55 protein-coding genes are annotated in these 56,844 nt (G+C 51.9%); 28 read left to right on the top strand and 27 right to left on the bottom strand.

Going from position 1 to position 56,844, the window contains the following annotated elements; translation table 11 throughout:
• Positions 1–171: 171 nt before the first annotated feature.
• The 4 genes from C813_RS40160 to C813_RS40150 form a co-directional block, all read right to left on the bottom strand.
• Positions 172–402, bottom strand: coding sequence for a hypothetical protein (locus C813_RS40160; protein WP_017455727.1), 231 nt, complete (start codon positions 400–402; stop codon positions 172–174).
• Positions 403–913: 511 nt separating this feature from the next.
• Positions 914–1,240, bottom strand: coding sequence for an anti-adapter protein IraP (iraP, locus tag C813_RS40155; protein WP_017455729.1), 327 nt, complete (start codon positions 1,238–1,240; stop codon positions 914–916).
• A gap of 541 nt (positions 1,241–1,781) precedes the next feature.
• Entirely contained in the window at positions 1,782–1,952 is a 171-nt protein-coding gene (locus tag C813_RS47565) for a YnfU family zinc-binding protein (protein ID WP_216848957.1), read from the bottom strand.
• Positions 1,953–2,223: 271 nt separating this feature from the next.
• On the bottom strand, positions 2,224–2,691 hold the full coding sequence (locus C813_RS40150) for an Hsp20 family protein (protein WP_017455730.1): 468 nt from the start codon (positions 2,689–2,691) through the stop codon (positions 2,224–2,226).
• 929 nt (positions 2,692–3,620) lie between these two features.
• Between C813_RS40150 and C813_RS40145 the strand changes: the two genes are divergently transcribed.
• The 5 genes from C813_RS40145 (at position 3,621) to C813_RS40125 (ending at position 9,790) form a co-directional block, all read left to right on the top strand.
• Positions 3,621–3,845 (top strand): hypothetical protein, encoded by a 225-nt coding sequence (locus C813_RS40145; protein ID WP_017455732.1) that lies wholly within the window; start codon positions 3,621–3,623, stop codon positions 3,843–3,845.
• Between the two features lie 517 nt (positions 3,846–4,362).
• Entirely contained in the window at positions 4,363–6,507 is a 2,145-nt protein-coding gene (scpA, locus tag C813_RS40140) for a methylmalonyl-CoA mutase (protein ID WP_017455733.1), read from the top strand.
• Positions 6,500–7,498 (top strand): methylmalonyl Co-A mutase-associated GTPase MeaB, encoded by a 999-nt coding sequence (gene meaB / locus C813_RS40135; RefSeq protein ID WP_017455734.1) that lies wholly within the window; start codon positions 6,500–6,502, stop codon positions 7,496–7,498. Before scpA ends, meaB begins: the two co-directional genes overlap by 8 nt.
• Positions 7,499–7,510: 12 nt before the next feature.
• Positions 7,511–8,296 (top strand): methylmalonyl-CoA decarboxylase, encoded by a 786-nt coding sequence (gene scpB, locus C813_RS40130; protein ID WP_017455735.1) that lies wholly within the window; start codon positions 7,511–7,513, stop codon positions 8,294–8,296.
• A 15-nt stretch (positions 8,297–8,311) separates the two neighbouring features.
• Positions 8,312–9,790 (top strand): succinate CoA transferase, encoded by a 1,479-nt coding sequence (locus C813_RS40125; protein WP_017455736.1) that lies wholly within the window; start codon positions 8,312–8,314, stop codon positions 9,788–9,790.
• On the opposite strand, the gene srsR is transcribed toward C813_RS40125, so the two are convergent.
• A complete protein-coding gene (gene srsR, locus C813_RS40120) occupies positions 9,761–10,690 on the bottom strand; it encodes a LysR family transcriptional regulator SrsR (RefSeq protein WP_017455737.1) in 930 nt (309 codons plus the stop codon). The two genes, C813_RS40125 and srsR, sit on opposite strands and share 30 nt — an antisense overlap.
• A gap of 166 nt (positions 10,691–10,856) precedes the next feature.
• The gene (locus C813_RS40115; RefSeq protein ID WP_017455738.1) at positions 10,857–11,534 is read right to left on the bottom strand and encodes a hypothetical protein; all 678 of its coding nucleotides are present in this window, start codon (positions 11,532–11,534) and stop codon (positions 10,857–10,859) included.
• Between the two features lie 207 nt (positions 11,535–11,741).
• Here C813_RS40115 and C813_RS40110 point away from each other — a divergent pair, with 207 nt between their 5' ends.
• The 4 genes from C813_RS40110 (at position 11,742) to C813_RS40100 (ending at position 15,611) form a co-directional block, all read left to right on the top strand.
• On the top strand, positions 11,742–12,167 hold the full coding sequence (locus C813_RS40110; RefSeq protein ID WP_017455739.1) for a GNAT family N-acetyltransferase: 426 nt from the start codon (positions 11,742–11,744) through the stop codon (positions 12,165–12,167).
• 281 nt (positions 12,168–12,448) lie between these two features.
• Positions 12,449–12,985 carry a FlhC family transcriptional regulator gene (locus tag C813_RS46530; protein WP_083200638.1) on the top strand — a complete coding sequence of 179 codons (537 nt, stop codon included), beginning with the start codon at positions 12,449–12,451 and terminating at the stop codon, positions 12,983–12,985.
• Between the two features lie 369 nt (positions 12,986–13,354).
• Positions 13,355–14,185, top strand: coding sequence for a BglG family transcription antiterminator LicT (gene licT / locus C813_RS40105; protein ID WP_017455740.1), 831 nt, complete (start codon positions 13,355–13,357; stop codon positions 14,183–14,185).
• A gap of 28 nt (positions 14,186–14,213) precedes the next feature.
• On the top strand, positions 14,214–15,611 hold the full coding sequence (locus C813_RS40100) for a glycoside hydrolase family 1 protein (protein WP_017455741.1): 1,398 nt from the start codon (positions 14,214–14,216) through the stop codon (positions 15,609–15,611).
• 52 nt (positions 15,612–15,663) lie between these two features.
• Here the strand turns inward: C813_RS40100 and C813_RS40095 are convergent, their stop codons facing one another.
• The gene (locus C813_RS40095) at positions 15,664–15,849 is read right to left on the bottom strand and encodes a hypothetical protein (protein WP_017455742.1); all 186 of its coding nucleotides are present in this window, start codon (positions 15,847–15,849) and stop codon (positions 15,664–15,666) included.
• Positions 15,850–16,292: 443 nt separating this feature from the next.
• On the opposite strand from C813_RS40095, the gene C813_RS40090 reads away from it, so the two are divergent.
• Both C813_RS40090 and C813_RS40085 read left to right on the top strand, forming a co-directional pair.
• A complete protein-coding gene (locus C813_RS40090; protein WP_017455743.1) occupies positions 16,293–18,179 on the top strand; it encodes a beta-glucoside-specific PTS transporter subunit IIABC in 1,887 nt (628 codons plus the stop codon).
• Between the two features lie 237 nt (positions 18,180–18,416).
• Complete coding sequence (locus tag C813_RS40085) at positions 18,417–19,964, top strand: carbohydrate porin (protein WP_238593040.1); 1,548 nt, start codon at positions 18,417–18,419, stop codon at positions 19,962–19,964.
• A 108-nt stretch (positions 19,965–20,072) separates the two neighbouring features.
• On the opposite strand, the gene C813_RS40080 is transcribed toward C813_RS40085, so the two are convergent.
• Together C813_RS40080 and C813_RS40075 are read right to left on the bottom strand one after the other, a co-directional pair.
• Positions 20,073–20,477, bottom strand: coding sequence for an H-NS family histone-like protein (locus tag C813_RS40080; protein WP_017455745.1), 405 nt, complete (start codon positions 20,475–20,477; stop codon positions 20,073–20,075).
• A 920-nt stretch (positions 20,478–21,397) separates the two neighbouring features.
• On the bottom strand, positions 21,398–22,303 hold the full coding sequence (locus C813_RS40075) for a LysR family transcriptional regulator (protein ID WP_017455747.1): 906 nt from the start codon (positions 22,301–22,303) through the stop codon (positions 21,398–21,400).
• 165 nt (positions 22,304–22,468) lie between these two features.
• On the opposite strand from C813_RS40075, the gene C813_RS40070 reads away from it, so the two are divergent.
• The 6 genes from C813_RS40070 (at position 22,469) to C813_RS40045 (ending at position 27,171) form a co-directional block, all read left to right on the top strand.
• The gene (locus tag C813_RS40070) at positions 22,469–23,218 is read left to right on the top strand and encodes an SDR family NAD(P)-dependent oxidoreductase (RefSeq protein WP_017455748.1); all 750 of its coding nucleotides are present in this window, start codon (positions 22,469–22,471) and stop codon (positions 23,216–23,218) included.
• A gap of 54 nt (positions 23,219–23,272) precedes the next feature.
• Positions 23,273–23,638, top strand: a complete 366-nt coding sequence (locus C813_RS40065; protein ID WP_017455749.1) for a nuclear transport factor 2-like protein — start codon at positions 23,273–23,275, stop codon at positions 23,636–23,638.
• Between the two features lie 43 nt (positions 23,639–23,681).
• Positions 23,682–24,080: a putative quinol monooxygenase gene (locus tag C813_RS40060; RefSeq protein ID WP_017455750.1), complete on the top strand. Its 399-nt coding sequence runs from the start codon at positions 23,682–23,684 to the stop codon at positions 24,078–24,080.
• A gap of 94 nt (positions 24,081–24,174) precedes the next feature.
• Positions 24,175–25,140 carry a fatty acid desaturase gene (locus C813_RS40055; protein WP_017455751.1) on the top strand — a complete coding sequence of 322 codons (966 nt, stop codon included), beginning with the start codon at positions 24,175–24,177 and terminating at the stop codon, positions 25,138–25,140.
• Positions 25,106–25,924, top strand: a complete 819-nt coding sequence (locus C813_RS40050; RefSeq protein WP_017455752.1) for a phosphate/phosphite/phosphonate ABC transporter substrate-binding protein — start codon at positions 25,106–25,108, stop codon at positions 25,922–25,924. Before C813_RS40055 ends, C813_RS40050 begins: the two co-directional genes overlap by 35 nt.
• A gap of 155 nt (positions 25,925–26,079) precedes the next feature.
• Positions 26,080–27,171, top strand: a complete 1,092-nt coding sequence (locus C813_RS40045; RefSeq protein ID WP_017455753.1) for an NADH:flavin oxidoreductase/NADH oxidase — start codon at positions 26,080–26,082, stop codon at positions 27,169–27,171.
• Between the two features lie 51 nt (positions 27,172–27,222).
• Here the strand turns inward: C813_RS40045 and C813_RS40040 are convergent, their stop codons facing one another.
• The 5 genes from C813_RS40040 to C813_RS40020 all read right to left on the bottom strand — a co-directional run bounded on the left by C813_RS40040 (position 27,223) and on the right by C813_RS40020 (position 32,746).
• Positions 27,223–27,420, bottom strand: coding sequence for a hypothetical protein (locus C813_RS40040; protein ID WP_017455754.1), 198 nt, complete (start codon positions 27,418–27,420; stop codon positions 27,223–27,225).
• Between the two features lie 162 nt (positions 27,421–27,582).
• Positions 27,583–29,247: a methyl-accepting chemotaxis protein gene (locus tag C813_RS40035; protein WP_017455755.1), complete on the bottom strand. Its 1,665-nt coding sequence runs from the start codon at positions 29,245–29,247 to the stop codon at positions 27,583–27,585.
• 451 nt (positions 29,248–29,698) lie between these two features.
• Positions 29,699–30,157 (bottom strand): DUF3828 domain-containing protein, encoded by a 459-nt coding sequence (locus C813_RS40030; protein ID WP_017455756.1) that lies wholly within the window; start codon positions 30,155–30,157, stop codon positions 29,699–29,701.
• A gap of 104 nt (positions 30,158–30,261) precedes the next feature.
• Positions 30,262–31,971: a pectate lyase gene (locus tag C813_RS40025; protein WP_017455757.1), complete on the bottom strand. Its 1,710-nt coding sequence runs from the start codon at positions 31,969–31,971 to the stop codon at positions 30,262–30,264.
• 73 nt (positions 31,972–32,044) lie between these two features.
• Complete coding sequence (locus C813_RS40020; protein WP_017455758.1) at positions 32,045–32,746, bottom strand: oligogalacturonate-specific porin KdgM family protein; 702 nt, start codon at positions 32,744–32,746, stop codon at positions 32,045–32,047.
• Between the two features lie 812 nt (positions 32,747–33,558).
• Here C813_RS40020 and C813_RS40015 point away from each other — a divergent pair.
• Complete coding sequence (locus tag C813_RS40015; RefSeq protein WP_025263701.1) at positions 33,559–34,095, top strand: helix-turn-helix transcriptional regulator; 537 nt, start codon at positions 33,559–33,561, stop codon at positions 34,093–34,095.
• Positions 34,096–34,147: 52 nt separating this feature from the next.
• Here the strand turns inward: C813_RS40015 and C813_RS40010 are convergent, their stop codons facing one another.
• Positions 34,148–35,041, bottom strand: a complete 894-nt coding sequence (locus C813_RS40010; RefSeq protein WP_017455760.1) for a proline iminopeptidase-family hydrolase — start codon at positions 35,039–35,041, stop codon at positions 34,148–34,150.
• An 84-nt stretch (positions 35,042–35,125) separates the two neighbouring features.
• The gene (locus C813_RS40005) at positions 35,126–35,881 is read right to left on the bottom strand and encodes a LuxR family transcriptional regulator (protein ID WP_017455761.1); all 756 of its coding nucleotides are present in this window, start codon (positions 35,879–35,881) and stop codon (positions 35,126–35,128) included.
• A gap of 265 nt (positions 35,882–36,146) precedes the next feature.
• On the opposite strand from C813_RS40005, the gene C813_RS40000 reads away from it, so the two are divergent.
• Genes C813_RS40000 through C813_RS39980 form a run of 5 tightly spaced genes read left to right on the top strand, consistent with a single transcriptional unit; the run spans position 36,147 to position 41,436 of the window.
• A complete protein-coding gene (locus tag C813_RS40000; RefSeq protein WP_017455762.1) occupies positions 36,147–37,085 on the top strand; it encodes an ABC transporter permease in 939 nt (312 codons plus the stop codon).
• A complete protein-coding gene (locus C813_RS39995; RefSeq protein ID WP_017455763.1) occupies positions 37,082–37,927 on the top strand; it encodes an ABC transporter permease in 846 nt (281 codons plus the stop codon). Before C813_RS40000 ends, C813_RS39995 begins: the two co-directional genes overlap by 4 nt.
• Positions 37,924–38,904 carry an ABC transporter ATP-binding protein gene (locus C813_RS39990; protein WP_017455764.1) on the top strand — a complete coding sequence of 327 codons (981 nt, stop codon included), beginning with the start codon at positions 37,924–37,926 and terminating at the stop codon, positions 38,902–38,904. Before C813_RS39995 ends, C813_RS39990 begins: the two co-directional genes overlap by 4 nt.
• Positions 38,904–39,941 carry an ABC transporter ATP-binding protein gene (locus C813_RS39985; RefSeq protein WP_017455765.1) on the top strand — a complete coding sequence of 346 codons (1,038 nt, stop codon included), beginning with the start codon at positions 38,904–38,906 and terminating at the stop codon, positions 39,939–39,941. Before C813_RS39990 ends, C813_RS39985 begins: the two co-directional genes overlap by 1 nt.
• Complete coding sequence (locus C813_RS39980) at positions 39,922–41,436, top strand: ABC transporter substrate-binding protein (RefSeq protein WP_017455766.1); 1,515 nt, start codon at positions 39,922–39,924, stop codon at positions 41,434–41,436. Before C813_RS39985 ends, C813_RS39980 begins: the two co-directional genes overlap by 20 nt.
• A 40-nt stretch (positions 41,437–41,476) precedes the next feature.
• On the opposite strand, the gene C813_RS39975 is transcribed toward C813_RS39980, so the two are convergent.
• Entirely contained in the window at positions 41,477–42,409 is a 933-nt protein-coding gene (locus C813_RS39975) for a nucleoside recognition domain-containing protein (protein ID WP_017455767.1), read from the bottom strand.
• Between the two features lie 355 nt (positions 42,410–42,764).
• Here C813_RS39975 and C813_RS39970 point away from each other — a divergent pair, with 355 nt between their 5' ends.
• Together C813_RS39970 and C813_RS39965 are read left to right on the top strand one after the other, a co-directional pair.
• Entirely contained in the window at positions 42,765–44,069 is a 1,305-nt protein-coding gene (locus C813_RS39970; protein WP_017455768.1) for a hypothetical protein, read from the top strand.
• A gap of 1 nt (position 44,070) precedes the next feature.
• Positions 44,071–44,475 (top strand): hypothetical protein, encoded by a 405-nt coding sequence (locus tag C813_RS39965; protein WP_017455769.1) that lies wholly within the window; start codon positions 44,071–44,073, stop codon positions 44,473–44,475.
• Positions 44,476–44,520: 45 nt separating this feature from the next.
• Here the strand turns inward: C813_RS39965 and eitC are convergent, their stop codons facing one another.
• From eitC to eitA, 3 genes are read right to left on the bottom strand one after another with little or no spacing between them, the layout of a single operon-like run.
• The gene (gene eitC, locus C813_RS39960) at positions 44,521–45,279 is read right to left on the bottom strand and encodes a siderophore ABC transporter ATP-binding protein EitC (protein WP_017455770.1); all 759 of its coding nucleotides are present in this window, start codon (positions 45,277–45,279) and stop codon (positions 44,521–44,523) included.
• Positions 45,276–46,316 carry a FecCD family ABC transporter permease gene (locus C813_RS39955; protein ID WP_017455771.1) on the bottom strand — a complete coding sequence of 347 codons (1,041 nt, stop codon included), beginning with the start codon at positions 46,314–46,316 and terminating at the stop codon, positions 45,276–45,278. Before C813_RS39955 ends, eitC begins: the two co-directional genes overlap by 4 nt.
• On the bottom strand, positions 46,313–47,317 hold the full coding sequence (gene eitA / locus C813_RS39950) for a siderophore ABC transporter substrate-binding protein EitA (RefSeq protein ID WP_017455772.1): 1,005 nt from the start codon (positions 47,315–47,317) through the stop codon (positions 46,313–46,315). The genes C813_RS39955 and eitA overlap by 4 nt, the downstream gene beginning before the upstream one ends.
• A gap of 206 nt (positions 47,318–47,523) precedes the next feature.
• On the opposite strand from eitA, the gene C813_RS39945 reads away from it, so the two are divergent.
• Positions 47,524–48,765 (top strand): MFS transporter, encoded by a 1,242-nt coding sequence (locus C813_RS39945; protein ID WP_017455773.1) that lies wholly within the window; start codon positions 47,524–47,526, stop codon positions 48,763–48,765.
• Here C813_RS39945 and C813_RS47210 read toward each other — a convergent pair.
• The 3 genes from C813_RS47210 to C813_RS39935 all read right to left on the bottom strand — a co-directional run bounded on the left by C813_RS47210 (position 48,762) and on the right by C813_RS39935 (position 50,084).
• On the bottom strand, positions 48,762–48,860 hold the full coding sequence (locus tag C813_RS47210) for a YoaK family small membrane protein (RefSeq protein WP_017455774.1): 99 nt from the start codon (positions 48,858–48,860) through the stop codon (positions 48,762–48,764). The genes C813_RS39945 and C813_RS47210 overlap by 4 nt on opposite strands.
• Positions 48,861–48,964: 104 nt before the next feature.
• A complete protein-coding gene (locus tag C813_RS39940; protein ID WP_017455775.1) occupies positions 48,965–49,198 on the bottom strand; it encodes a KTSC domain-containing protein in 234 nt (77 codons plus the stop codon).
• 406 nt (positions 49,199–49,604) lie between these two features.
• Complete coding sequence (locus tag C813_RS39935) at positions 49,605–50,084, bottom strand: hypothetical protein (RefSeq protein ID WP_017455776.1); 480 nt, start codon at positions 50,082–50,084, stop codon at positions 49,605–49,607.
• Between the two features lie 1,349 nt (positions 50,085–51,433).
• Between C813_RS39935 and C813_RS39925 the strand changes: the two genes are divergently transcribed.
• Complete coding sequence (locus C813_RS39925) at positions 51,434–52,321, top strand: LysR family transcriptional regulator (RefSeq protein ID WP_017455778.1); 888 nt, start codon at positions 51,434–51,436, stop codon at positions 52,319–52,321.
• A 471-nt stretch (positions 52,322–52,792) separates the two neighbouring features.
• Here the strand turns inward: C813_RS39925 and C813_RS39920 are convergent, their stop codons facing one another.
• Complete coding sequence (locus C813_RS39920; protein WP_017455779.1) at positions 52,793–53,359, bottom strand: helix-turn-helix domain-containing protein; 567 nt, start codon at positions 53,357–53,359, stop codon at positions 52,793–52,795.
• A gap of 273 nt (positions 53,360–53,632) precedes the next feature.
• On the opposite strand from C813_RS39920, the gene yjbE reads away from it, so the two are divergent.
• A complete protein-coding gene (yjbE, locus tag C813_RS39915; protein ID WP_407656254.1) occupies positions 53,633–53,911 on the top strand; it encodes an exopolysaccharide production protein YjbE in 279 nt (92 codons plus the stop codon).
• A gap of 290 nt (positions 53,912–54,201) precedes the next feature.
• Here the strand turns inward: yjbE and C813_RS39910 are convergent, their stop codons facing one another.
• The 3 genes from C813_RS39910 to C813_RS39900 form a co-directional block, all read right to left on the bottom strand.
• Entirely contained in the window at positions 54,202–55,053 is an 852-nt protein-coding gene (locus C813_RS39910; RefSeq protein ID WP_017455782.1) for a Vmh family MBL fold metallo-hydrolase, read from the bottom strand.
• A gap of 12 nt (positions 55,054–55,065) precedes the next feature.
• Complete coding sequence (locus C813_RS39905) at positions 55,066–55,704, bottom strand: DsbA family protein (protein ID WP_017455783.1); 639 nt, start codon at positions 55,702–55,704, stop codon at positions 55,066–55,068.
• Between the two features lie 144 nt (positions 55,705–55,848).
• Complete coding sequence (locus C813_RS39900) at positions 55,849–56,829, bottom strand: GlxA family transcriptional regulator (RefSeq protein ID WP_025263699.1); 981 nt, start codon at positions 56,827–56,829, stop codon at positions 55,849–55,851.
• Positions 56,830–56,844: the final 15 nt, after the last annotated feature.

Below are 56,844 nucleotides of genomic sequence, written 5' to 3'. Positions count from 1 at the left end.
GACGTTTATTTCAGAACTGTCGGGTGAGTGAAACATCAGGCCTTTTCCTTGCCTTTGGGTGCGCGCGCCCACATTTCAGACCATAACAACCGCGACAACACAGCAATGAAGAAAGTGGAGAAGAAATGATGATGATTTCCCCTCCACTTCAGGACCACGCCTGGAGAGAGGTTAAATCTTTGTTCCTACAATTCTTGAGGCAATAGCTTTCGCCGCTTCAAGCTTTGCTTTCCCAGCTTCAGAATGCGTGCCAGATTCAAATGCTTTGAAGTTAAGCTCAATGTTCTCTACGGCTTTATCGATGAACACTTGCGGCAACTCTGAGCAAATGGACTGAAAAATGATTTCATACGCTAAAGCACGACACTGCAGGTCATTAATCGCGTCTTCTACTGGCTTCATAACCTCTCCTTAAAAAAATACTGTGGTGCTCACCGACAAACAAGAAATGTTCTGTCGCGAATATCGGTGTGATGTGAATATTTAATATCGTTCAGTTAGGCAAATAAAACCAGTGGCGCCACGGTCAAACCGGATCGGGATAACATCAGGACGGCGTATCAGCCTGGATTGATGTCAGACGGTAAGATTGCATCACCATCAACATGTTCGAACTTTCCAGCGCAGACATGATGAGCCTGCTCTATGGGATGATTTCACTCTCCGCGAGCGAATCGAAACATCAGCCATCAATTCACTGATCGCAAGGGATCAATGCAACCAACTGATAGAGTAGCTTCGCTGCAGGGTGGCAATGAAAAAGCGGGTCATACGCAGGCTTTATGCATTGTTGCTGGTCCTGTCGTGCAGTGGGTTCATGACAAACGTTTGGGTAAAGAGATGCCACTGTATCCGCGCAAATAAAAGGCCGGATGTTTATCTTTCCAGCCTTATGATTAATAACCGCATTGCGTCAAATTTTATCGGACGCGCCCTTTAACGCTTCTATATCAATTTCAGCGTCGTTTGTTTCAAGCAACTGAGTTAATTGAATAAGATTGTTAAATTCATTCATAAGTAGTTCTGCATCTGATTTCAGCGGAATATCAGCCGCATCAAGCGCTGCGTTAATCGCTTTTTTTACATTATCAAGCATTTCATTCATGCCACCGTTTTTGCCAAGTGTCAGCATCAACGCCCCGATAAGTAAAGACTGAGCTTCCACTTTGGCTGCAAGTAGCTTGGCTTCCGCATCCATTTTCGAGATTTTTGCAATCACACCGAGTATTAAGTTTTTCATAAGTGCCCCTGTTATTAGCCGCATCACCCCTGAATATATTATGGTCGAGATTTCTATAATGAAGGATGAAATAGTTTTGTGGTGGTTATACATCCTTTCAGTATCAGACTGGACAAGTTCATAGGTTAATTATTTGATATTTATAAATTTATTGTTAATGAGCAGAGTGCGCCCGACAACCACAGCCGTTCGCCAGCCACTGATATGGGTTATTACGGCTGGAGGCGCACCATTAAAAGCACATTCTATGTGTCTTAAAATGAGCGAGATGTTTGCGATCGGTGCCGACTGGTGAGTTTTCGGTGTCAGCTTGTGAGCTACACCGTTGATGAAGGTAACGACTGAACGGTTGCTGAAGTGTTAGGCCAGTTCTGCGGCGTTACCCAGGCAATCCTTCTTCGCATGCTGATCAACGGTTACTTAAGAACAATTATGCTGGCGTGATTCAGACCGAAATATTTGCCGTGGCTTTCATTGTCAGGAACGCCCAGCTCGATAACCGGCCCTGATATTTCGACCGGTTTCTCAACATAGCTCGGTTTTAAGCGAAAGCGGCTTTGTCCTGATGGAAGATTTTACTGCAGTGCGGGCACATTAACGCGGCGCCTTTCTGGACTCGGGAGAAGCTATGTTCTGACTGTTGTGAACAGTGAGGGCAGGTGCATTTGGTGAGGAAGTTGCGATTGTTTTTTGAGTCTTTGCGTTGTGGCATAGAGTATTTCCTGATAAATGGCCTGCAACCATACACTATCCCTGAGCATTTTGCCCGTAATCCTTTTGCACAGCGCCAGAATCGTGCGGCTTTTTCATTTTGCCGCTTGATGATGGGGGCGTCACAGTAATGAACTACAGCTACGTCCAACTGGTTACACATTCTGCGAAAAGCATCTCTTCGCGTTTATACGTGTCGGCAAGGCAGCGTACCAGGAACAGGATAAGAAAAAGGCCCGCATGCGCGGGCCTTAGATGAAGACGAAAAGCTATCAAGCCTGATGTTCAATGGCTTTTTGCGTATTTTCAATGGCAATCTTACGCGGTTTTTCGCTCTCGGGAATTTCCTGATAAATGGACACCAGCAATATGCCATTTTCAAGTTTTGCGTTGCTCACTTTTGTATGTTCCGGAAGTGAAAAGCTCAGACGGAAATCCGCGCGGCGAATACCTTTGTATATCCAGCCCTGCTCATCATGGGTTTCATTTTCTGCGCGTTTACCGGATACATTTAGTACCCCGCCGACGGTCTCGATTTCGAGTTCGTCTTCTTTCCAGCCGGGGACGCTTACGTGGAGCTGATAATTGCTTGCATCGACTTTTTTCAGGTCATAAGCCGGTAATGATGCCACCGGTGAGTCACCAGTTAACTGGCTGAAAAGCCGGTCGATACGATTAAAACGGTCAGCAAAAACAGAGTCAGTAAAACCGGGGAGTGCTGACAAGGTTTTGAGTGCCATAACTTAACCTCCTGAATAATCAATTCAAAAGTTCAACTTAAAGGCAAGCTTTGCTTGTCCGCTTATATAAATAATTCCTTTAACACATTTTTCAAGACCACAAATAAAAAAATTTTGCCTGCATCGAAGTGGCGAACTGCCTGGTTGAGTGCACATGAAATAGCTGCTGGTATGCAGGAAATAACGGGCCTGTAATATGAAGGGAAAAGAAGCTGTTATTGCAAACGTACCTCTGCCGCACGGCTTTTTACATGGGCCGCAGCGTGAGTCGTTCGGGAGGATATAACGTATTTCATTTAAGTGGAAAGGGGAATGAACATCGAAAAGAAAAGACCCTCAGGAATAGGAAATCCGGGCTGCTCCTGAGGGATGCAAATGCATATTCGTTACGTTTGTTAGTTTGCTAATTATTACTTTACTGGCAATGAGATTATTCTCATTTGTAATCGATTTCTGATAGGTATGGGCTCTCTATGTAATTGGTTTAATTAATGGTTTTTGAACTGGCAGAGCGACAGAAAGTAACTATAGTTAACGCGCTATCATCGTTAACCCTATTTTCCCTGGTGATGTTCTTCTACCGCTCTGTCCGAGCGGTTTTTTTTGCCAGGGTTTTAGCTATCGCTCAGTGTCATAAATGTTTCTTCTTAACCGGCATAAAGAGCAAATGGACAACCTGCACAATCACCGGCGTTGTAATCGCACTCTTTATCCTCATTTTTTTGCTGCCACTCGACAGGTATCTTTCACTAAGCTCACTGAACATCCTATCTCCCGCCCGATAATTCCTTTTAACGCGCGTCTACTGTTTATTTCAAATACTCGCCATAACGTCGTTTTACGAGGCGACTCGCAATGCGTTTACATTTTCATCCTCTTGCTCAACTGTGTATGCTTGGTCTTTGCTGGTAAACCCGAAGGAGAAGGTAATGTTAGAAGGGTATTTTGATCTTGATGGGGCGACAGGGGATGAGGCGGTAGAAAACAGAAAGCGCTTGTTAGCTGTACAGGCAGCGCTGGAAATTTCAAAAGCGGCGGTTTCTGCAACCACGGCCAACGCGGGCATTCGTAGCCAGATGGATTTACGTAACGTCTCGCAAGAAGTTGCCACCCTCGCCGATGCGATTCAGGATGCGTTAGAATCTGATCTGTAACCATACCGCCTGAGGGCGGTTTTTTTGTTTCCTTCGGATTTCATTTCCCATGACTCATTACAACTGCCGGGACAGGTTTGAACATCCCTGACACTTACTGACGCTTTCTCTCTCAGTATGTTGGCTGTTAACTCTCTCTTGAAAGGTATAGGCATGATGGGAAAAAAGTTAAGCGTAGCCTGGTTTTTTCTTCTTTTAACGTTCGCCTCTACTGCCAGTTCGGCGACTCCGTCTTTCCCGCAACTTTCCGGGCAAAATCACTATATACGGCACGTCGCTGGAGATATTGCAGAAAATCCTGATGATCATGTACAGGAAACGACTGAACGGTTCTTTTTCCATAAATATTAAATAAGCGACGTGCTCATACTATTAATTATCGCGTGATAAAAAATCAGAATATAACCTGCGGCAAAAAATGAATTGTCGCAGGTCTTTTTTTGCTGGCGACAACATTGATAGTGGAAATTACTATTTCTGCCCAGTGAGTTATTGATTTGGAATAACGGAGATATGTATGGCTACAATGACTGACTGGCAAAATGTCGCGAATAAAGAGCTCAGTCGCAAGGGAAAAAGCGTTGAATCGCTGGTCAAACTGACGCCAGAAGGCATTGCGATTAAGCCTTTATATACTCCTGACGATCTGAGCGCACTGGAAAACACCGGCACGCTACCGGGGTTTCCGCCTTATACGCGCGGGCCGCGCGCCACAATGTATACCGCTCAACCGTGGACGATACGCCAGTACGCCGGGTTTTCAACCGCCAGGGAGTCGAACGCGTTTTACCGACGAAATCTCGCCGCAGGACAAAAAGGGCTTTCCGTTGCGTTTGACTTACCAACCCATCGGGGATACGACTCGGATAACCCGCGCGTAGCGGGCGATGTAGGAAAAGCGGGGGTCGCTATTGATACCGTGGAAGATATGAAAATACTCTTCAACAATATTCCGCTGGATAAAATGTCGGTATCGATGACGATGAATGGTGCGGTTTTACCTATCATGGCGTTTTATATTGTTGCAGCGGAAGAGCAGGGCGTTTTTCCTGAAAAATTAGCTGGTACGATTCAGAATGATATTTTAAAAGAGTATCTCTGCCGCAATACCTATATTTACCCACCTAAGCCATCGATGCGGATTATTGCCGATATAATCGCCTGGTGCTCCGCCAATATGCCGCAATTTAATACGATTAGCATCAGCGGTTACCATATGGGGGAGGCGGGGGCTAACTGTATTCAACAAGTCGCGTTTACCCTTGCGGACGGCATTGAATATATAAAAGCCGCGCTCTCCGCAGGCCTGAAAATTGATGACTTCGCCCCGCGTCTCTCTTTCTTCTTCGGTATAGGCATGGATCTGTTTATGAATGTCGCTATGCTGCGTGCCGCCCGCTATTTATGGAGTGAAGCTGTGAGTGGGTTTGGCGCGACCAATCCGAAATCGCTGGCGCTGCGCACTCATTGTCAGACATCCGGCTGGAGCCTGACGGAACAGGATCCCTACAACAATATTGTTCGCACCACTATTGAAGCACTGGCGGCTACGCTTGGCGGTACCCAATCTCTGCACACCAATGCGTTTGATGAAGCGCTGGGGCTACCAACGGATTTTTCGGCGCGAATTGCGCGTAACACGCAAATTATCTTGCAGGAAGAGGCGGAGATTTGCCGTACCGTCGATCCGCTCGGAGGCTCCTATTATGTCGAATCTCTGACCGATCAAATCATAAAAGAGGCGCGGGCAATTATCCGCCAGATCGATGATGCCGGAGGGATGGCGAAGGCTATCGAATCTGGGTTGCCAAAACGCATGATTGAAGAGGCTTCCGCGCGCGAGCAATCGCTTATCGACCAGGGTAAACGCACCATTGTCGGTGTTAATAAATTCAAGCTCGATAAAGAAACGGTAACGCCGGTACTGGAAATCGACAATGTGAAGGTGCGTAACGAGCAAATCGCCGCACTTGAAAAGATCCGCGCTACGCGTGATTCCGCTGCCGTTCACGATGCGTTGTCCGCGCTGACCCATGCCGCCCAACACAACGAAAATCTGCTTGCTGCGGCGATTCAGGCCGCACGATTGCGTGCGACGCTTGGCGAGATATCCAGTGCGCTGGAAGTAGCGTTTGACCGCTACCTGGTCCCCAGCCAATGCGTTACGGGGGTGATCACGCAAAGCTATCAGCAGGACAGTAAAGCGGCGGCTGAATTCGACGCCATCATTACACAAACGCAACATTTTCTGGCTGAGCATGGCCGTCGTCCGCGCATTTTGATTGCGAAAATGGGGCAGGATGGGCACGACAGGGGGGCAAAAGTCATTGCCAGTGCTTATTCCGATGTAGGTTTTGATGTCGATCTCAGCCCTATGTTTTCTACACCGCAAGAGATTGCCCGGCTGGCCGTGGAAAATGATGTGCACGTGGTTGGCGCATCGTCGCTGGCAGCAGGTCATAAGACGCTGATTCCTGAATTGATTAACGAATTAAGGAAATATGGCCGTGAGGATATTTGTGTCATTGCCGGCGGTGTGATCCCGCCACAGGATTACGACTTCCTGCGTGAACATGGTGTGGCAGCCATTTACGGCCCTGGTACACCGATGCTGGAAAGCGTACGCGATGTACTGGAGCGGATTAGTCAGCGCCATGATTAATGAACAAACCCTTGATGAATGTGTTCGGCGGTTGCGCGCGAGCGATCGCGTCGCGCTCGCACAGGCTATGACGCTGGTGGAAAGCCAGCTTTCACGGCATCAGAGGCTGAGCCAACACTTGCTGGACATGATTATGCCTGAGACGGGTAAGGCAATACGCATTGGTATCACCGGGACACCCGGTGCCGGGAAAAGTACCTTTCTTAATACCTTTGGCATGATGCTCGTTGACTTTGGCAAACGGGTGGCGGTTATTGCGGTCGATCCTAGTAGCCCACTCAGCGGCGGCAGTTTGCTGGGTGATAAAACCCGCATGACGGAACTGGCCAGAGCCGACGCGGCATTTATTAGGCCGGTGCCTTCCGGCGGTGCTACAGGCGGTATCAGTCCGCACGTCTGTGAATTGATACTGCTGTGCGAAGCCGCTAATTACGATGTGGTGATAGTGGAAACGGTGGGAGTTGGTCAGTCTGAAACGGCGGTCGCAAGCATTGTCGATTGCTTCGTTTCACTGCAAATCGCCGGTGGTGGCGATGAGTTGCAGGGCATCAAAAAAGGCATCATGGAAATGGCCGATATCATTGTTATCAACAAAGATGATGGCGACAACCGCGCGGCAGTCGCCATTGCCCGGCAAATTTACGACAGTGCGCTTGCTATCGTTCATCACAAATATCCGCAGTGGCGACCCGCAGTGTTGAGCTGTAGCGCACTGGAAAAGCGAGGCATAGAGGATGTCTGGCAGGCAATTGTTCATTTTTACGATGTGATGACAAAAAGTGGTCATCTCCCATTATTGCGTCAGCAGCAGACGGTGACGTGGCTACGAAAACAGGTGGAAGAAGAGGCGATGCGCCAGCTTTATGCCCACCGCGCTTTCCGTGAAGATTTTAACCAAACGCTTGATGAGGTGAAAAATAATCAACAAGCGCCGCGCACGGGCTTACAGCACATCCGTGAATACCTTCAGCATCACTATTTTGCACAGTAAAAAGGAATTGATATGTCGTACGAGTATGTGGTTGTAACCATTATTCAAAAAGTGGCTGTTATCGAATTTAATTACGCACGCAAACTTAACGCGCTTAGCAAGGTGTTTATTGATGATTTGATGCGGGCGCTGGAGGATCTTAACAAACCGGAGATCCGTTGCGTGATCCTGCGTGCGTCACACGGCGCGAAAGTCTTCTCCGCCGGACATGATATCCACGAGTTACCCTCGGGGCGGCGCGATCCTCTCTCTTATGACGACCCGCTACGGCAGATCACGCGCATGATCCAAAAATACCCGAAGCCGGTGATCTCCATGGTGGAAGGAAGCGTCTGGGGAGGGGCGTTTGAGATGATCATGAGTTCCGATCTCATTATTGCCGCCAGTTCTTCAACCTTCTCTATGACGCCCGTTAATCTCGGTGTTCCTTATAACCTGGTCGGTATCCATAACCTGACGCGCGACGCCGGGTTCCATATCGTTAAAGAGCTGATTTTCACTGCGGCACCCATCACGGCGCAGCGGGCGCGGGAAGTTGGCATTTTGAACCATGTTGTCGACGCCAGCGAGCTGGAAGATTTCACCTTGCAGATGGCGCATCAGATCTCGGAGAAAGCACCGCTTGCCATCGCGGTAATTAAAGAAGAGCTACGCGTGCTTGGCGAAGCACATACCATGAATTCGGACGAGTTTGAACGTATTCAGGGTATGCGTCGCGCCGTTTATGACAGCCGGGATTATCAGGAAGGAATGAGCGCGTTTATGGAAAAACGTAAGCCAAATTTTCTTGGGCGCTGATTAACGGAGACGATAATGAAACAACCCTGGCCCCGGATGAGCGCCGACGAAGCGGCAGAAATCATCCAGCACGATGAGATGGTGGCTTTTAGCGGTTTTACTGCAGCAGGTTCGCCCAAAGCGCTTCCCGCCGCCATCGCACGTCGGGCACGGGAGCTACATCTACTGCAGCAACCTTTTCAAATCCGTTTGCTGACCGGTGCGTCCATTAGCGCGGCGGCTGATGATGCGTTATCGGAGGCGGACGCGGTCAGTTGGCGCGCGCCGTATCAGTCCGCAACGGGAATGCGACAAAAAATCAACCAGGGGCAGATTAAGTTTGTTGATCTGCATTTGAGCGAAGTTGCGCAGATGGTGAATTACGGTTTTTTTGGCGATATTGATATCGCGGTGATCGAAGCCTCTGCGTTGACATCCGATGGCAAAGTATGGCTTTCCAGCGGGATTGGCAACGCGCCGACCTGGCTTAGAAAAGCGAAAAAAATCATTATTGAGCTTAATCACTACCACAGCCCGCGGGTGGCTGAACTCGCCGATATCGCCACGCCCGGCGCGCCGCCGTATCGCCACAGTGTTGCTATTTTTAGCGCGTTGGACAGGATTGGCCTGCACTATGTTCAGGTGGAACCCAAAAAGATTGTGGCGGTGGTGGATACTGAATTACCCGATGCCGGTAACGTGCTGGATGGCGCAAAACCTGTCTGCCAGCAAATTGCCGACAACGTGGTGACGTTTCTGCTGCAAGAAATGGCGCAGGGGCGTATCCCGCGCGAGTTTCTTCCGTTACAAAGCGGCGTGGGCAATATCAATAATGCCGTGATGGCGCGGCTCGGAGAAAGCCCCGACATCCCGGCATTCATGATGTACTCCGAAGTGTTGCAGGAGTCGGTAGCGCATTTACTTGTCGCAGGAAAAATCCTCGGTGTCAGCGCATCCAGCCTGACCGTTTCAGACAAGACGCTGCGTAACATTTACGACAACATGGATTTTTTCGCCGGGCGTATCGTTTTGCGACCACAGGAGATTTCCAATAACCCGGAAATTATCCGCCGCCTTGGAGTCATAGCGCTGAATGTTGGGCTGGAATTTGATATTTACGGGCACGCCAATTCAACGCACGTCGCGGGCGCTAACCTGATGAACGGGATTGGTGGCAGCGGAGACTTTGAGCGTAATGCTTATTTGTCGATATTCATGGCGCCTTCGATTGCCAAAGAGGGAAAAATTTCTTCCATTGTGCCGATGTGCAGTCACGTTGATCACAGCGAGCATAGCGTCAAAGTGATCATTACGGAGCAGGGCATCGCCGATCTGCGCGGGTTGTCGCCAATTGAGCGCGCCCGCACCATTATTGATAATTGCGCACACCCACTCTATCGGGATTACCTTCATCGCTATCTGGAAACGGCTCCAGGCGGGCATCTTCATCACGATCTTAGTCGCGTATTCGAATTGCACACGAATTTACTGAACACAGGATCGATGCTCGGCTAAATTGCACGAATCGTCGCGATCGTCATTAATACACTGACAGACTTCGGCGGTGTGCCGATGGTTTTTCAACGAATACAGGTATTCCTGCATATACATCGGTCCGTTTGGCGCATCGAAATATCGCAGTGTAGTGGGGTTAACCAGATGCCAGGCGAAATAAGGGATCACGGTAAGAAACTGCCCGCGTTCCACCGCGCTGATTTTCGCCATAAAACTGTAGGCTCTGTAGATAACGGTTGGGTGGATCCCGCAAGGGCGCATGTGAGAATCGAGCATGGCTTCAAAATTCGCGCGGTTCTGAAAACGCATCTGCAACCACGGGAGTTCACGCAGCAACTCCTGCGGCTGTTTTTGCTCATAGCGTCGGGAAACTAAAAATCCCAGACGCAGCGGAGGCAACTCGGTGGCAGTGAGGTTCTCCAGACCCAGAACACGTGGGGAAACCTGCTGGGGAGAAATAATAAAATCAAGCTGATGGCCAAGCAGGTCGTCAATCACGCCGTTGTCACTGAATTCGATGGCCTGCGTGCTGATATTGTCATATTTATCCCCCAGGCTTAGCAGTTGATCGAAAATGATGGTCGGATAGGTGTTGTCGACGCCAATAACGATTTTGTGTGAGCGCAGGGCGGAAGAGTGAAGCTCATTTTCAATTGCTGATAAGCGCTCATAAACCGGGAAAAGTTTCTGATAAAGCTCCTGCCCGGCTTTATTCAAACGGATACTGTTATCTTTGCGGGTAAAGAGCGGATAACCAATCTGCTCTTCCAGCGAGACAATACTTTTGCCAAACGGCGACGCGGTCATGTGTATTTTTTCTGCCGCTCTGGCAATGCTTTTCGTCTGCGCCAGTAAAATGAAGTTGCGCATTCTTTTGGAAATAAAAATAGAGTTGCTCATCTGAAAATCCCTCTCTGACTCAATAACCGATACGTATGGCCATCCGTGCAATCATTAGCATGCTATTTATTGCTGCCAGCAATGGTATAGCACTGCTGTCTGGCACGAACCAGAGGCATCAATGCAGAGTGGAAGAAAAGCCGCAGTTATTTGCGGCTTTTTCAGATTATTTCTTCAGCAGTCGTGGCAACTGGTTTTCCAGTTCAAGCAGACACGCATCCATCATTTTCTGCGTTTCTTGCGTCACTTTTTGGTAATTATTCGCCCGCCAGTCGGCCAGCGGCGCGGTTTTCACCGCTGGTGCACATTCTGCTCTCACAAAAGCGCTCAGCACATTGCCATCTTCTGCGCGTTTATAGAACAGCACGCGGTAGGCCAGATCATAATTACTGTTTCCCGCAGACATATCTGTGTAGACCAGCGACCACTGCGCTGCTGCGATATACAGCGGCTGTTTGTAGACATAATTACCACCCTGTTTATCGAGCCATTCGCGAATTTTCACTTCAGCTTTTGGGCTTAAATAGCGCAATGTCGGTTCCGGCATGGAATCTATCGCGTTGCCTTTATAGTTATTTTTATCAAAGGCATCGCCACTGCCTGCTCCGCCGCCAAGTGCTGCGCTGAGTAACGAAAGCCCCATGCCGGTGCCAGCATGGGCGGGGCTCACTTCACGCAGTTTCACATCCGGGTAGCGATTGTTATTCATTTCAAGCGGGCTAAAAATGGTGGCAACTTCAAGTGTTGTACCGTTGGTGGCTTTTACCGGGTGCGTACTGGTTCCCGCACATCCTGCCAGCAGGGCTACAGAGAGTACGCTGAGCGCTAATGCTTTAATTTTCACTTTTTTTCCTTCTTTTTTCCGTTTACAACGTTTAATCCAGCGGACCGGTTCTGTTAGTGAATACGCCGGGGGCCTGACTTGAGCAAAAAGTGGTTAGCTAAGATAACGGCATGATTTAAATAAGCTTTAGCGGGGATTTAGCACTGAATTTTCATCTTTATTGGTGCAAATCAAGGAATCTATGATTGCTTTCGTGTGGAGAAAGGCATGGCAAATTATGTGGTTAGCGTTTCAGATCAGGCAGTCGCGGCCAATTTTTTTCCGGTGGAACAGGGCCTGAACGCCTTTAATGATGAGATCACCGGTATCAGCGATCGTAAGCCTTTGAGTGTACTGGTTAAAGATGCTAATACCGGTGAAGTCATTGGCGGGATGATTGGCCGTACTTCTCTGGGGCTGCTGTTTATTGATCTGGTTTATCTTCCACCAGTGCTTCGTGGACAACGTCTTGGCGAAACGCTACTGCGGCAGTTCGAAGAGGAAGGGCGAAAGCGCGGCTGTATCTCCGGTTTCCTTTACACCATCAGTTTCCAGGCCCCGGAATTCTATAAAAAGAATGGTTGGCAAGAGTTTGGTCGTATCGATTGCCTGCCTGAGGGAACCAGCCGGATTTTTTTGCGCAAACAGCTTTAAAAGGCTCAGGGGAGCCGCCTTTCGGTCATCACGGGCATTCGCCGAATGCCTGTACAATAACCCTCTCATCCATACAGGTTTGTACAAACTCTACTCGTTTGTTCCGCTTTAAGTCTATTTATTAAGAAAACATTAGTTTGCATTTTATTTAAGTATTGTTTTTGGGATACGGGTAACAAATTTTTATTAAGTATCATTTAAATGTTTGTGGCAAACTTTCATGTAAAATGTATTATTGATTATGGGTGCTACAGTAAATTCTTATATTCTTTTGTGAAGCAATGAATAAATCTTATATTTCTGAACTGCAAAAGATGTCTCTGGTATTATTTTTAGCGAACAGGGGCGTCTGCAATATATTCGCTGATAATGAAGGGGATAAGCATAGTTACAGCAGCTCTCCTTTCACGAAAGCGTGGTTTTTGGATCATACTCACCGGATACACGTCCGTCATTTTGGCCGGATATGGCGGTTACTAAAAAAGCATGACACGGAGGCGACAAGCCGCACAGTCCTTGAAGCTTACTCGCTCTATGTCAGTGATTGTCTGCTGGAGTTGCAGTCTGCTCCGGTGTTGACGCTGGTTCAGGGCTGGGTGTTAATCGAGGCTTATGAGAAGTGTCTGGCCTGTAGTGATGGATGCGAACCTGCATGCTGTTTTGGCGAGCAATCCGCGCCTTCTTTGCTGGAAAAATATATATATCAGTTGTGTTTCGAACCTGGTTTACAATTAGAATCCGGTTTATTAAGGCAAGCCTGTTTAGTGAGTCGGAATAATTTTTATTTATTAAATAAAACGCAACAGCTTAGTGATTAATTCTGGATGGCCTTTATATAGATAAAGGATTTAAATTCAACATTCTTTTACTCTGCTGTATGTCAATGTTCCCGGTAAAATATTTCCGCCCGTAGCAAAAAATACATGCACAACCCTGCAAGGGATTGCACGGTTTGCAGGACACTGATCACACATCCATGATTATCATCACAGTTCCCGTTTTGAAGGCTTGAGCCGCCTCGTCTGATTCGTTATAAGAGTTCCCAGGGCGTAATCAGAAGAAAACTGAGCGAAACCTGATTCCATTGTTGCCTTGCGTGGCTGCAATGGAGTCAGGTTTTTTTTTGCTTTTTTTCGGGCGTACTCCTCCGGGAAGAACATCTGGGTTAAACAGTGAGAAAGCTGAAAATGAAAGTAGAAAAAATACTCAGCAACAACGCTGTCCTGCTCTCCAATGCACAGCAAGAAGAGATCGTGGCCATTGGGCGGGGCATTGGTTTTGGCAAAAGACCGGGCGATAAGGTCGACAATAGCCAGATTGAAAGCCAGTTCGTCAAAAAGTCGGAAGGGCTGGCGGACGTCCTTTCGCAACTGCTGGCGGAAATTCCGCCCCCTTATCTGGCGGTCACGCAACAGATCATTGCGCTGGCTCAGCAGCGGCTGGCGATCACAGTGCAGGACACGCTGTTCCTGGCATTAAGCGACCATTTAAATTTTGCTATTCAGCGGCAAGCTAACGGACTGGTGATTAAGAACTTTTTGCTGTGGGACATTAAACGTTTTTATGCCCAGGAATATGCGGTGGGGCTTGAGGCATTGCAGCTTATCAACAGTAAACTCGGCATTAGCTTGCCGGAGGATGAAGCCGGGTTTATCGCACTGCATCTGGCGAACGCCAGGAATAACAGCGACATGCAAAGCACCATGCAGAGTGCCACCATCATTAAAGATGTGCTGACAATCCTGAAATACGATCTGCACCTGACCTATGACGAAGAGTCGCTAAATTATCAGCGGCTTATCACACACCTCAAATTTTTCGCACTGCGTTTGCTGAACCGCAATACCGTCGCGCACGGCGACGACAGCATCTATCAGGGGATCACTGGCATGATGCCGACCGCCTATGCTTGTGCGATGAAAGTTAATGATTATGTTGAAAAAAATTACCAGTGCCAGCTCACCACCGACGAAGTGATGTTCCTGACGATTCATATCAATCGCCTGAGCGGTGATTAACGGCGGCAAGATAAAGGAGAAAGTAACGATGCAAATGAGATTTCCCGAAGGTTTTCTCTGGGGCGGTTCAGTTGCCGCAAACCAGGTCGAAGGCGCATGGAACGAGGGAGGAAAAGGGGTTTCCACTTCTGATCTGCAACCGCAGGGAATACACGGTAATGTCGTTGAACGTGACGCGAACAGCACCGGTATTAAAGATGTGGCCATCGATTTTTACCACCGCTACCCGGAAGATATTCAGCTCTTTGCCGAGATGGGATTTAAAGTGCTGCGTACCTCAATTGCCTGGACGCGCATCTACCCGAATGGTGATGAAAGCGAACCAAATGAAGAGGGGCTGGCTTTTTACGACCGGCTGTTTGATGAAATGGCGCGCTATGGCATCCAGCCGTTGATCACGCTGTCACACTACGAAATGCCTTACGGGCTGGTGAAAAACTATGACGGCTGGAGCAGCCGGAAGGTGATCGATCTGTTCGAGCGCTACGCGCGCACGGTCTTTACCCGCTATCGCGATAAAGTGAAATACTGGCTGACGTTTAACGAAATCAACATGGCATTACATGCGCCGTTTACCGGCGTTGGGCTTGCGGGGGAGCGAAGCAAGCAGGAGATCTATCAGGCCATTCATCATCAGTTGGTGGCGAGCGCCCGTGCGGTAAAAGCCTGCCATGAAATCATCCCGGATGCCAAAATCGGCAGCATGTTGCTGGGTGGCATTCGTTACCCGATCACCTGCAAACCGGAAGATGTACTGCAATCGCAGCGGGTAAATCGCGACTGGCTGTTTTTTGGCGATGTTCAGGCGCGTGGTGCTTATCCGGCGTGGATTGGCCGCTTTTTCCGCGAAAATAACATCTCGCTCAATATCACCGGGCAGGATGAACAGGATCTGCAAGAGACGGTCGATTTTATCTCGTTCAGTTATTACATGAGCGGTTGCGCCGCTGCACAGCCGGAGCTCTATCAAAGTTCGCGCACCAATATTATGCGCATGATCCCCAACCCGCACCTTGAAAGTTCCGAGTGGGGCTGGCAGATAGACCCGCAAGGGCTGCGTTTTTTACTCAATGAGCTGCACGATCGTTACCAGAAGCCGCTGTTTATTGTGGAGAACGGGCTGGGGGCGAAGGATGTCCCCGCCGAGGATGGCTCGATTGAAGATGATTACCGCATCCAGTATTTGCAGGCGCATTTGGTGCAGGTCAGAGAGGCGATTGAAGATGGCGTGGAACTGCTGGGGTATACCAGTTGGGGGCCGATTGATCTGGTCAGCGCCGGAACCGCGCAGATGTCGAAACGCTATGGCTTTATCTATGTGGATCGCGACGATGCCGGGAATGGCACGCTGGCGCGTCGGCGTAAGAAAAGCTTCTTCTGGTATCGCGATGTGATCAGCAGTAATGGGGAAATGTTAGCGCCGTAATGTGAGTGCAAACTATGCCGGATGTGGCTTACGCCCATCCGGCATTTGTCGTTTATGGCGTCACGGTGACAATCGCGCGGCGGTAAGCGAAAAGTGACGGCGTGCCGTCATCCTGCACCTGCAAAATGATGTGGAATGGCGTAGCGGTTTTGACTTGCGGTGCGGTAAAGCTGGCATTAAGTGAGTCACTGTCCCCAGGCGCCAGTAACGTGTTTAATAGCGTTTTTGGAAGTGACATGGAGTTTTCCCTATCTTAAAAAACAAAAAACCTGCTTTCCGTTGCCTGGTGGAGCAACGGAAAGCAGGTTTCGCCAAAAGGAGATGTAACGTCCTGTGCGCATGGTTATAAAAAGAGTCGTTCAGGCAGGCAACGCATAATATTGATAAATGTGACCGGGGTTCTGTATTTGCCTGGTTGTTTAATTCCAGGTCAACGCTATTTGCGTGATGATTTTCACAAATTGAGCATTTGCGATGGTAATTGCCTGCGTGGCTTGTTAGAAAGAGGGCGTTAGTTAAGGACGTCACCAGAGAAATTCTGGGCGAGACCTGGATAAAGCAGTGTGTTTACACACTATTTTATCCAGGTTTTTTTTTGCTTTTTTCCAGCTGGCCAGCGGATGCAGGCAACACCAGGGTGACCTGATTATTACTGTCGTTTGTGAAACGGGAAGTCTCATTATGAATAACAAAGTACTGGCAGAAAATATTCTGCAGCTGGTAGGTGGAGAGAGCAACGTTGCGACGCTGGTGCATTGCGCGACGCGTTTACGCTTTAAAATCATCGATAACAGCAAAGTGCGGTTGGCCGAACTCGACGCGCTGGACGGCGTCATTACCGTAGTGAATGGTTCAGGCCAGTTACAGGTGGTAATTGGCAACCGCGTGCCAGACGTGTTCCGCGCGTTTGGTACCATCTCCGGATTACTGGAGGATGATAAGAAGAAACAACCTGCGGAACCGGCGCAAAATACAGCCTCGCTGTTAGGGCGTTTGATCGATTTGGTGGCCGGGATTTTCACGCCATTATTAGGCGCGATGGCCGCAGCCGGTGTGCTAAAAGGCGCGCTGGCGATTGTGCTGGCCGCCGGGTGGCTGAGCAATAAAGAGAGCACCTATATTATTTTGCATGCCGCATCCGACAGCCTGTTCTATTTTCTGCCGATGCTCTTAGCCATCACCTCCGCACGTAAATTTGAAACCAATATTTTTGTTGCCGTGTCGATCGCGGGAGCGCTCATTTACCCCAGCATTCAAGGGTTATTTGATGGCGGTCAGCCGGTGAGTTTTTTTGGCCTGCCGGTGGTGATGATGAAATATACCGGTTCGGTGATCCCGATTATTTTCAGCGTCTGGCTGATGTCGATAATAGAGCGCTTTCTCAATCGTCATATTCATGAAAGCGTGCGCAATATTCTGACACCGTTTTTCCTGCTGACGTTGATGGTGCCGCTGACGTTAATGACCATCGGGCCGATTGGCATTTCGATCAGTGAGGCTGTCGCCTCTTTATTTGTTTCGATTTACGGCTTCAACCCGATTATTGCCAGCGCGCTAATGGCTGCCGCCTGGCAGGTGTTGGTGATTTTCGGCGTGCACTGGGGCTTTGTTACCGTCTTTATTAACGACATTTCGGTAATGGGACACAGCTTTCTTAAAGCTGCCTCCAGCCCCTCGGTTTTCGCCCAGTCTGGTGCGTTGCTGGCGGTGATGCTGCGCGCGAAAGACAAAAAGCTGAAAGCACTGGCGGGCAGTACATTTATCGCTTCGTTGTTTGGCATTACCGAACCGGGTGTCTACGGCGTCACCTTGAAATTGAAAAAACCGTTTATCTGCGCGGTGATCGCGGCGGCCTTTGGCGGTGCGGTGGTCGGGTACGCCAAAAGCTCGGCGATTTCGATGGGCATGCCGGGGCTGCTGACGCTGCCGATTTTCTACGGCGATGGTTTTATCGGCTTTCTTATTGGCTGCGGCGTGGCGTTTATTGGTAGCCTGGTGCTGACGCTGATCGTGGGTTTTGACGAACCTTCCGCGCAAGCGATACCTGACGCGTCGGCGAGTGAAAAAAAGCATCCCGCACATCAACCGGTAATGCCAAAAACCGCAGCGCTGGTTCCTGAGCAGATTACCGCACCGGTTTCTGGCGCGTTAATCCCGCTGGCTGAAGTGGATGATAAGGTCTTTTCGACAGGCGTCGTCGGGCCGGGTTTTGCCATTATTCCTGATGAAGGGCGAGTTTATTCCCCGGTCGACGGCCATATTGCCAGCACCTTCACCAGCGGCCATGCCATTGGCATTCGCTCCACGGCGGGTGCGGAAATACTGATCCACGTCGGGATCAATACCGTGCAACTGGATGGGCAATATTTCCATATGCAGGTGAACGAAGGCGATGAAGTCAAAAAAGGCCAGCTTCTGCTGACCTTCGATCTCAATGAAATTAAACAGGCGGGTTATGACACGGTGACGCCAGTGGTCATCACCAACAGCGAAGCCTGGCGCGAATTACATATTAGCGATAAACCCTATTCCCGCTTTGGCGAGCCGGTAATGGCGCTATTGGTGTAACTCTCGCTGCTAGCGGGAAGCTATTTGCGGCGGGGGCGGTTGTCGCCGCAACCTATTAAAAACGTGTTTATGCGTTAAGTGATCTACCCCCACAGGACGTTACTGATTTTATTCAGGCGAGACCTGCAACTGACGGAGCATTTTCCGTCGGTTGCGGGTCTTTTTGTTTTCTGGGGGCAATACTGAGGGGAACTCATGAAGGTGAACAACATAATTTCTAAAAAGACGTGTATTGCCGTGGCGTTATTATCCTGTTACGGCGCAAGCGGCGGGGTAATGGCGCAGCCGCTAACGCTTGAACAACGCATGGCGGCGCTGGAAGCGCAGTTGCGCGTTACGCAGCAGAAACTGCAAGCCTATGAAGAAAAAGAGCACGCGCAGCAACGCAACGTGGCCTCATCAGCCGTGCCTGCGGCGCAATCTGGTACGACGGTTCAGGCTACGGCCGCGCAGGCTAAAACGGAGCCGGAGTTGTCGGCAGGGACACTGAAAAAAATAAGCCAATATGTGCAGGATGATACCGGCTTTAAATATTCCGGTTATTTCCGCTCAGGTTGGGCAACCACCACCAATGGCGGACCAAAATCATGGGCAGTGGGCTCGCTGGGGCGTTTTGGTAACGAATATGACGGTTGGTATAACTTGTCATTAAAGAAACGAGCATGGCGCGATGGCGACAAATCTATCTGGGCGAATGTGCAATTTGAGGGCGATCTCGGGTTAACCCAGAGCAATGAATCCTTTGAAAAAGGGATGTCGGGCGGCGGTATGGGCAAATTGAGTAAGCTCTATGTTGAAGGCAACGGACTACTTCCTTTTGCGCCAGAAGCGTCGGTCTGGGTAGGGAAACATACGCTGCCACAGTATGAAATTCAGCTACTGGACTGGAAAAGCAATCGCACACTTTCCGGTGCAGGTGTAGGAATAGAAAACTGGAAGCTGCCGGTTGGCGCACTCAGTATGGCAATAACACGTAACGATATTGATAACTACAGTACAGTCTGTGCGGCGGGTTCTTCCAGTTGTAGCGATACCACGCAGGTTAACGTCAATATCGCTGAAGTTCGCTACAAGAATCTTCCTGTCACGGAAAATACGACGCTGGAGCTTGGCGCGAAATATGCGTTTGCTAACCAGACGGATGAGCAGAAAAAAGCGCAGGCGGATAATGATTATTATCAGGTGAAATCCTCCTGGCTTGGGCAGGCGATTTTGCGTAAGCCCATTCTGAAAGGCTCAAATGAATTGACGCTGCAAGTGGCGAATAACTCCCTTGCCAGCCAGTTTATGAATATTTCCAGCGCCAATCCGGATTTTGATTACAACAGTTCTTACTACGGTATTCACAGCGGTGGTATTGGCTGGCGGTTAGTGAATCAGGGGGAGTTCTATCTGGGTGAGAAGATAATCATGGCGCACGCGCTGGTGTATGGTCGCGGCCACGATCTTTACTCGACGTATACCGGCGCGCATACGGACTTTACCACCGCGCGGGCGGTTATTCGTCCGTCATGGATCTGGAATCAAAACATGCAGACGGCGCTGGAATTGGGGTATTTCACGCAGAAAAATCGCGTCAATAATTCCACATCGGATGAATCTGGTTATAAGGTGACGCTGGCGCAGGTGTATAAAGTGGATACCAGCATTCTTAATTCCCGACCGGAACTTCGTCTCTATAGTACTTACCTGAAAGCGTTAGAACATGAGATCGATAGCCAGACCTTTAACGACGGTAAGGATTATCAAATAAGTTTTGGTGTGCAGGCTGAAGTGGTCTTTTGAACAACAAAAACAGAATCCCCGCCGGGGCGGCGGGAACAATAACGCATGCAGACGTTGCGTTAGAAAGCGATAAAAATGCAGGGTGGGATAAAGACAAACCCTTTATTTTTAGATGGCAAAATCTTCCAGTTTTTTACCGTCTTCCAGTGCCTTGGCAATCACTTTCGGTGTGCGGCCCTGACCGGTCCAGCTTTTTTCCGTGCCGTCTTCATCAATATACTTATATTTGGCAGGGCGAGGTGCACGAACAGATTTTGATTTCGTCGTTTGTCCTTTCAGCGAGGATAAAAGTTCGGTTGGATCGATACCTTCATCCAGCAGTTTTTGACGAAACGCAGCCAGCTTGGCTTCTTTCTCTTCTTGTTCTTTACGTAGAGAAGATTCTTCTTCACGACGTTCTTCAACAACAACTGACAGTTTTTCAAGCATCTCTTCAAGAGCTTCAAGGGTAAGCTCACGGGCCTGAACTCGCAGGGTGCGAATGTTATTAAGTGATTTAAGTGCTTCTGACATAGCGTCACTCCGTGTGCGGAAAAATGAATAATCTATCGGAATTAATTTTTAGTGATAACGACATAAAAATCAATATGGAATTATAGGTTTTAGCAAATATATATGTGATTTTGCAACCCTATGACTTTGTAGGTATCTCGCTAAGGGTAATTTAGTAACAATGCGGCATTAAAAAGCCACAGAATTTAAGGGTTATTTTTATCGGAATCGTTAGTAAATGCCGCTTGTTCATCATGAAATAACCTATATCTTTGCATTGATTTTCGATTGTCAGGGGCAGATTTTTCTTAACAAAGAGTCATTACAGGTATAGCGCCTGTTTCAAACGGTAAAAGTTATCTCTGAACTGGCGCGTTTTTTCTTTTTGATTTGCGTTAGCGCAAGCGGCAATTTCAGCGCGGCTAAATGCTTCATTAAACATGAACACATATTGGTGGCTCAGGTCGTTCCACAATAAGTCGCTAAGAAATTTTGCCCGCGCCAGACGCTATTGAGAATATTCTCGATTGGTAGCAAGTACGGCACGCTTCAGTTGATATCGGAAATCATAAAAATCCACCTTATTGACCGGCAGTTGTGGTTCCTTTTTCATACCCATCTTTTAATTACATACAGTAATAATTGCGTTGCTGGATATCGCGCGTTGCGTCGCACACAGCGTGTCGCATGAATGATGAAGTGTCGGTTTTATCCTGTTCGCGGGTATTAAGGATATTAAACCGAAACTGCCTGGCCTTATCCCTATCCTATTTTTTTAAATGTTCAGCCTGCAAGAAAACGCGCGGCACGATAAATTCACCGTTCAATATCACCAAAGCATTGCTGCCAACCGCAGTCGCGGATACGCGTTATCGCTGCGTTGGCGCTTTTGCATGCGAATAAGCAGATTCAGGACAAAGGGGTTGCAGATTATTTCGCGGTTATTTTCCCACCCGCTGGGGAAATATCTCCAGCAGCCAGTCAATAAACACCCGAAGACGATGTGAAACATGGCGGTTTTGTGGATACACCACATGAAAAGGGTACGGCTCTGGCCGCCACGGACGCAGGATCTCCACCAGCGTGCCCGCTTGTAGCGCCGCACCGAGTGAATAGCTGAAGGTCTGGATAATCCCCAGCCCCGCCATCCCGGCAGCCAGATGCGCATTGCTCTCATTAATACCAATCCGGTGCGCCACTTTTATTTCGGTTTTCTCGCCATCGCGCTCAAAGCGCAACGGAAACGCCCGGCCGGTTTGCGGCGAGAGGTAACTGACCAGCCGGTGGCCGTTTTTGAGCTCCTCCGGGTAGGCCGGCGTACCAAATGTTTTCAAATATTCCGGCGTTGCGCAGGTGATGAGCGTGGCAGAACCAATACGGCGGGCAATCAGCGAGGAGCTATCCAGCGGCCCGCCACGGATCACGCAATCCACATTGTCGCTAATCAAATCCACCGTGCGGTCGGCAACGCCTAAATCGAGGCGAATATCCGGATAACGCGCCAGAAAATCCGGCAGGGCGGGGATTAACACATCTTTCGCCGTGGAGCCGCCAATATCGACGCGAAGCTGTCCGCCCGGCGTGCCGCGTGCGGCATTGAATGAACCGTCGACATCTTCGAGATCGCGCAGAATACGGGTCGTTTTTTCATAATAGTCACGCCCTTCCGGCGTCACCATTACGCGGCGTGTAGTGCGCTGCAATAACCGCACCCCAAGGTGCGCTTCAAGTTCCTGCACCAGCTTGCTCAATGTCGCATTGGGCATCTCCAGAGAATCCGCCGCCCGGGTAAAGTTTCCCGCTTCGACCACGCGGGCGAAAGCGCGTATTGCCAGTAATTGATCCATGCCAGTTCCTCCGCTGCTGTGATGATGATTATACACAGTGGTGAATAGTGATTTTCATTTTTCGGTATTTTTCAATAAAAACGGGGAAGGTAGAGTAGCGCCATACCTGAGACGGCAAACGAATTTGCCGCAGGAACATCCCCTAACTGAACCGAGGAATACAACATGAGCACACAACTGAATGGCAAAATCGCACTGGTGACTGGCGGGACAAGCGGCATTGGTCTGGCAACCGCACAAGAGCTGGCAGAGCAGGGGGCGCGCGTCTTTATTACCGGTCGTCGCCAGGCCGAACTGGACGCGGCGGTTGAACGTATTGGTTCCAGCGCCACGGGCATTCGCGCCGATGCCTCGGTGATGGCGGATCTTGATGCCGTCTTTGCCCAGATTGCGAAAAGCGCCGGGCGGCTCGACATTCTGTTTGCCAATGCCGGTGGCGGCGACATGCTGCCGCTGGGGGCGATTACCGAAGAACATTTTGACCGCATTTTCGCCACCAACGTGCGCGGCGTGCTGTTTACCGTGCAAAAAGCGCTTCCGCTGCTGGTGAACAACGCATCTATTATTCTCACTGGTTCTACAACATCGGTGAAAGGCACCGCCAGTTTCAGCGTTTACAGCGCCAGTAAAGCGGCGGTGCGTAACTTTGCCCGTTCATGGGCGCTCGATCTGCAAGGGCGCGGTATCCGCGTTAACGTGGTTAGCCCAGGCCCAATCCGCACGCCGGGTTTAGGTGAACTGGTGCCGGATGAGCATCGCCAGGGCTTGTTTGACGCGCTGGCCGCCCAGGTTCCGTTGGGGCGTTTAGGTGAACCGCAGGAGATTGGCAAAGTGGTCGCGTTTCTCGCTTCTGATGCTGCCAGCTTTATCAATGGCGCTGAGCTGTTCGTCGATGGCGGCATGGCGCAAATCTAATTCACCACGCCGGGCTGGCTGTCGTTGTGCCAGCCCGCAACGCAGGAGCAGAACATGCACACTTCCGCGCTTTTGGTCTCTCAGCAACTGATCGACAAACATTTTGTTATCTGGAATGGCGCACACCCTGAACAACAGATCGCTACCTTTTCTGATGTCTATACCGATGATTTTTTCGTTGCGGATTACGCCGATGTGGCCACTGGCTTTCAGAACGTCGCGGCACTGATTGCTCGCGTACAAGGTGAACATCCGGGGTTTTCCTTCACCCCCGAGCCGGTGACGTGGAACCACGGTTTAGGGCGTGTCACGTGGGGTTATGGCCCGCAGGAGAACCCGAATCTGATTCGCGGTGAGGATATTTTCACCGTGCGCGACGGTCGCCTTGCCAGCCTGTGGGTATTTATTAACACGCCGTAACGGTCGGTAAGCAGCATCATTCATTGCTCATTGAGGAATCATTATGAACACACCTGCAAACCTGCGTTTTTCCAGCGCCGACCATAACAAACTGCCTGCTACAGGTATCGTTGTTAGCGCTTACTATCGCGTCCATCCTGAGGACAGGAAAACCTTTATTGATGCTGTGGTGCCGGAAATGGCGGCGGCGCGCAAACTGCCGGGCTGTATCTATTATGCTTTCGCGCAGGATTTGGCTGATGCCAACGCCTTTCACCTGGTTGAAGGCTGGAAAGATGAAGCCGCCTACCAGCGACATGAAAACGCGACAACCTTTCTGCAGGCCCTGGCGACGGTAGTTAAAAATGTGCGCATCCTTAACCGCCAGGGTGTTCGCTACGATGTTGCCCTGCAACATGTGGATGATCCGCGCGGCAAAGTAGCTGAGTTGCCGCCGCATTAAGCGATTTTCAGCAATAGCTAAGCCATTTAAATACTTTGTTATTTCCGGCGTTCTCTCACATCGTGGCGACATGAGATTGTGGGGGGACGAGTGAATGGCGAAAAGCAGCGCGGTCTATTTAGATGAACAACAGCGAGCCGCTGTCCGGCGGTTATCGCGCAGCTGGCTGTGGCGCAGCGAGCTGCCTACCTGGCTGGTGATTGCTACCGTGTATGGCGGTTGGTTAGGCACGCTCGCGCACTGGAAAATGCTCGGCCTGTTGCCGGCAACCGCGCTTCTTATCCTCTTCACCACCTGGTATTTGTCGGTACAGCATGAGCTGATCCACGGGCATCCCACGCGCTGGGCCTGGTTTAACCAACTGCTGGGGTTAATGCCGCTGGCGGTATGGTATCCGTACGGAATTTATAGCGATTCGCACCTGGCTCACCACCGTACGCACTTACTGACGCTGCCGGAAGATGATCCGGAATCCTACTATTTTTCCACTCAACACTGGCATCGCCTGACACGCTGGCAGCGAAAACTGATCCAGTTGCGTAATACCTTTGCGGGTCGTTTACTGCTGGCTCCGGCGCTGGATATTGTGCACTTACTGGCGGGAATGGTGGCGGCATTTCGCGTGCGGCAAGGCAAAACCATGCTGATGTGGCTGGTACACGGTGCGCTGTTGGTCGTGACTTTTGCCTGGATAAGCCATTGTGAATTTTCCGTTATCTGGTTTGTGCTGGCGGTGAGTTATCCGGCGCTGGCTATCACGAAAGTGCGTTCTTTTCTCGAACACCGCGCCGCAGACGATCCGCTAGCGCGTTCGGTGATCAACGAAGCCGCGTGGCCGTGGCGTCTGCTGTTTCTTAACCTCAACTATCATTCTGTGCATCACGATCTGCCCGCTGTACCGTGGTACGGGTTGCGAACGGTTTACCTGCGAGACAAAGCGGCGTACCAGCAACGCAATAGCGGGTTTCTGGTGCGCGGCTATAGTGAATGGTTACGGCAGTTTTTCTTTACTCCGGTAGAGGTCAATGCACACCCCGCAAGCAAAGTACGCAGTGAATAACATTGCCCTGCCAATGTATAACGTCGCACAGCCAGAAACCGCCGCGCTGGGCCAGGCGTTGTGTGAACTTCTGGCGGAGCGCGGACTCCCGGCGCAGCAGATTTGGCCGCAAAGCGACCTGCTTACCCACTGGCGGCGTGACGATGTGCTGCTCAGCCAGACCTGCGGCTACCCGCTGGTAACGCAACTACCGGATGTGCAACTGGTTGGCTGCTTCCACTACCTTGCGCCGGGCTGTGAAGGTTTTCGTTATTGCAGCTTGCTGGTGGCGCGTGATGAGGAATGCGCTACTTCGCTTGCTGATTTTCGCGGTCGTCGCGCGGTGTGCAATTCCGCTGATTCGCAATCAGGTTATAACGTGTTGCGTTACCTGGTTTCGCAGCTTGCGGGCGAAGGGCGATTTTTCGCTGATGCTCCCCATTTCAGCGGCAGCCACCGGCAATCGCTGGTAGCGCTGCACAACCGTACGGCGGATATCGCCGCCATCGACTGCGTGACGTTCGCCTTATTGCAACGCCACGAACCTTCCCTGTTGCGCGGGTTGCGTGTGATAGCACAAAGCCCGTTAGCGCCGGGGCTGCCGTTGATCACGGCGCAACGGAGCAGCACCGCCACGCTCGCATCAATAAGAGGGGCGTTGCAGCAACTGGTCAATGACACGCGTTTTCGCGAAACCTGTGCCGCGGCATTGATTGGCGGTTTTAGCGTGACCACGCGACAGGACTATTCTTTGTTGTTGAGATGGCGGGATGAGGCCGCAGCACGCGGCGTCACGCAGCTATAATTCGGTAGTCATTTCATTATGTTATCAAAGGTAAATGCCGTGAAAAGGGCACGTGCCGCCAAAGACAAGCCCGGAAAATTGGCTGAAAGTCATGCAAACCATTCACACTGTTGCCGTCCGGGAGTGCCCTTTGCGAAACCGGAAAAGGATGAGATATGAGTCAGTTATTCACCGAAGTTAATATTGGCGACGTTGCGCTGGATAACCGCATCGTTATCGCCCCGATGTGCCAGTACTCCGCCGAAGATGGGAAAGCGACCGCCTGGCATCGTATTCATTTAGGTAACCTGGCGCTCTCCGGCGCGGGGCTGCTGATTATCGAAGCTACTGCCGTTGAGCCGCAGGGGCGTATTTCGCCGCAGGATCTTGGCCTGTGGGATGACGAAACCGAGCAGGCGCTGCGCGTGGCGCTGGACGATATTCGCCAGTACTCGCCGGTGAAAATCGGCATCCAGCTTGGGCATGCTGGCCGTAAAGCGTCGGTCAGCGCGCCCTGGCTTGGCGGGAAACAGCTTTCGCCGCAAGAGGGCGGCTGGCAAACGATCTCGGCCTCCGCGCTGGCGCACGATCCGGCAGAACGTCCGCCGCTTGAAATGACAAAACAAGATCTGGCGCGGGTTAAACAGGCGTTTGTCGACAGCGCATTGCGCGCGGTGGCGCTGGGTATTGAGGTGATTGAAATCCACGCGGCGCACGGTTATTTGCTGCATCAGTTTCTCTCGCCGCTCTCCAACCAGCGCAGCGACGAGTATGGCGGCAGCCTTGAAAATCGCCTGCGTTTCACGCAAGAGGTGTTTAGCGCCGTGCGTGAAGCGGTACCGGCTTCCGTAGCCGTAGGCATTCGCATTTCGGCGACTGACTGGGTAGAAGGTGGATGGGATCTGGATCAATCGGTAGTACTGACGAAAAAAATTGAAGCCCTGGGCGGCGCATATGTTCACGTCTCCAGCGGTGGGCTTTCACCGTTGCAAAGCATTAAGGTGACGGCGGGTTATCAGGTGCCGTTTGCCAAAGCGTTGCGCCAGCAGACCAATATGCCGGTTATCGCCGTGGGGTTGATTACCGAGCCACAACATGCCGAAGATATTTTGCAGCAAGGGGAGGCCGATCTTATCGCGCTGGCAAGAGGTGCGCTCTACGATCCTCGCTGGCCGTGGCATGCCGCTGCCGCCTTGCACGGTGCGGTACATATCGCGCCGCAGTATCGCCGCGCCGAACCGCACGGTGTGAAAGGTACGGTTAAATAACACATGAATCGGTGAGCTTACTATTCCGCCAGGCTCACCGCTATTAGCCCGCTATACGCCTTTTCGCACCAACTCTGCCGCCTTGAGGAATACGTCATCTTCTACGCCATCGCCCCTGTTTCTGCCTTGTCGTTCAATCTCCTGCACGATGTTGTCGCGGTTAATGGCTTTGCGTTCTGAAACAAGGCCGATCACGGCCGCGCCAATGGCTAATCCAATGAGCCCCGTGTGCTCATCATTGAACTTCATGCGTTATCCCTCCCCGATTTGTCTAAGAGAAATTTAGCACACAGATATATTTCCGCCATTTATCAAAATCACCGCATTATAAATACGTTATATATATGTAATATAAATAAAAAAACGCCTGAGGCGTGCAGCCCCGGGCGCGGTGAAAGGAGAGAAATTGGCTTAGAAAGATTGCCAGTTATCGCGGTTCTCACCGGTTGATGAGGAAGCCAGCGCCAGCTGCGGCGATTGGCGTAACGGGGCTCTGCCCGGCTGTGCGTTACGGCGGTTCTCTTTCACGCCGGAATCAAACATGGCGATGGTTTTATTCAGCCGCTCAGCCTCTTTTTCCAGCGAGACGGCGTTAGCCTTCGCTTCCTGTACCAGCACGGCGTTTTGCTGTGTGACACCGTCCATTTCGGTCATCGCCTGGCCAATCTGATCGATACCACGGCTTTGTTCATCGGAGGCGACGGAAATCTCCGTCATTAATTTATTCACATGCTCAATGGAATTGATAATCACCGACATGGCGCCACCGGCTTCCTGAACCTGTTCGGCCCCGGTTTTAACGCGGGATACGGATTCATGAATCAGCGTTTCGATCTCTTTTGCCGCCTGCGCGCTACGGCTTGCCAGCGCACGTACTTCACTAGCGACCACGGCAAACCCACGGCCTTGCTCCCCGGCGCGCGCCGCTTCAACTGCCGCGTTCAGCGCCAGCAGGTTGGTCTGGAACGAAATGCTGTTGATAACGTTAGTAATGTCAGCAATTTTCTGCGAGCTTTCGGAAATTCCGTGCATGGTTTTCACCACGGTTGCGGTGATTTCGCCGCCTTTTTGCGCGGTGTGCTGCGCGTTTTCCGTCAGTTTACGGGCTTCGCGCACGTTCTCCGCATTATTACGTACAGTAGAAGTGAGCTCTTCCATGCTGGCTGCGGTCTGTTGCAGCGCGGCGGCTTGCTGGTCGGTACGCCCGGAAAGCTCCTCGTTGCCTTCTCTGATCTCATTCGTACTGCGGTAAATGCTGGTCGAACTCTCCTGGATAGTTTCCACCGTGGTTCGCAGGCTCTCCTGCATGGTACGGATGAAGGGAATCAACTGGCCCGCACAGTTACGACCAAATTCGTGCAATTCGTGATTCAGTTTACCGGCGGCCATGGTTTCCATATGTGTCTGGATCGCACGAAGCGGTTTAACAAGGAAATTCACCAGGTAGCGGTCGGTGAGAAACAGCGTGAAGATACCGGCAATTAAGGCGGCAGCGAGCACATATTTATTAAAAATCACCTGCGCCTGTGTTTGATCCAGTAAATCGTTGGACTGAATCGCTTGCGTGTATTTTTCCGCCGTTGCGCCAAACTGCACGCTCAGCGGGGGATAAGTTTTGCGAAATAAGTCGCGAAAGGTATCCGCTTGCTTATTTTTGGCCGCGTTTAGCATTGGCACAATGCCGTTGTTGAGCAGGGCGTCCCAGTCGCGGATCATGGCGGCGACGGTTTCGCTATCGACACCTGGGTGCTGGCTGGCGCGAAACTTCGCCAGCATATCCTGGGTAATGGCCAGTGCTTTTTCAGCGGAGGCGAATGTTTTATTCGCATTTTCGTCATCGCCGGTTTGCTGGTAATCCATGGCGCGTAGCATACGGGTTACGGTGCGGAAATATTGATCGTTTCCTTTCACCAACAAGGCGTAGACATTTTTTTGCCCGGCGTTTTGCGTCAGTAATTGGTCAATGGTCGAAAAATTGTGAAATGTCAGGACGGTTGCCAGTCCCCAAATAATGCTGAAGAGCGATAAAATGATGATCAGCATTTTGCGGATAGTTATGTCGCGAAGTATTTTCATGTTGTTCCCCCGGTAATAGAAATTACCCTCAGGTTGGCATTGGCCCAGCTCTCTGGCTATTTCACCCTCCATGACATTCTGACCAGAACGCGATTGGCGTTAATAAAACGGTCTTTTAACTTTTTGAAAAGATGTTCTATTTTATGAATGTTGATATCAATCAACTTAAATATAATTAATCAGAGTGCAGAATATTATTCCTGGACTTCGATCACATAAGCTATCTGAATTCATAATAATCGTCTATTATTTTTCAGCAATTACTTGAAAAGGTTATTTCTATCGACTACCAATATTTAATTTGAGTTAAGTCTTATTAAATTCAATTTGATGGTTATTTCTTAGTGGCCGGATAATAAGGTCGCTATCTTATTTAATCTGCGTTAAATAAAATTGCGTGCTAATAATACGCAAGAGAAATGCCGGATTGATATATCCGGCGTTGCGGTGCTTAATACAGTTTTTGTTCGAAATTATCGGTGATATCAACCACGCGCCAGATTTTCCAGGCGCCAGCTTCATTGCGCGTCCAGACTTGCAAATGGTGTGATTTATTCTCCTCCACACCGAGCCAGACATCGACTACCTGGCTGTCGCCGTGGGATTTCGCTGGTGCGGTTTTTAACTGCGGGATCCAGTCCGGGGAGTAATCCTGGGTATAAGTGAAATAATCGGCTTCAAGAATCTCCTGTTCGGGCATCTCATACACGGTGGCAATGCGCGTCAGCAATTTTTCTGTCACCCAACTGCGCATCTCGGGTTTTTGTACCATCTCCGGCGGCGACGTGGTGTCGAAGGCAGGTAAATAGTAGCGATAAAAAGCCGTGACGCTTTTTTGTGCGTCTGTGGCGGGCGTGGCGCTGGCGAAGGGAAGATAAAGTGCGAAAAGTAAGCTCAGAGCAAATCGCATGAGTGTTCCTGAAAAGGCGTTATGATGACTGCCAGAATAGCATGCGAAGGGAAAAAAACGGGGCAAGAAAACCTCCCACGGGCGCACCGTGAGAGGTGAGGGGATTACTTTTTACCGTTAGGTTTCAACTGCTCACCCGGTTTGAGCATGAACAACTCGTCATCACGGGTGGAGTAGCGCACGGTGCCATCGGCCAGCAGATACGCGCCTTCGGTAAAGCCTGCGCCGTTGATAAATGGCGCAACCGCATCAAGTTTGCCACGCATGGCCGCTTCCAGCGCCAGCAGTGCATAAGGCGCGATATTGTCGACATTGGCATAAATATACTGTGGATCATCGATGAAAAAGTTATTCAGCCGTTTCGTCGCCAGAATATTGTCCGCCACTTTATCCGCTAGTGTCAGGTACCCTTTATCGCCGGTAGATTGCCAGAGATCGATCAGCGCAAAAATGGCATACGGCTCGCTGTTTTTTGTGTTCAGATCCAGCTTGTTGTTTTTGCCGCCCGGCTCACCGATATCACCCAGCCCCTGTCCTTTGGCAATGCCGCGCGCCACTTTCCACATCTCTGCGTCCGGTGCCAGTGTCCAGGCGCGGGCATAAGAGAGCAGGAATTCATTCCCCGCCGGATAAGGCTTTAACACGGTGCCTTTCTTGCCGTAATAACCGTCGCGCGGCAGCGTGTAGTTCGACAAGTTGGTGCCGTTTGCCAGCATCGGGCGGAAGGTGTTGGTTTTCTCATCATAGGCGTAATGCGCAAAGGCTTTCAGGCCATCAAGCGTCCACTTTTTGATGTCGTTGCCATCCGCGCCCAGCGATTTTGCCAGCGCTAATTGCATCAGGGCGTTTTCGGAGTAGAGCGTGCTGGTGCGGCCTTTCAGCATCATATTGCCTTCCAGCGCGTCGGGGCCAAATTCCGGGCCAAACTGACGCTGGGCGCGATCGCCATACTTCGAGTTGGTATCCGTGTCGTCGGTGGTTTCGGCGCGTTTCAGCGCTTGCGTAAACTGATAAACGCCTAACCCGGTCTTTTTATCGCGTGGCAACACATACTGCTCCGCCAACCGCTTCGCCCAGGTGAGCGCGCCTTTCTCGCCATCGTGTTGATACAACAGTGAAGCAGAATAAATTAAGTCGTTGCCAGCGTTAAGAAAGCTTAGCCCTTTGGTGGCGAAGAACGGCGGTTGCTGTTCAAAGTGGCTGGCCCACAGTTTGCCCATCTCTTTGCCGTATTCGCCGTGGCGGCTGGTTTCGAGGATTTTCCAGTCGTACACATGTGCGTTCCAGAACGCGCGGATAAAGCGGGCGGTTGCCGGTTTATCCACGGCAAACATCAGGTCGTACCATGGATACGCATTTTTCAGTTCATGGACCATCTCTTTCTCGCTTGGCCCTTGCGGTTCAAGCGTTTTCAGATCGATAAAACGATGCCCGCCCCATAGCAGCAGCCCGCTTTTGTCCTGGTAGTGCTGGAAGTAGTAACGGACATTATCTTCCGCCCGCTTTTTATATTTCGCATCTCCCGTCAGGTTGCTCAGGCCAACCAGCACGCGCATCAGATTCTGCTGTGCGGAGAAGTTGGAAAGTACCGCCGTTTTTCCGTCCGGAAAGACCCACTCCATCTGCTTACCGGTGCGCGGATCAACGCCATCCGCCAGCAGTGGCACGTTGCTGTGGTATTTGTCGCCGGCTTTATCGATGACTGTATCGGCAAACGCTTTTACGCTGCTTAAACGTGCGCTCTCCTGCGCAAATGCCGTGCAGGAGAAGACACCGAGAAGACTGACCGCCAGTGCTATTTTTGACAGTTTCATTATTCGCCTCTTAGCTAAAAATAAGGATTTCTGCCGAAACCCTTATTTATGTTTGCTACCCTGCAACTATTTATTAGAAATTATATTTCACACCGACACGATAACGGGTCTGACGCTCATCGGTATATTTGCTGCCTGAAACGTTGCCGACTGCAATATATGGAGACCAGTTTTTATCAAGTTTGTATGTCAATTTGAGATCGTGCGTCCAGTCGTAGTTTTCATTATCTGCAATTAGTACGCCGGCGGACGTGGCGTGTTTGTAATCCAGTTCGTAATCGAGTTGGTAATCACCGAAAATTTTCCACGACACGGCGGCAGTCAGGTTATAGCCGTTTTCGCTGGTGTCTTTTGCCGTGCCGATATTGTTGGAGTTACGCTTGAAGTAAGGACGGTAGCGCAGCGTTGCGCCAACGTCATTGCTAAAGTTCACTTTGCCGCGCAGGTACGGGCGATAGTTGTTTGACGTGGAGCTACTGTCGAGTGAAAAACCCGGCTCAATCTGGAAGGTGGGGTTAATTTTATAGACGTAGCTGGCCACCACTTCGGTACCATTACTGACCGTCTCGTGATACGCCTTATCTTTATTTTGCGAACCTTTCCATTTTCCTTCCAGCGATAAACCAAAACCGTTAGCAAAACGGTGCGACATTAATAAACGATCTTTGTGGTTATTACCGCCACTATCATTTAATTCATGACGATAATCAAATGTAACCGCCTGGGCGGCTATGCTAATAAAAGGTACAGTAACTAATAACAAAGTGCGCAACATAATATCCCCTATTATTTATAGTCAAAAGGTACAAGATGTTCTCTGCGAAAAATGCAGATAGTTTTAATTCAAAGAGGAATGGTTAATTCACTCTCAGTGCAAATTGATATAATTAGCAAGCATAATAATTATGCCGGATATAGTTTCATAACCGTTATTACTGATAACAACAGCAACGCTAACGTTACTTTTAAAGTGGCGTGTGGTGCCGGGTGCCTCCCGGTGAATTGAGTGCCGATCGCCTCAATTCGTCCATAAAAATGAAACTTTATTGAGAATAACCTCATATCAGCATGACCCCTCCGCTTAGGGGGATTCACCACACAAAATACGGTTTTGTCTGCATCAAGATATCTCTATCCTATCAAGTGGAACGGACTTTTACACATTTTGAAATAGTGTTTTGAGACTGAGATCGAACATTTAAAAGTAGAATGAAAATTAATATTTTGCCGGTTATAAAGATAATCTTAATTGCACAAAATCATTTAAAATCAAATGAATAAGTTAACTACATACAAGAGTGTATGTATGTGGTTTCGTACGCTTTAGTGCGGTAAATAAATAGCGAAATAAATTTATTCCTGGAATAAAAAGCGAACATTTGACACAAAATGCAATACACTGGGCGCATCAGGGAGAGTACGGAAAGGAAAATCAGGGTGATTTATGTTGTTGCACATTAAACAAACATTAAACGAGCCAGCATCACGCTTGATCTGACTGAACATATCCCGCACATTCAGGAAAAAAGACCATGCCTCCGTTAGCGGAGAGGAAAATAATAAAACATTACCCTCTGGAGTACCTACATGACTATCTACGGGAAGGATCGCCTTTTCATTTATGGTATTGAGAAAATACTCAGACAACTTAGCAGGGAAAAGGGTAGCCGTTTTTGCAGTGGTGAACCCGCCATATATGTCACCACGGGAATGGACATCATGGAAATGTACTCGCTGTTTTTCTCCCGTCCGCCCGCGCACTACTCTATTTTTATCTCCTCAGAACGCCATTTTGACTCGCTGTCGCTACTTTTCCCTGGCCTTGTGAAACTCTGTCTGGCTGAAAGGTTACGTGTCGAAGAGTTGCGTCAGGCGCTGGAAGTGATGAGCTTGTTATCTGCACAGAATCAGCAGCCGGGTTACAACCACGGCGCATTTAAATTCACCAGCGCCGAACAGCAAATTATGCGCCTGCTGCTGCGCGGACATTCGGTGGAAGATATCGCCCGCATTCGCGGCGTCAGCCCGACCACCGTCAGCGTACAGCGTAACGGGTTAATGAAGCGCACCGGTACCAAAAGTTTGCAGGCGCTGTGTTCGCTCTACACCGCAATGCGCGCATAAAAAAAGCGCCTGGCCGGCGCTTAACAACACAACCTGGTGTGGGCAAACAGCCTCAGCATGTGGCCAGTAAAAAGTCACTGACGGTCTTCATGCACAACGTCCGCTCTTCGACATGGGGCATGTGGCTTGAGGATTCAAAAATCACCCACTGCGCCCCGGTAATATGATCTTTGAAAGGCTGCACCACTTCCGGCGTGGCCTCGTCGTAGCGCCCGGAAATCAACAAGGTTGGCACGCGCACTTGCTTTAACCGGTCGATAATCGTCCAGCTTTTCATGCTACCAATGACGTGGAATTCGGTGGGGCCATTCATCGCGTGGTAAACGGTAGGATCAGCCTCCATGGCGTCAAAGGTGCGTTGCACCTCCGCAGGCCACGGGTCGAGCCGGCACACATGGCGCTGATAAAATACCTGGCTTGCCGCTTTATACTCTGCGCTATCCACCGTACCCGCCGCCTCGTGAGTTAACAACGTGTCCTGCACATCCGGTGGTAACTGCGCGCGCAACTTCGCCGCGCCCTCCAGCCACAGCGCCATCGATGCCGGTGAGTTGGCGATCACCATCGCTTTCAGCCCCTGCGGCTGTGTCACCGCATGTTCTGCCGCCAGCATGCCGCCCCAGGACTGGCCGAGCAGCGCGTAGTTGTCGGCAATTTCCAGCGCTTGCAGCAGATGGTTGAGCTCATCAAGAAAAAGGCCGGGTTGCCAGAAATCGGGGCTTTTGTCCGGCAGATGGGTTGAACGGCCGTTACCCACTTGATCGTAATGGATCACCGCCCGGCCGGTCTCCGCGATATCTTTGAATGCATCAACATAGTCGTGGGTGCAACCGGGGCCGCCGTGGGCCACCACCAGCGGCGTTAGCCCGTTTTGCAGATCGCCGCAGATGCGAAACCAGGTTTGATACTCCCGGAAGGGAACGTAGCCTTCGCGAATGGTATACATAGTTGACGTCTACCCTGTTAAGTGAACTGGCTTTCAGGGTAGAACGCAGAAGGCGGCGCTGAACACTAGCAAAATTGCTAGTTATTAGCTGTCGAGCAGACGGTAGTGCAGCGCCCGTACCACCGCCTGTACGCGGTTGGTCGCGCCAAGTTTTTTCGCTGCCGTATTCAGATGCAGCGTCACGGTTGCCACCGAGCGGTGCAATTTACGGGCAATCTCTTTCGCCGTTAATCCTTCGGCTGACCACGCCAGGCACTCGCGCTCGCGGTTGCTCAATTTGACATGGCGGCACGTGAGCATTGAGGCGTCAAACAGCGGGAAGGCAGACTCCTGAAAACGGTGGGCGATAAAGGTTAATTGCGCCAGCGTGTCGCTGATATCGCGCGCTTGCTGCTGGCTGGCGACAATGCCGGTCAGGGTGACAAACCCGCCGTGCGGCAAATGCAGCGGCACTGTGGCACCGCAGGGCATATTGTGGTCGCGCATGTAATGCGTCACTTCCTGGGCGTTATCATCCAGCCTGCCATTAAGCGCTCCGCTGTCCGGGCGTTGATAGGACCAGACAAACGGCGCGCAGCTTTCCAGTGCGAAGTGTTGCACCGGATCGACCTGGTAGTAACCGCGCTCGCACCACAAGCGACGCATATCTTCCGGCACGTTACGCATCTCCAGCAGCGACGGGGTGATAAGCGCCCCTTCCAGCGAGCGCGGAACCGGTGTGTAGTCATAAATCACCGCGTCAAAACCCAGCGCCTGCGTCTGGGTAAATAGCCCGGCAAACGCCTCCTCAAGCCTGCTGGCATTGGCAGCAGCAGGGTTTTCAATGTTTATTCGCATCATTCCCCCTCATGGTTGACGGTGCCGCGCCACGGGCACGCTTTGTGCAGACTTCTCCCGTGGAATGATAAAGGCATGCAATTCCGGTGCCGTCACGCGGGAGAGGCAAAACTAGTATTTTTGCTAACTACCCAGCCTCCATGGATGCCGCTAGCGTAAAGAAAACGCCCGACAAACAAGGTCGGGCGCAGATAACCAGGGGAGTGGCGCACCATCGCGAGGCGTTTTTTTAACCTTACGACCCCGCATGCACCACAGGAGAATGCTGATGCACCGTTACCGTTTTCTGTTATTCCGGCCATTGCAGCTACTGCCGGTACTGTTGGGAATAAGCATCATCACCTTTGCGATGGTGCGCGCAATCCCCGGCGATCCGGCGCGCATCCTGCTTGGGGTGCGCAGCACGCCAGCGGCACTGGCGCGGATCCGTGCGCAATTCGGGCTGGATGAACCCTTGTGGGTACAGTATGGCTACTTTCTGCGCAATCTGGTGCAGGGCGAGCTGGGAAAATCGATCGTCTACCGTATCGATACTCTAAAACTGATTAGCTCCCGCCTTGAACCTACTTTGTGGCTGGTGCTTGGCAGCGTGCTGCTGGCAGTTATCTTTACGGTGCCGTTGGCCGCGCTGGCGGCGCGTCAGCGTGGGCGCATCGCCGACCAGCTTATCCGCCTGTTCACCACCGCCGGGCTCGGTTTCCCTGCCTTTTGGCTTGGCATCATGATGATCATTGTTTTTAGCGTGGTGCTGGGCTGGTTCCCGGTTTCCGGTTACGGCAGCGATTTTGCCGACCAGTTGCACCACATGGTACTGCCGTGTCTGACCGTCGCGCTGGCACTGTCGGCGGTATTAATCCGCAACTTGCGCGCCAGCCTGCTGATGGAGATGAGCAGCGATTACGTGATGGCCGCCAGAGCGCGCGGGCAGCGGGAAAACCGTATCTTCTGGCGGCATGTGTTACCCAACTCCCTGGTGCCGACGCTCAACCTGCTGGCGGTGAATATCGGCTGGCTGATTGGCAGCACGGTGGTGATTGAAAGCGTGTTCGCCATTCCGGGGCTGGGGCAGTTGCTGGTCAAAGCGATTTTCAGCCGTGACTACATGGTGGTGCAGGGCGTGGTAATGGTGTTTGCCCTTGCCACGGTCGCCGTCAACTTGCTGGCCGACGTACTGACGGTAGCGCTGGATCCGAGGGTGAAACTATGAGTGCCATCAGCGTACTGACCGTGTTACGTCGCCGCGCTATTCCACAGCAGCATGCCCTTGGCGTTGGGTTGTTGATTGTTGGCTTATGGCTGTGCGTCGCATTATTCGCCCCGTGGCTGGCACCGTTTGACCCGATCACGCAGGATGCGACCGCCAGCTTGCTGCCACCGGGAGGCGCACATCTGTTTGGCACGGACAACTTTGGCCGCGACATCTTCTCTCGTGTGCTGTGGGGCGCGCGGGTGGATCTGCAAATCTGCCTGCTGGGCGTTATCTTTCCGTTTCTGCTCGGCACCACGCTCGGCGCGCTGTCGGGCTACCTGGGCGGTGCGGTGGATGCGCTGATTATGCGCATTATCGATATCGTGCTGGCATTCCCGTTTCTGGTGTTAATGCTGGCGATTATCGCCATTCTCGGGCCAGGTCTTGGCAGCTTTTACATCGCGATGGCGATGGTCGGCTGGGTTTCTTACGCCCGGTTGGTGCGGGCTCAGGTATTAACTCTCAAGCAGCGTGATTTTGTGCTGGCGGCGCGTAGCCTTGGCTATGGTCATGCCCGCATTCTGTTTCGCCATTTGCTGCCTAACGCCATGACTGGCGCGCTGGTGTTCTCCATGTCGGATTGTGTGCTGGTGCTGTTAAACGGCGCGGCGGTGAGCTACCTCGGTCTCGGCGTACAACCGCCGACGGCCGAGTGGGGCGTGATGGTGGCGGAAGGGCAGAGTTTTATCACCACCGCCTGGTGGATAACCACTTTTCCGGGGCTGGCAATTGTCCTGCTGGCAATGGGCTTCAGCCTGTTGGCGGATGGTCTTGGCGACAAACTGGGAGCGCGCGTATGAGCTTACTAAACGTCTCGCAATTGACCATTTCACGTGGGGATGATTGCGCGCTGGTGGATAAGGTCTCTTTCCGGCTGCAGGCCGGGGAAATGCTGGGGCTGGTGGGCGAGAGCGGTTCCGGAAAAACCGTCACCTGCCGGGCGTTAATGCGCCTGCTGCCGGGCCAGGGATTAACAATTAGTGGCGGAGAAGTGTGGTTTGGCGGGCGCGATCTGTTAACGCTCAGCGAAGCGCAGATGTCGGCGGTGCGCGGACGGGAAATCGGCATGATTTTCCAGAACCCGGCCAGCCACTTAAACCCGGTAATGACCATTGGCGAGCAGATTGCTGAAAGCCGCCGCCTGCATTTCGGCGTTAACCGTCGGCAGGCTAAAGAGGATGCCAAAGAGCTGCTACGCCAGGTGGGCATTCCCGATCCGCAAAACCGTATTAACAACTACCCGCACGAGTTTTCCGGCGGCATGCGCCAGCGCGCGATGATTGCCGTGGCGCTGGCACCGGAACCGTCGCTGCTGATAGCCGATGAGCCGACCACCGCGCTGGATGTCACCGTACAAATGCAGATCCTGCGTTTGCTCAGCACCCTGCGCGAGCAGTTAGGCCTGGCGGTGGTGATGATCACCCACGATCTGGGCGTGGTGGCGCAAACCTGCGATCGCATCGCGGTGATGTACGGCGGGCGTTTATGCGAAGTGGGCGGCAAGCGCGAAGTGCTGGCGCAGCCGCTGCACCCGTACACGCGCGGGTTGATTGATTGCCAGCCCTCCAGCGAAGGCGGGCAGGGACGGCTGGTTACCATTAACGGGCAACCGCCGCTGGCGGGGAGCTTCCCGACCGGCTGCCGCTTTCATCCACGTTGCCCGCAAGCGAGCAGCACATGCCAGCAGCAGCCTTCGTTACTGTTCGGGCGCGACAGCCTGACGCACGCTGCGGCGTGCCATCACGCCTTACAGCCACTGACTCAGCGGGAGGGATAATGTCGACACCGGCAAACTGGCCTTTGCTGGAAGCGGATAACGTCTCGGTCACGTTTCCGGTTTCCGGCGGGCTGCTCAGCAAAAAACGCGTGGTCCACGCGGTAAACCAGGTGACGCTCAAAATCCACGCGGGTGAAACTCTGGGATTAGTGGGCGAATCCGGCAGCGGCAAAAGTACGCTGGGGCGGGCGCTGTTGCAGCTTGAAAAGATCAATGATGGTGAAGTGCGTTTCGACGGTCACCGCGTTACTCACGGTCTGAAAAGCGACATCGCGCGGCTGCGGCTGCAAACGGCCATGATTTTTCAGGATCCATTCGCCTCGCTTAACCCCCGCCAGACAATAGGTGAGAGCATCAGCGAAGTGCTGCGCGTCCATCAGAAGGTGCCGCACAACCGGGTTTGCGCACGCGTTGAAGAGCTGCTGACGTTGGTCGGCTTGCGCCCGGAACACGCCGCAGCCAAGCCTGCTCAGCTGAGCGGCGGTCAGTGCCAGCGGGCGGGTATTGCGCGGGCGCTGGCGATCGAACCCCGATTGATTGTCGCCGACGAGTGCGTGGCGGCGCTGGATGTCTCCATTCAGGGGCAGATCGTCAATTTGCTGATGGATCTGCGCGAAAAAATGGGGCTGGCGATCCTGTTTATCGCCCACGATCTGGCGATTGTGCGCCGCCTGTGCGATCGGGTGGCGGTGATGTATCTCGGGCGGATCGTTGAAGAAGGCCCCGCCGAGGCGGTCTTTACTCATCCGCGCCACCCTTATACCGCCGCGCTGGTCTCCGCCATCCCGGAAATCGACCCGGATAAACCGTTGCCACAGGAGACGCTTGCGGGCGAGCCGCCGAGCCCGGTTGCCATTCCACAAGGTTGCGCCTTTCATCCGCGCTGCCCTTACGCGCAGGTGCAGTGCCGCACCGGTGCATTACCCCCGACCCGGCAGATTGCCGATCACGCCTGGACCTGTGTGCTGACGCACGCAGGCGAGAAGAGTGTTTTTCCTTTGACTGAGGGATCCTTTGATGAAGCACAAGCAAGTTAAGTTGTTGGCAGCCAGCGTTTTTCTGGCGCTCAGTGTGGTCAGTGAAATGGCGCAAGCGGCTGGCGTTCTGACGATTGGTCGTCGGGAAGACAGCACCACGTTTGACCCGATCAAATCGGCACAGAACGCGGATAACTGGGTCTTTTCCAACGTTTTTGATCCGCTGGTGCGCGTTGATAAAACCGGCACCAAACTGGAACCGGGCGTGGCAGAAAGCTGGACCATTTCCCCGGATGGCAAGGTCTACACCTTTAAAATCCGCGATACCAAATTCTCTGATGGCACACCGGTTAGCGCCAGCGATGCCGCCTTCAGCCTGCTGCGCATTCGTAGTGATGAAGGATCGCTCTGGCGGGACTCGTACAGCATTATTGATAAAGCCGAAGCGCCGGATGCGCGCACGCTGGTGGTGACGCTGAAATCGCCGTCTGCGCCGTTCCTGTCGCAACTGGCGCTGCCGAACGCGTCGGTGATCTCCGAGAAAGCGCTGAAAAGTGAAGGCGAAGAAACCTTTGCGGAAAAACCGGTCGGTTCCGGTGCGTTCAGCGTAAAAGAGTGGGTGCGCGGCGAGAAAATCGTGCTGGTGAAGAACCCGAACTACTGGCAGGCAAAAAATGTCAGCCTTGATGAAGTCGACTGGCTGACCATCCCGGATGACAACACGCGCATGCTGAAAGTGCAGGCTGGCGAACTGGATGCCGCGCTGACGGTGCCGTTCTCACGCATTGCCTCGTTGCAAAAAGATAGCAACCTGAAGGTGGAGCTGGATCCATCAACCCGCGAAGATCATCTGCTTATCAACCATTCGCACGGCGCGCTCGGCAAAGTGGAAGTGCGCCAGGCGCTGGATTTTGCCATCGATAAAGACGCGATTGTCAAAACCGTGACCTTCGGTTACGGCCAGGTGGCGAATTCCTATATTCCGGCCGGTGCGCTCTATCACTACAACGACAATCTGCGTCGCCCCTACGATCCAGAAAAAGCGAAACAGATGCTGAAAGCGGCGGGTGCTGGCGATTTGACGCTGAATTATGTGGTTAACGCCGGGGATGAAGTGGATGAGCAAATCGCCATTTTGCTGCAACAGCAGCTGGCGAAAGCGGGCGTGAAGGTGAACTTGCAGAAAGTTGACCCCAGCCAGAGCTGGGACATGCTGGTGGCCGGTGAGTACGATATTTCGGTGATGTACTGGACCAACGACATTCTCGATCCGGATCAAAAGACCACGTTTGTGCTCGGACATGACACCAACATGAACTACATGACGCGGTATAAAAACGACAAAGTGAAAGCGCTGGTGGCAGCGGCACGTGTCGAAATGGATGCGAAAAAACGCGAACAGATGTATATCGAGCTGCAAAAAATGGCCAAAGCCGATGTGAACTGGATCGATCTCTACTACAGCCCGTACCGCAATGTGACCCGGAAGAATATTGAAGGCTTCTACCAGAACCCACTGGGACGCTTCTTCCTCGAAGATACGGTGAAAAAATAGAACAAGCCGCCGGGTACGCATTGCGTCACCCGGCGTACGCTTAAAACACCATCACATGCAAAACCGTGCGCACCAGAATGCCGACAATCGCGCCCGGCAGCGCAAAACGGAACAGGCGCACAAAGCGACTGGCGATACCGAGAAAAATGCCGATACCGGGCAAATCCAGCGTCTGCACCAGAAAGCCTGCCGAGGCGTTGATTTGCTCAGCCGTTAATTGCCCGTGCTGCACCATTTCAGACGCCACGCCGAAATAGGCTGTCCCGCCCGCCAGACATTTGGTTAACGCCAGCAGCACATACACCGTGGAAATATGGAAAAACGACAGCAGCGGCGTGAGCAGCGTGGTTAAGGCTTCCACCACGCCTGCGGCTTTCAATAACCCCACCACCGTTAACGACAGCAGCAGCATTGGCAGCGACCCCAGCGACAAACGGATGGCATCTGCCCCGGCGCCGTTAATCACCGCAATCAAACCCGCGCGCGGTTTATCTTTGTGTAATTCGCCCTCTTCGTCGCGCAGGCTGGCAGCGGAGAGTTTTCGCCCCGACACATAATAGGTCAGCGTGGAGGCGGCAAGTCCGCCGATAAGCGAAATTACAATCGCCATCCCCCAGTGCAGGCCGAACGGCGTGAGCGGATAAAAGACGTTGGCCTGGCCCATGGCGAACAACATCGCCAGCGTGGCGGCGAGATGGCGGTCGGAGGTGCCTCTTCTTTCCATAATCGCCAGGGCGGCGAGAGGGGCGGCGAAACTAACAAAGTTGAGCTGGATAAGGGCGAAAATCCCCATTCCGCTGATACCAAAAGGTTTCAGCACGGGGGAGGTGAGGCGCACGATGCCATCTAAAACCCCCTTCTCCTCCAGGTATTTCATCATGATGAGCATCACCACCATAATGGGCAGCAAGGTGTACAACGCAACATCTACGGAAACCTTGCCCGCCGACATGATGATTTCAATGATATTCATTACTGACTCCGGTGAATGTTTTCACCGATATAGTACACCCGGCAACGGTTTGACCGCCGCTTTCACCCCATTGTATTTACTTATTTTCTTCCTTCACCGACGGTTTTTGGCGTGCGACAGGATTTACCAGAAACCGCGATAAACCAGCATGAAAGATGGCATCCTGCTGAAAACGTAAAATATAACTGCGTCAGACTGAGTAAAAGAGCCGAAATCAGGCAAAAAATCGGGATGGCGAAATTATCCATTTGAGCGCAAAGAAAATTTCACTTAACGATTGTCTCACGGTGCCGATAACGTTTTCTGGAACGTAGTTTCATGCATAGGGCGGAACAGGATTCTTTCGAGGTCACCGATGGGATTGAACTTTTTAAAAGCACACAGGCAAAAAAAAGAAGCTGAAGAGATTGTGGTGAATGCGCGTTTCAAAGCGCGGCTGGCGGAAGAGGGGCTGGAAGAAGCCAGAAATGCATCCTCAACGCTCATCAACACGCTGATTGATCAAAAGAAAAGTTATGCGGATGACATTATCCCCGCTGCCTTGTCGGTACTGGAGAAGTGCCAAAAAGTTAACCGGCTGGAGACCAAAGTCTCGCAGGATGTGTTAGATAATTTTGCCCGCTACGACGCGCCGCAGTTGCAAACCCAGTCGGTGAAAATGACCGAAATCATTGGCACCGGGGTGAAAGGGACAGCGACCGGCGCGGCGCTCGCGCTGGGCTCAATGAGCGCAGTTTCGACGTTTGGCGCGGCGTCTACCGGCACGGCGATCGCCTCGCTTTCTGGCGCAGCTGCCAGTAATGCTACGCTGGCCTGGTTTGGCGGCGGCGCGCTTTCTGCCGGTGGCGCAGGGATCGCCGGTGGCACTATGGTACTGGGCGGCATTGTGCTGGCGCCGGTCGCCATTTTCGCGATGCTGAAATACAGCCAGAACGCGGAAAAAAAGCTCACCGAAGCGTATGAATATCGCAGTGCGGTTAACAAGGAAGTGGCAAAAATCAATGCGGTGATCGAAGTGGCGCAGGCCATTAACCAGCATATTTCGCTGTATGCCTCGACCATTGAAGGCATTGCTCAGCGCCTGAAGACCAGTTACCAGATGCTGGATCAGGCGCTGTCGGCCAACGTTGCGCACGAGCGTGTCGTTTTCCTGAAGCTCCAGACCGTGCTGCTGGTAAAAGCGATGAAACAGTTGCTGGCGATACGTCTGGTCGATGATCAAAATAGCCCGACACCGGAATCCGTGAAGGTGGTTTCCCATGCGCAGGCCTTCACCGAGGAGCGTGTGAATACGCTGGTGACTAACCTGATTGCCGCAAATGATCACATGACCACGGCCAGCGATGTCTCTTCGCTCGCGCCTGGCGAGCAGAGCGCGCTCTATTTCTGGCTGGCAGATAGCCAGAAACGCAAAGCCACTGCCGATGACGATGAACCGTCGTTTCTGGTGTGGATGGTGCTGTGCCTTCTTTTTGGCGCGTTGGGGTACTACCTGCACAGCATTGAGTGGACTTACACCTCGCTTGTCGCCTTTTTGTTCAGTTTTACCGGCTTTTCCGGGGCGTTAGGTCGTCTGTTTAATTTTGACAGCTCAGGGCTGGTGGGAACGGGCATTCTGGCCCTGATGGGATACGCAGCTTATTTATTCTGGTGGGCATAAGATGAAAGCACTGTTTAACGCCTCGAAAGTGGCGGCAAAAGCGTCGCCGTTACAAGCGGCATCGGCGGCGAAAGAGATTTTTGACGCCTGGCGTGATTTACAAAAATACCGTGCGGAACAGGAAACGGTTCGCCATCAAATCACCCAGCAAACCGAAGTGCAAATTGCGCGTATTCAGGCGCAGAAAGAGGTGTTATTACAGGCGTTGAACCAGGATTTCGCGCTGCGCCAGACGTCGCTTACCCAGACGTTTGCCGTGCTGGATAAAGCGCTGGAAACGAACAATCTGGATCTGTTAGATAAATCGTTAGGCGCGATTGTGGCCATCACCCAGCAATCTTCGGTGGTGTCGCTGAAATCGTTACATGCGACATTGCAGGACAGCCGCAACGTTATCGATCTTTAAGCCCGCTTCGCGCCAGAACAGTGCCGCGTTCTGGCGCAAAGTCTTTCACAAAAAGTGAATATGCTTTTTGCCGTGATCGGGTGAGATCTCAATGCGCGCGCGTACCTGAAATACCTCGGACAACATTGCTTCCGTGAGCACCTCATCCGGCGTGCCGCGCGCCACAATCTGTCCTTTTTGCATCACGACCAGCGCATCGCAGAACATGGCCGCGTGGTTCAAATCATGGATTGCGACAATGCTGGTCACCGGCAGTTCGCTGATAAGGCGCATTAACTGCATTTGATGGTGGATGTCGAGATGGTTGGTGGGCTCGTCGAGCAAAATTTCGCTCGGCGCTTGCGCCAGCGCACGGGCAATATGGACCCGCTGGCGTTCGCCGCCGGAGAGGCTTTGCCAGCCCTGCTCGCTGTGCTCCAGCATGCCCACGCGCTCAAGCGCCGCGGTCACTATCTCATCATCGTTGTGCGACCACGGGCTAAACGGCGAGTGGTGCGGAATGCGCCCCAGCTTCACCACATCACGCACGCGAATGTTGGCTTCCGTCGCCGCATGCTGCTCAACAAACGCCACCCGCTGCGCCAGCGCTTTTTTTCTCAGCGTTGCGACATCGCGACCATCCAGCATCACGCTGCCATCATCCGGGCGGCGCAATCCGGCCAGAATACGCAGCAGCGAGGATTTCCCTGAACCATTTGGTCCCAGCAAGCCAAGTGTCTGGCCCCTGGCTACTTCAAGCGAGACGTTATCGACAATGGTTTTTTTCCCTGCCCGCCAGCAGAGATTTTTGGCGCTGATACTCATGCGAATCTCCTTGAGCGATAGAGAATAACCGCGAAGAACGGCACGCCCACCAGCGCAGTGACCACGCCAACCGGCAGGCTTTGCGGGGCAATCAGCATGCGCGAGGCAATATCCGCCAGCACCATCAAAATCGCACCGGCCATCGCACATGCCACCAGTAACTGGCGGTGCAGCGGTCCGATGAAATAGCGCATGACATGCGGCACCACGAGACCCACAAAGCCAATGGAACCGGCCATGCTGACAATAGTGGCGGTGATGAGCGCGGTAACGGAAAAGAGAATCAAGCGTACTGCGCCTACCGGAATGCCCAGCGAGGCGGCCGCGTCATCGCCAAAAGTAAAAGCGTCCAGCGCTTTGGCGTGATAGAGACACGCCAGCAGGCCAATGATAACCACGACTAATACCAGCTGGAATTCCGGCCAGCGAACGCCGCTGAAACTGCCCAGCAGCCAGAACATCACATCCCGCGCTTGCTGGGCGCTGGCGGAGGTGCTGATGCTGTACGCGGTGATGGCGTTGAAAAGCTGAGAAGCCGCAACACCGGCGAGAATGGTGCGTTCATTGCCGCCGCGCGCGCCGTTAGTCAGCACAGCGACAAACAAAAAGGCGGCAAACGCGCCAACAAATGCCCCGGCGGAGAGCGACACCGCGCCCGCGCCGAGACCTAGCACCACCACCGACACCGCGCCGGTGGATGCCCCGGCTGAAACGCCCAGCACATAAGGTTCTGCCAGCGCGTTTTTCAGCAGGCTTTGCAACACCGCGCCGCAAATCGCTAACCCGGCGCCGCAGCAGGCGGCAACCAGCGCGCGGCTTAGGCGGAAGTCCCAAATCACCGTTTCATGGATACGGTTTAGCGGCTCACTGGTCAGCCCCAGTTTATTGCTGACGGCGTAAAAGGTGGTTCTGAGCGGAATCGCCAGTTCGCCGACGCCGACGCTGACGGCAATCACCAGTGCGAGCAGCACCAGCGATAACAACAAGAGCGCAACGTGCTGCGCTTTTTTAAGCAGAGCCGGTGAGGGCGTGGTCATTTATCCAGCCCCAGCTTCTCCAGTTGCGCGCCCACTTGTTCTGCGCCGTAGAACGTGCGGATGGTCGGGTTCATCGCCTGGCCATCCATCACCACGATATGGCCTTTTTTCACCGCCTCAAGCTGGCTGACCGCCGGATCGCTTTTCAGGAATTTGATCTTCTCTTCCGCGCTGTCCAGCGTCCAGCGGTTGCGATCGAGGCTGGAGACAACAATCACGTCCGGGTTAGAAGCAATAATGCTTTCCCAACTGAGCGTCGGCCACTCGCTTTCTGAGGTGATAGCGCTGTGCCCGCCCAGCAGGTTGGCGATATAACCGGAAGCGCTGTTCTTGCCGCCGACATAGGCGTCAGCCGAGGGCGACGCGCTGGAGAACCAGAAGACAAATGACAGGTTTTTCTTGCCGTGGCCGAACTTGCTGCGCAGCGCGTCTTCACGCTGTTTGAACTCGGCAATCAGCTTTTCGCCACGATCCTGCACATCGAAAATTTCGGCCAGATCGCTGATCTCTTTGTATAGCAGCGACGGGTTCCACAAGGTATGGCGGCTGCCGTAAATATCGCCGTTATCCTGTTTGGTTGCACAGACACCTGGCGAGAGATAACTGTTTGCGCCAATGGCGGATAAATCCTCGCGCTTCGCCACTTTGCTGTCCGGCCCCAGCAGGATCGGCAACTGAGCGGCCACGAAATCGGGCTCCTGGGCAATGATCGACTCAAGCGTTGGGATCTCGACCGTCAGCACTTTCACTTTGGCATTCTGCGCGGCCAGCTGCGGCAGCACTTTAGTCGGCCAGAACGCGCTGGCAACCATTTTGTCCTGCAAGCCGAGCAGCAGCATAATTTCTGCCGTGTTTTGCCCCAGCGCGACCACGCGCTGCGGCGCTTTGTCGAACGTAACCTGCACACCACAGTTTTCAATGGTCAGCGGATAATGGGTGGCTTGCGCCAGTGCTGAACCCGCAAACAACATCCCCAGTGCAAACAACGATTTTTTAAACATAGGCATCATCATGACCTTGAGAAAGAGTAGTTTTTGTAAATGCAAATCATTCTTATGGCGGCTCTTATACCGAGCGGCATGGGCCTTGTCAATATGGGGAATTATCAATAAAGACCTTGTTTTTACTGTGTATTTAAAGAGAGTTGCCAGCAGGAAATTTCCCCGGTATTAAAGACCCTTGCACGTTTTGCTGATCTGGACCGTCCATGCTTGCCCAAATTTCTGCCTCGCCGAAAGTGACCTCGCCGTACCTGCTCGCCGGCAGCCAGCTGATTTTTAATATCGGTTTTTATGCCGTGGTGCCGTTTCTGGCGATCTATCTGCGCGATGATTTGCTGCTTTCCGGTTCGCTGATTGGCTTGATCATCGGCCTGCGCACATTCTCCCAGCAGGGAATGTTTTTATTAGGTGGCGCGTTATCGGACCGCTTTGGCGCAAGGATCATTATTTTGTGCGGCTGCGTGGTGCGCATCAGCGGGTATCTGCTGCTGGCATTTGGCGGTGAACTGCTGCCGGTGGTGCTGGGGGCCTGTTTAACCGGTGTTGGCGGGGCGCTGTTTTCTCCGGCTATCGAAGCGTTGCTGGCGAAAGCGGGCACACAAAGTGAAAAAGCGGGAAAACGCAGCCGCGCAGAGTGGTTCGCGCTGTTCGCCATTTGCGGCGAGCTGGGCACGGTGCTCGGGCCACTGCTGGGTTCGCTGCTAGCCGGTTTTGGTTTTCAGCGCGTGGCGCTGGCCGGGGCGGGCGTATTTGTCGTGGCTCTGCTGGTGCTCTTTTTCTGCCTGCCGGGCGGCAACGGGAAAACGGAAACGCTGCATATGCTGCCGTGGTGGAAAACCTTTCGCAAACCGCGTTTTGTCGCGTTTATGGTAGCCTACAGCGCTTATCTGTTCAGCTATAACCAGCTTTACCTGGCGTTGCCGGTTGAACTGAGCCGCTCGGGCAGCAGCGAGAAAACTCTCGGTCCGCTCTTTATGCTGGCCTCGGTACTGATCATCACGTTACAGATGCCGCTGGCGCGGCTTGCCCGCCGTATTGGCGCGGCACGCATGTTGCCGGTGGGGTTTGCGCTACTGGCAGCGTCATTTATCAGCGTCGCACTGTTTGCCGCGACACCGGCGCCGGAAAACTGGCAGCGCTATGTACCAGCCGCTTGCATGGTGACGCTGTTAACGCTCGGGCAAATGTTGATTGTTCCGGTGGGGAAAGATCTGGTGCCGTGGTTTGCGGATAACCAGAACCTCGGCGCGCATTATGGCGCACTGGCGTCGATGGGGGGCGTCACGGTGCTGGCGGGAAACTTCCTGTTAGGCGGGCAACTGGATAACGCACTACTCCCTTCTGCGGCGGCGAGTGTCGCCTGGATGTGGCTGGCGCTGATCCCGTCGCTCAGCGCACTGGCCATGATATTTATCTGCCGCCCGATGGCGAAACACGTCGGACGTTAGCTGCCCGGCGTGGCGTAACCGCCAGCGATAAACCACGTCAGAAAGGCGACGGCGACAATAAAAACCAGGATAGGAAACGCAATACCAATTCTCATAACACCTCGTTACGCTGTCGCCAGCATGAGTACGCACCAAACCGCATCGTCTGCGGGCAGACAACGTTAGCACAAACGCGGGCAAAAAATTACCGCATCAGCGGTTAAAAACGGCTTTGATTTGCCTGCTCGACGGTAATTTTCAGGTAGCTACTGGCGATGTGTTCGCGGAAATAGTTTTCCTGCTCGTGGCTCATCAAAAAGGCCTGCCAGGTTTTAGGCGGCACGCCAAGATATTGCTCAACCCGGCCATTGCTGTGTTCAAGCTCAAGTACGCTGGAGTTTGGATCGTATCCGGCGGCGCGCAGCGCGCGGCAGGAAAGGGGATGTCTTTTCATAATGTGTTCTGCTCAACGTCAATGTCAAAGTTGCACTTCTGTTATTGCTATCGGCAGCGCGTGCAGAAAATTTACACTGCGGCCAGGGATTTAGCGCCGTGCCGTTTACCCTGCGTTTATTAAAACGGTGTGTCAGGCACAGAATGGGGTGTGTATTGCGCGTCATTTCGCGGCGTGAATCAGATGCAGGCAGGCTGTTTCACCGCATGACTGTAGCCGTTTGGCCGATCGGAAAGAGGGCAGGTGAAAGGCACTTTTACTCTCTCGCGCGGCGAACCGGTGTGCAAAACGCCATGACGCGCGTTAACAAAAGGGAATAACCGGTTCCGTGATGTCATTGATGACTCTACGCATTAAACCGTGCCCTCACGAAGCAGGAGGGCACGGTTTTCGCGGCGAGCAGCGGTCAGCTAAGTAACGAGATCCAGTCGCTGGGTATATCAGTAAAAAAGGTGGCTTCCTGCGTGGCCGTTCTGGTCCCAACGATAACGTATTGGCTTAAATCAGGGTTCACGTTGGTCAAAATATAGTACGGCTTGCGTCCATACATATGCCCTTGATCGGGCAACTGTGCCCCCACGCTGCCATCGAGATTAAATTCAAAAAAAAGCGCACTCTTCGGGGCGGTGATGCGATATTTATGTGTGCCATAAGATGCGCCATCTTCGATACATGAGGTCGAGACAGAATCCCCTTTGGAATTACTGATGATATAACCGCCAATATCCGCGAGGCTTTTAAAACCGTTGGTGACAATAAGTTGCTGAATATAGGCAATAGCCTGGGCAGGCGTTCGCCCCCGGCACGATTCAATGCGCGGCTGGAACCCTGTTTTTTGTATTTCTGAAATGACGCGGTTATCGCCGCGATAATAAATAGATGGCATCTCTGTATCTCCTCATGATTACGATGTGGGTTTATCGTACGGTGCGAGCGTTTAATTTTGCTTTATCGGATGCGCAAGCAAAATTAAAAAACAACATGCTTGTCATTAGTGATTTGCGCTCGGTATCGCGGAGTTATATTTATATCAACGTATTTTGTTGATGGTTTAAATATTATCCGCTGCTGCATTGTTATCCGATAACCACTTAAAGATAACGGGTGAAATAAAAAAACAAATCGGGCTTTTGGCGTAGACCTTTTATCCGGGGCGTTTAACGTGTCGATCTGATCGCATCACATCTGTTCTTAGTATGGAGGAAATAAACAGAATCTACTTTTTTATGAAGCTGGTAACATACTGAATAAAATGTGAAAATTAATTGTTGAGGCATTTAGTTAACCTAAAAAGTACTGGCGAGCTCGCGCCAGTCTTTTTTTAGCAAAGCATTCGTCTTTGTACTGAAGGTCTTTTATTCGTCATGATGGGGAGAAACTACGGTAGCCTTTTCAGCGTGCAGTTTTATAAATGCGTGCACAACAGGAATGGCGTAAACCACAAATAATAGACAGTTAGCCGCAAATAACAGTGAGGTGTAAATATCGATCGTCAACAAGGTTTCCAGTGAGCCGATTTTTATTATTACATCCAGTATTAACCTGCAGAACAGGCTGGAAAGATAATAGTGAGCGTAAGACAGAAACAGAAAACAGAATAAAAGCGTGTAGTTATAGCTATTGTCTGTTTTACTTATCCTGAATGAGCAATAGTAGTGGTTTAACAAAAATAATAGTTCTTTATTATTTGATGAAAATAACAGCACGGCAAACACCGAGCACATGACTATTGTGAAGACATTCTGCACCTGGTACGTGAGGGGTAAGTCTGCCATCACCGTATAATAGGAGTAAGCGTAATAGCCAATGGATAAAACAGACAGCAGTAACAAAATTTTTCGTATCATTTTTCTCATCCGCGGTTTCCCGCTTAAAACACATTCATGTATTTGCATTGCCAAAGCATTGGCCCATCGATATGACTAACGGCATACCGCCTGCAAACTTTATGCATAAATTGCAGGTGCGAACGTGTCGTAAAGCGCAGTACACCGATGAGTAACATCGGGTGCGCAGGAATGGCGCTGTTGGTTGAAAACCGAGGCAGCAAAGCGCCAGGCTTCATGCGCCTCTTTCGGCATGACAGCCATTTCATGACCACATGACGCGCCACAGAACCCGGACTCACACGAAAAGCAGTCAACTCAAAACACAAGGCAGGGGCGGAAGGCTGTTTTGCCAGGCGTATTTCTGAAACAATGCGCTTCAGGTTTCGCAAATCGAACAGGTGAACAGATGGACAGAGTGATGGCGGTGGTGGTGTTTAATCGCATCTGCGAGTTGGGAAGTTTGAGTGCCGCTTCGCGGGCGCTGGGCATTTCTCGCCCGATGGTCAGCCGCTACCTTGATGAAATGGAAAAATGGGCGGGTGCCCGGCTTATTCATCGTTCGTCTCGCCGTCTTACGCTGACGCCTGCCGGGGAAAATACGTTACAAAAGACGCGGCAACTCGCGCCGCTGTTTGGTGATATTGAAGGGCAATCGACGCGGGAAACCCCCTCCGGCACATTGCGCGTCGCCTGCGCCCACTTCACGGCCAGTCACATTATCGGACCGGTGCTGCCGGGTTTTCTGGCGCGTTACCCGGCGTTAAGAATCGAAGTCGAAGTAGGAAACCACCCGGTCAACCTGATTGGCGAACGCATTGATTTGGCGATTCGCATCACCAATAACCCGGAAGCAGGCGCGATAGCCACGCGTCTGGGCGAGTGCCGCTCGGTACTTTGCGCATCGGCGGATTACCTACGCCAGCACGGTACACCGCACACGGTGCACGAGCTTGAGCACCACAATTGTCTGCACTACAGCGGTTTCGCCGGGCAGTCATGGCACTTTACCGACAGCGCACAAAACAAGTGGGAAGTGATGGCGAACGGTAATCTGAGCGCGGGGATCTCCGCGGTGCTGCGTGATGCGGCGATTGCCGGGTGCGGGCTGGCGCTGGTGCCGGAACGGGAAGCGCAGGAGGCGCTGAATAATAGCCAACTGGTCAGGGTATTACCCGATCTCGAACCGCAACGACTGGGGATTTATGGTCTGTACCAGTCTCGCGAACATCAACACGCCGCGCTGCGGTTGTTTATTGATGCTATCCGCCAACAGTTAACCAGCGTGACAGAATAAATAGCCAATTTATGTGGGGAATTCGCCGTGCAAGGACGATGAAAAATCTAAATATAATAGCGGTGTCGCGTACTCATGCTGGCAATGCGCGGCAGTGCCATTGTTTTCCTTAGGTTTAATCTCATCATTAGCATTTAATTATTTGTGCTGTTGAGGCCAGTCTTATTTTTTGGTCAGCTATTGACGGCTGCGGTTATTTATCGGTTAAATGAAAGCCCGCCCGCTGTGAGTGAAACTAAAATGGTGATGATGAACCTGGCCTTGATAGGCGTGCTGCTGATCGTTATCGCGTATTCTTTTTATAGACACTTTCGACTTGTACGCTCAAGAAAAGTGGGTCAATCGCGTAAATACGGCAAAAAGACTTAACGATATTTAATGTGAATTGCCTTTTTATCCACGGGATAAAAAGGCAATTGCAGATTGCATCCTGGTTTTTATTTTTCTGAGTGTTGTGGTTATTATTCTTTCTTAGCCGTAAGCGACCATTCTATTTATTTGCTCGCCCGGCGGCATAAAAAGTGGATCTTCGCTCGTACTCTCATTTAATGAGGAGTCGGTAAAGGAAAAAATACTAAACGCATAGAAAATGTCAATCTTTGTACTCGCGGAGATTTTCTTTTTTATGTTGTCCTTATGCGATGAAACGGTTTTTTTGTTGATGTTTAATAGCGTGGAAATCTCCTCATCACTTTTTTCGTAAATCATCTCCTTAAGAATCGCAATTTCGCGCCTTCCAAGACGAATCGTCTTCACATACTGGCTGACTCTTCCGTAAACAAATTCGGTTAATATGTCCATTAAAACACTGACCGGAACTTTATCGGGTATCACAATCATAGGCGTATGTGCCAACGTAAAGGGTATAAAATTACCTTTGGTCACCACTAATGTTCCCCGGCCAGAATAAGGTGCTGTAAAGTTAATTCCAATGTGCAAACCACTGCCGTTTCTGATTTCATTAACTAATTGAGTGATGCCTTTTTTGGTATAAGAACAGGTGATTTTGCATAATATGACATCTATTTTTCTTTCCATATTACACCCTCCTGGAGCGTCTGGATGTGCGTGTGTAAAATTTGCAAGTTTGAAATTTTTCTCAATCCTTTGTTGTGCTCTTCTATGTCTTCTTTGATCTCTATCATACTGCTAAAAAATTGTTAACTGAGGATTATCTTATTTTTATTTTTAAGCGAAATGTGCATCCGCTGAGATAATTTGGTTTCGCTGAGGAATCTCCCATTTGTTTTCATATTGTCGAGGAATGTCCTATTTTGCGATCCGTTTTTGTGATGGCGATTTAAAGTGCAGATGATCCCAAATAAATATGAGGACAGGATTATGGTGCTTTTAAAATACATTATTATCGCTTTCGTATTTGTTATTTCTGAAGTTTGCTACGCAGCGCCCGCAGAAGAAGGAAAAGCCGCCGGGGAGAATGCAGCGGAATATGCGGTTGGCAGTTCAGCCGTCACCGGCGTGGCGGTTGTTACCGCTGTCGCCGGTTTGCTTTTATTATCAATGGGCGGAGGAAATGACGGAAGTAATACCTCAACCAATACCACCACGACGACTACGCCTGCCAATTAACGGTGACGCTTTTTAAAATTCGCCACACCAGGGTCTTTGAGGGTTTACAACGGAATGCTTAATCGCACCGGAAGGTGTGAGGGGACGCGTCATACCGACGCGAGCTGGCAGCAGATCGGTAGTGGAAGTTTCAGCGAGAGCGGTAGGAATTGAGCAGGGGGACGCAATGATCCCCCTTATCTTGTTCATGGCGCTGCGTTTAATTCAGCATACCGAGCCTGACGCGAATGGAACCATGACGCTGGTGATGGGTAAATTCTGAGGCATAAACAACGTGCTACGTGTGGCGATCACCACTTCATCTCGCCGGTATTCACTTTTGCGCTCAGTTCCAGTGAACCCGCTTCTGCCAGCTTCGGATAAGCAGCGGTCATTGCTTTAATAACGCCCGCAGAAGTTTTATTCGCTTTCAGTGCCTGCTCGAAGGTATCGAGGTAATGAAGGGTAAACGTAATGGCCTGGTCACCAGCGGGGCGCGCGCCCAGATAATGACCGGGGATCACCTGCTGCGGCTTCAGGTGTTGCATTTCACTCAGCACTTCACGCCACTGCGCACGTGCCGCCGGGGTTTGCGTGTCGGCGCTCCAGACGTGAATGCCGCTGGAAATCGCCGTACCGCCGAGAATGGCTCTATTCGCCGGGATCCAGACATAAGCCGCATAGCTTTGTGGATGGCGCAGCTCCAGCGTTTCACCATCGATAGTAAAGTGTGTCGCCGTGATCGCTGTTGGTACGGTTAACGTGTGCGGCGCGCCGTCCTTCATCTGCGGTCCCCAGTACGCCAGCTTGGCCTCTTTTGTCGCTTCAATATGTTTCACCACCTCAGGTGAGGCAACCACCTTGACCTGCGGCCAGGCTTTAACGATCGGTTCAAGGCCAAAATAGAAATCCGGATCGCCGGAGGTGATCACCACTTGCTTGAGCGTTTTGCCGCTGGCTTTGATCATCTCCACCAGTTTTTCGCCATCTTTGACGCTGAATTGCGCATCAAACAAAATCGCTTCCGTAGGGCCGGAAACCAGTGTGGATGAGACGGCGAAAATCGCCTTTTCCTGCGGGTTGTAAACCTGCAATTCTAACGGTGCGGCAACAGAAGAGGCGCTGGCGAGCATCAGCAATACGCCGGGTATTTTATGGTTCATGGTGGAATTCCTTTAACGATATGTTCTTACGAGCGCTATAAATGCATCCGGGTTGCCGTAATACTGGCCGACCGGAAGCAGCGTGTAACGGCCATCTTCCTGCACCAACACGGCGCTGGGAAAACCCGCCCCGGCGGCTTGTGCCATCACCATGCGGCCATATTGAATAGCGGCGCGGGCTTCGCTTTCCGCCACCTGGCCGTTGACAACAGGCTGGCCGGTGGCGTGCTGAATCACCGCGTTGACCACCTCATCGCGGGTGATATCACGGCCATCACGATACCAGGCTGTCTGAATGGCGTTCAGAAAGCGCAGCGCGTCAGCCGGTTCGCCAAATTGCTGTAAGGCTAATAAGCCGCGAGTGGCAGGCAGTGAATCGAGCAGCAATCCATCGCGGGCAAGTAGATCTTCTTTATAAGCACGGCCAAACGGCATACCGGTTAATTTCGCGATTTGATCATCATGTTCATGCACATGAGCGAGCCAGTCGGCGTCCAGCCGGCGGCGCTGCGTGTCGATAAACAGGCCACCGGGTAAAATATGTTGTCGTTCAGTGAAGTGTTCAGCCGTGCGATTAATCAATGGCAGTGCGCCATAACTCCAGCCGCAGAGCGGATCGATTATCCAGTACAGACCAGCCTGAAATGCCATGGTTATTCTCTCTTGTTGTGCAGGTGCCGCCCATTGTAGGCGCATTAGCGCTGAAGAGAATTCCCGTAACCGGACATGCAGCGTTTCGTAAAACGATCAGATAACCACGCCATGACGACAGAAAAATACCGTAATGGCGTGGCGTTAATGCCCGTGCCTGGTGTTTCGTGCGGCGGCCCAGAGCTTGTACTGCGCTGGCGTCATGTTGATGAGTTGGTTAAAGGCTTTGCGAAACGCCGTATCTTCCGTATAGCCACACGCGGCGGCGACGTGCCTGATATTGGCTGAGGGGTTTTCAAGCAGCAGACAGGCCGATTCAATGCGCACGCGCGTAATAAAATGTTTGGGGCTTTCGCGGGTTAAATCGGCCAGTTTTCGGTGCAAGGTGCGCGGGCTGAGGTTCAACGCGCTGGCGAGTTCTTCGACGGTGATGGCCGGGTTTTCATAGCGGATAAGCTGTTCGGCGCGCAGTAACAGCGGATCAATGGTGTTTAAAAAACCACGCGGTGCATAGATTTGCTGGGAGAGTGGCTGGCTGTCGGCAACGGTCATATCCGCTGCCATTCTTGCCACCTCGTCCCCGGCATGCTGGCGAATAATGTGTAGCGCCAAATCCACCCACGACAGCGGTCCACCGGTGGTTATCACGTTGCGCTCTTCGATTAATGCTTTTCCCCACACCATTTTGGCGCGCGGATAGCGGGCGCGAAACGTGGGATACAGCCACCACGTGGTGGCGCACTCTCTGCCATCCAGCAATCCGGCATCACCCAGCAGATACCCCCCGGCACAGGCGCCGCCAATTTTTGCGCCGCGCTGATGCTGTTGACGAAGCCATGTGACGGCTTCCGGGCAGGTCGTTGCAGGCAGTTTATTGCCTCCGAGCGCCATGCCACAGGCTAGAATCACATCGGGCGCGCTGATGCTGGCAAATGCACCATCCACCGCAATCGTCCGACCTTGCGCGTCCGCGACCGGTTTCCCGTCAGGGCTGACAACGGCGATCCTGAATCGGCTGGCCTCGTTGCTGGTGGGAAGAAGCTGGTTGGTTATCCAGAACATATCCGCAAGCCCGGTAATTGCAGACATCATGCTGCCTGCGGTGGCGACTATCGCTATCTGCATTGTGGTTCTCCGCGT

This window comes from Kosakonia sacchari SP1 (assembly GCF_000300455.3).
Taxonomy (GTDB): domain Bacteria; phylum Pseudomonadota; class Gammaproteobacteria; order Enterobacterales; family Enterobacteriaceae; genus Kosakonia; species Kosakonia sacchari.
This window is presented reverse-complemented; position numbering and strand designations above follow the sequence as displayed.

Excerpts from the sequence above, each read along its gene's own strand:
- C813_RS40160 (WP_017455727.1), bottom strand. The coding sequence starts at position 402 with ATGAAGCCAGTAGAAGACGCGATTAATGACCTGCAGTGTCGTGCTTTA.
- iraP (WP_017455729.1), bottom strand. The coding sequence starts at position 1,240 with ATGAAAAACTTAATACTCGGTGTGATTGCAAAAATCTCGAAAATGGAT.
- C813_RS47565 (WP_216848957.1), bottom strand. The coding sequence starts at position 1,952 with ATGCCACAACGCAAAGACTCAAAAAACAATCGCAACTTCCTCACCAAA.
- C813_RS40150 (WP_017455730.1), bottom strand. The coding sequence starts at position 2,691 with ATGGCACTCAAAACCTTGTCAGCACTCCCCGGTTTTACTGACTCTGTT.
- C813_RS40145 (WP_017455732.1), top strand. The coding sequence starts at position 3,621 with ATGTTAGAAGGGTATTTTGATCTTGATGGGGCGACAGGGGATGAGGCG.
- scpA (WP_017455733.1), top strand. The coding sequence starts at position 4,363 with ATGGCTACAATGACTGACTGGCAAAATGTCGCGAATAAAGAGCTCAGT.
- meaB (WP_017455734.1), top strand. The coding sequence starts at position 6,500 with ATGATTAATGAACAAACCCTTGATGAATGTGTTCGGCGGTTGCGCGCG.
- scpB (WP_017455735.1), top strand. The coding sequence starts at position 7,511 with ATGTCGTACGAGTATGTGGTTGTAACCATTATTCAAAAAGTGGCTGTT.
- C813_RS40125 (WP_017455736.1), top strand. The coding sequence starts at position 8,312 with ATGAAACAACCCTGGCCCCGGATGAGCGCCGACGAAGCGGCAGAAATC.
- srsR (WP_017455737.1), bottom strand. The coding sequence starts at position 10,690 with ATGAGCAACTCTATTTTTATTTCCAAAAGAATGCGCAACTTCATTTTA.
- C813_RS40110 (WP_017455739.1), top strand. The coding sequence starts at position 11,742 with ATGGCAAATTATGTGGTTAGCGTTTCAGATCAGGCAGTCGCGGCCAAT.
- C813_RS46530 (WP_083200638.1), top strand. The coding sequence starts at position 12,449 with ATGAATAAATCTTATATTTCTGAACTGCAAAAGATGTCTCTGGTATTA.
- licT (WP_017455740.1), top strand. The coding sequence starts at position 13,355 with ATGAAAGTAGAAAAAATACTCAGCAACAACGCTGTCCTGCTCTCCAAT.
- C813_RS40100 (WP_017455741.1), top strand. The coding sequence starts at position 14,214 with ATGCAAATGAGATTTCCCGAAGGTTTTCTCTGGGGCGGTTCAGTTGCC.
- C813_RS40095 (WP_017455742.1), bottom strand. The coding sequence starts at position 15,849 with ATGTCACTTCCAAAAACGCTATTAAACACGTTACTGGCGCCTGGGGAC.
- C813_RS40090 (WP_017455743.1), top strand. The coding sequence starts at position 16,293 with ATGAATAACAAAGTACTGGCAGAAAATATTCTGCAGCTGGTAGGTGGA.
- C813_RS40080 (WP_017455745.1), bottom strand. The coding sequence starts at position 20,477 with ATGTCAGAAGCACTTAAATCACTTAATAACATTCGCACCCTGCGAGTT.
- C813_RS40075 (WP_017455747.1), bottom strand. The coding sequence starts at position 22,303 with ATGGATCAATTACTGGCAATACGCGCTTTCGCCCGCGTGGTCGAAGCG.
- C813_RS40070 (WP_017455748.1), top strand. The coding sequence starts at position 22,469 with ATGAGCACACAACTGAATGGCAAAATCGCACTGGTGACTGGCGGGACA.
- C813_RS40065 (WP_017455749.1), top strand. The coding sequence starts at position 23,273 with ATGCACACTTCCGCGCTTTTGGTCTCTCAGCAACTGATCGACAAACAT.
- C813_RS40060 (WP_017455750.1), top strand. The coding sequence starts at position 23,682 with ATGAACACACCTGCAAACCTGCGTTTTTCCAGCGCCGACCATAACAAA.
- C813_RS40055 (WP_017455751.1), top strand. The coding sequence starts at position 24,175 with ATGGCGAAAAGCAGCGCGGTCTATTTAGATGAACAACAGCGAGCCGCT.
- C813_RS40050 (WP_017455752.1), top strand. The coding sequence starts at position 25,106 with ATGCACACCCCGCAAGCAAAGTACGCAGTGAATAACATTGCCCTGCCA.
- C813_RS40045 (WP_017455753.1), top strand. The coding sequence starts at position 26,080 with ATGAGTCAGTTATTCACCGAAGTTAATATTGGCGACGTTGCGCTGGAT.
- C813_RS40040 (WP_017455754.1), bottom strand. The coding sequence starts at position 27,420 with ATGAAGTTCAATGATGAGCACACGGGGCTCATTGGATTAGCCATTGGC.
- C813_RS40035 (WP_017455755.1), bottom strand. The coding sequence starts at position 29,247 with ATGAAAATACTTCGCGACATAACTATCCGCAAAATGCTGATCATCATT.
- C813_RS40030 (WP_017455756.1), bottom strand. The coding sequence starts at position 30,157 with ATGCGATTTGCTCTGAGCTTACTTTTCGCACTTTATCTTCCCTTCGCC.
- C813_RS40025 (WP_017455757.1), bottom strand. The coding sequence starts at position 31,971 with ATGAAACTGTCAAAAATAGCACTGGCGGTCAGTCTTCTCGGTGTCTTC.
- C813_RS40020 (WP_017455758.1), bottom strand. The coding sequence starts at position 32,746 with ATGTTGCGCACTTTGTTATTAGTTACTGTACCTTTTATTAGCATAGCC.
- C813_RS40015 (WP_025263701.1), top strand. The coding sequence starts at position 33,559 with ATGACTATCTACGGGAAGGATCGCCTTTTCATTTATGGTATTGAGAAA.
- C813_RS40010 (WP_017455760.1), bottom strand. The coding sequence starts at position 35,041 with ATGTATACCATTCGCGAAGGCTACGTTCCCTTCCGGGAGTATCAAACC.
- C813_RS40005 (WP_017455761.1), bottom strand. The coding sequence starts at position 35,881 with ATGATGCGAATAAACATTGAAAACCCTGCTGCTGCCAATGCCAGCAGG.
- C813_RS40000 (WP_017455762.1), top strand. The coding sequence starts at position 36,147 with ATGCACCGTTACCGTTTTCTGTTATTCCGGCCATTGCAGCTACTGCCG.
- C813_RS39995 (WP_017455763.1), top strand. The coding sequence starts at position 37,082 with ATGAGTGCCATCAGCGTACTGACCGTGTTACGTCGCCGCGCTATTCCA.
- C813_RS39990 (WP_017455764.1), top strand. The coding sequence starts at position 37,924 with ATGAGCTTACTAAACGTCTCGCAATTGACCATTTCACGTGGGGATGAT.
- C813_RS39985 (WP_017455765.1), top strand. The coding sequence starts at position 38,904 with ATGTCGACACCGGCAAACTGGCCTTTGCTGGAAGCGGATAACGTCTCG.
- C813_RS39980 (WP_017455766.1), top strand. The coding sequence starts at position 39,922 with ATGAAGCACAAGCAAGTTAAGTTGTTGGCAGCCAGCGTTTTTCTGGCG.
- C813_RS39975 (WP_017455767.1), bottom strand. The coding sequence starts at position 42,409 with ATGAATATCATTGAAATCATCATGTCGGCGGGCAAGGTTTCCGTAGAT.
- C813_RS39970 (WP_017455768.1), top strand. The coding sequence starts at position 42,765 with ATGGGATTGAACTTTTTAAAAGCACACAGGCAAAAAAAAGAAGCTGAA.
- C813_RS39965 (WP_017455769.1), top strand. The coding sequence starts at position 44,071 with ATGAAAGCACTGTTTAACGCCTCGAAAGTGGCGGCAAAAGCGTCGCCG.
- eitC (WP_017455770.1), bottom strand. The coding sequence starts at position 45,279 with ATGAGTATCAGCGCCAAAAATCTCTGCTGGCGGGCAGGGAAAAAAACC.
- C813_RS39955 (WP_017455771.1), bottom strand. The coding sequence starts at position 46,316 with ATGACCACGCCCTCACCGGCTCTGCTTAAAAAAGCGCAGCACGTTGCG.
- eitA (WP_017455772.1), bottom strand. The coding sequence starts at position 47,317 with ATGTTTAAAAAATCGTTGTTTGCACTGGGGATGTTGTTTGCGGGTTCA.
- C813_RS39945 (WP_017455773.1), top strand. The coding sequence starts at position 47,524 with ATGCTTGCCCAAATTTCTGCCTCGCCGAAAGTGACCTCGCCGTACCTG.
- C813_RS47210 (WP_017455774.1), bottom strand. The coding sequence starts at position 48,860 with ATGAGAATTGGTATTGCGTTTCCTATCCTGGTTTTTATTGTCGCCGTC.
- C813_RS39940 (WP_017455775.1), bottom strand. The coding sequence starts at position 49,198 with ATGAAAAGACATCCCCTTTCCTGCCGCGCGCTGCGCGCCGCCGGATAC.
- C813_RS39935 (WP_017455776.1), bottom strand. The coding sequence starts at position 50,084 with ATGCCATCTATTTATTATCGCGGCGATAACCGCGTCATTTCAGAAATA.
- C813_RS39925 (WP_017455778.1), top strand. The coding sequence starts at position 51,434 with ATGGACAGAGTGATGGCGGTGGTGGTGTTTAATCGCATCTGCGAGTTG.
- C813_RS39920 (WP_017455779.1), bottom strand. The coding sequence starts at position 53,359 with ATGGAAAGAAAAATAGATGTCATATTATGCAAAATCACCTGTTCTTAT.
- yjbE (WP_407656254.1), top strand. The coding sequence starts at position 53,633 with ATGATCCCAAATAAATATGAGGACAGGATTATGGTGCTTTTAAAATAC.
- C813_RS39910 (WP_017455782.1), bottom strand. The coding sequence starts at position 55,053 with ATGAACCATAAAATACCCGGCGTATTGCTGATGCTCGCCAGCGCCTCT.
- C813_RS39905 (WP_017455783.1), bottom strand. The coding sequence starts at position 55,704 with ATGGCATTTCAGGCTGGTCTGTACTGGATAATCGATCCGCTCTGCGGC.
- C813_RS39900 (WP_025263699.1), bottom strand. The coding sequence starts at position 56,829 with ATGCAGATAGCGATAGTCGCCACCGCAGGCAGCATGATGTCTGCAATT.